Below are 57,671 nucleotides of genomic sequence, written 5' to 3' on the forward strand. Positions count from 1 at the left end.
TGATCCGGGAGCGTTCGTTCGCGGCTTCGGCGCGGTCCTGCCGTACGGAAATCGGGTGAGCGTCAAGGATTTCACTTGCCGCGTCGACACCGCAGGCCTGTTCTGCGTCCGCACCTCGACGAAATCCGGGGTGCGGATCAGCGATGCCGGTGTGCTCCCGTTCGGCTGTCTCCGGGAGCAGGGACCGGATGCGAAACAGGCTGTGGGACAAGCCTTCCGCTGCTGAGGCTCAGAGCACCGTCAGCCCGTGCGGGCGGTTGTTCATCGACTCACAGGCGTCCTCGGTGACCACGACGATGTCCTCGATGCGCGCACCCCATTCGCCACGGAAGTAGATGCCCGGCTCGATGCTGAAGGCCATGCCGGGTGCGAGCACTATATCGTTGCCCGCGACGATATAGGGCTCCTCGTGCACCGACAGGCCGATGCCGTGGCCGGTGCGATGGAAGAAGTTGTCCCCGAAACCGGCCTCGGTCAACACATTTCGCGCCGCCGCGTCGACCGATTCCGCGGTCACTCCCGGTCGCACCGCGGCCACGGCCGCGGCCTGAGCGCGCTCGAGCACCGCGATGCGCTCGGCGATCTCCGGATCCGGCTCGCCCAGCGCGTAGGTGCGGGTGGAGTCGGAGTAGTAGCCGGGCTCGACGGGGCCACCGATATCGACCACGACCACATCACCGGTCTCGATCACGCGATCCGAGACCGCGTGATGCGGGTCCGCGCCGTTGGGGCCGCTACCGACGATCACGAACGCGGCCTCGGTATGGCCCTCCTCGACGATCGCGGCGGCGATATCCGCGGCCACCTCGGCCTCGGTGCGACCGGGGCGCAGCCATTCGCCGACCCGCGCGTGCACGCGGTCGATGGCCTGGCCCGCGCGACGCAATGCGTCGATCTCGCTGGCGTCCTTGCTCATTCGCAGTTCCCGCAACACGGTCGTGGCCGAGGTCGGCAGCGTGGTGAGGGTTTCGGCGATCGGCAGCAGATGCAGGGCGGGCATGGCGTCGTCGACGGCCACCCGCGCGCCGGCATTGAGCGCCGACTTCACCATCTTGTACGGATCGACGCCGTCGGTCCAATCCAACACCTGCAGGCCCAGCTCTCCGGCAGCGGACCCCGCGAGCGATGCCAGCTCCATCTTCGGGATCACCACCGACGGCGTCTGCCCGCTCGCTGGGATCACCAGGCAGGTCAGACGCTCGAAAGACTGGGCGCGCGAACCGATCAGGTACCGCAGGTCCGGGCCCGGGGTGATCAACAGCGCGTCCAGATGGGCCGCGCGGGTGAGCTCCGCCGCCTTCTCCAACCGCTTGCCGTAGACCTCCGCCGCGAACCGTGACTCCGTATGCGCACTCATGGATCCGACGTTACTAGGCCCCGGCGGGCGACTCGTCACGATCGCGGCGTTGCGGGAGCGGCGGCGCTGTCACCCCTACCCTGTAGCGTTGGCAGCCATGAGCTCACCCGCCGCCGGTCCGCTGCTGCTGCTCGACGGGGCCAGTCTGTGGTTCCGGGCCTTCCACGCCATCCCGGAGAAGATCACCGCGCCCGACGGCCGTCCGGTCAACGCGCTGCGCGGTTTCACCGATATGGTCGCGGCGCTGGTCAAACAGCATGCACCCAGCCGGTTGGTGGTGTGCCTGGATCTGGATTGGCGGCCGAGTTTCCGGGTGGCGCTGGTGCCGTCGTACAAGGCACATAGGCTCGACGAATCCGTCGACGCCGAACCCGGCGCGGAGGTCGTGCCCGATACGCTGACCCCGCAGGTGGACATGATCCTCGAGGTGCTCGAGGCGGCCGGGATCGCCACGGCCGGTTCGGCGGGGTTGGAGGCCGACGATGTGATCGGTACCCTCGCCACCCGCGAGCGCACCGACGAGGTGATCGTGGTCAGCGGCGATCGCGATCTGCTGCAGCTGGTGCGCGATGAACCCACACCGCCCGTGCGGGTGTTCTACGTGGGTCGCGGCCTGGCCAAGGCCGAACTGTGGGGCCCCGCCGAGGTATCCGCGAAATACGGTGTGCCGCAAGATAATGCGGGCCTCGCCTACGCCGATATGGCGACCCTGCGCGGCGATGCCTCCGACGGTCTGCCCGGCGTCCCCGGTATCGGCGACAAATCCGCCGCCACCCTGATCTCGCGCTTCGGCAGTCTGGACGCGCTCGTCGCGGCCGCGCACGATCCCGACTCCGATATGGCCCGCGGCGTACGCGCGAAACTCGCCGCGGCCGACGAGTATCTGAAGGCCGCCGCCCCGGTCGTCCAGGTCGTCCGGGACGCGCCGATCGACTACTCGCGGCCCGATCTGCTGCCGACCAGCCCGGTCGACCCGGACCGCCTGCACGCGCTCGCCGCCGCCTACAACGCGGAGAGTCCGGTCAAACGTCTCGTCACCGCGCTGGCCACTCGCTCGGCCTGAACGGCGTCGGCGCGGCGTCGCGGGGAGGCGACGCCACGCCGACGGTGAGCGGTGGCTGCGAAAACGCGAGGGCGAGGCTCAGTTCGGGCGGCCCACCTCATAGGTGCCGTCGTCCTTGGTGATCTTGACGGTGACCTTCTTGGCCTCGCCGCCGACCTTGAGCGTGCAGTCGAAGGACTTGCCGACCTCGACCTTCTGGCCGGAGGGGCAGTTGACGTCCTGGACGTCGTCGATGCCGTAGGAATCCTTGAGGACCTTCTGCACACCGTCCTGCACGGCCTTGTTGTCGAGTTTGTCGCTGCCCAGCAGGACCACGGCGAGCACCACCGCGACCACGATCACCACGACCGCGGCTCCCAGACCGATGAACAGGCCCTTCTTCGACTTCTTGGGCGGGTTCGCCTGAATCTGCTGCTGCTGATCCCAGGGCTGCTGCGGCTGACCCCACTGCTGCTGGGGTTGACCCCATTGCTGCTGTTGCGGTTGGCCCCACTGCTGCTGAGTCGGCTCCCAGCCCGGCTGCCCCTGCGGCGGCGGCTGCTGCGGCCACGACGGCTGGCTCTGCCCCCACTGCGGCTGCGGCGCGGGAGTCCAGCCCTGCTGCTGCGGCTGACCCCACTGCTGCTGTGGCGGCTGTCCCCACTGCTGGGTGGGGCCGGCCGATCCGGGGGGCTGCTGCCCACTCCACTGCTGTGTCGGATCGTTGTTGCGTCCCTCCCCTGGACCAGGGGTGTCGTTCGGTCCGTACGGGCCGCTCATTGCCTGCCTCCACTCGCGCTCGTCCTACACACTCTCGCCCCCGACGGGTGCGGGTGCACCGGTCCCGCACCACATCGGTACACGAAAGCATCCAATCACAGACGCTTGCACTGTGTTCGCATTGGCGGCGTTCGGGACATCAGGCCGCGTCCACCGCCACGACACCGCGGCGAATCGCGCGTACCGCCTTGGCCGCGGTAGCGGCGATCTCGGTGTCGTCGGCGGTTTCGTGGATCTGGTCGAGCAGGTCGATCACCTGCCGACACCAGCGCACGAAGTCACCCGCCGACAGCGGCGCGCTCTGTTCCCCGCTGGCCAGCAGCGAATCGGCGAGACTGTCACCGCGGGCCCACTTGTGCACCCCTGTAATGAATCCCAGATCTGGTTCGCGGGTCGGCGGCAGTCTGTGCCGTGCCTCGTCGGTGCGCAGCTGGCTCCAGACCCCGACGGTCGCGCCGACGGCCCGGCGGATCGGCGCGGTCGGCCCGGCCGGTCCCAGGAAGCCGCCGGACTCCTGCCGCGACTCGTAGACCAGGATCGATACCACCGCGGCCAGTTCGGCCGGACCCAATCCGCGCCACAGCCCCTGCCGAAGGCATTCGGCCACAACGAGATCGGCCTCGGTGTAGATGCGCGCCAGGCGACGCCCGTCCGCGGTGACCTCGCCGTTGTCGACGTAGCCGCGTTCGGCCAGCAGTCCGACGATCCGGTCGAAGGTGCGGGCCAGCGAATTCGTCGTGGCCGCCACCTTCTGCCGCATCGACTCGGTTTCGCGTTCGAGGCGGTTGTAGCGCTCGCCGAGGCGGGCCAGTTGTTCGCGATCGGGGCGGGTGTGTGCCGGATGTGATCGCATGGCGCGACGCAGATTCAGCAGTTCGCGATCGTCGGCGGCATTGGCGCGCGACCCGCGGCGCTGGCGTCCGGGTGCGCTGATGTCGGTGCTGCGCAGCGCCGAGGCCAGATCGCGGCGAATGCGCGCGGTGCGGTGATCGACGTGGCGGGGCAGGCGCATGCGGCCCAACGGCTGTGCCGGAGTGGGGAAGTCGGCCGCCGAGACGCGTCCGGCCCATTTGTCCTCGGTGAGAACCAGTGGGCGCGGATCGCCCGGTGTCGCATCGGGTTCCAGGATCACGGCCAGGCCCTGCCGTCGCCCGCTCGGAATCGCCACCACATCTCCGCGACGCAGCGCGGTCAGCGAGGCCACGGCCGCGCCGCGGCGATCGGCCCGGCCCTGGCGTTCGAGATCGCGTTCGCGCTGTTTGATCCGCTCGCGCAGCGACAGATATTCCAGGAAACTCTCATCGCCGATCTGCGCGCGCAGTTTGCGCAGCGCGCCCTCGTTGCGTTCGATGCCCCGGACCAGACCGACAACCGACCGGTCGGCCTGAAACTGTGCGAAGGACCGTTCGAGCAGCGCCCGCGACTCCTCCGAACCCATCCGATCGATGAGGTTGATCGACATGTTGTAGCCGGGTCGAAACGAGCTGCGCAGCGGATAGGTGCGGGTGGAGGCGAGTCCGGCCACCGCGCTGGTGTCGACGTCGGGCGTCCACACCACCACGGCATGCCCCTCGATATCGATCCCGCGCCGCCCGGCGCGCCCGGTCAGCTGCGTGTACTCACCCGGGGTGAGCTCGGCGTGCGCCTCGCCGTTGAATTTGACCAGTCGCTCGAGCACCACGGTGCGCGCGGGCATATTGATGCCCAGAGCCAATGTCTCCGTGGCGAATACGGCCCGCACCAGCCCGTGCACGAACAGCTCCTCGACCGCGTGCCGGAAGGCGGGCAACATGCCCGCGTGGTGGGCGGCCAGACCGCGATGCAGCGCGTCGCGCCACTCCCAGTAGCCCAGCACCTCGAGATCGGCGCGCGGCAGATCCCCGGTGTGCTTGGTGATGATCCGCTCGATCTCGTCGTAGTCCTCGGGGCGGCTCAGATCCAGCCGCGAGCGAGCGCACTGGGCCAGCGCGCCGTCGCAGCCCGCGCGGCTGAAGATGAAGGTGATCGCCGGGAGCAGACCCTCCTTGTCGAGCAGGGCCAGCATCTCCGGGCGCGGAATGCCGCGGTGATCGCGACGGGGGCCGCCGCGCCCGCGCGGGCCGCCCCAGCCGTTCATCCGGTCGGCGGATTCGCGATGTTTGATGTAGCGCACCAACTCCTCGTCGACCAGGATCTTCTGATCGTTGGAATTGGCGTCGAACAGGTCGAACATCCGCCGGCCCACCAGCACGTGCTGCCACAGCGGCACCGGCCGGGTCTCGTCGACGACGACCGCGGTATCGCCGCGCACGGTCTCCATCCAGGCGCCGAACTCCTCGGCATTGCTGACCGTCGCCGACAGGCTCACCAACCGCACATCCGGCGGCAGATGCAGGATGACCTCCTCCCACACCGCGCCGCGGAACCGGTCGGCCAGATAGTGCACCTCGTCCATGACGACGTACGAAAGCCCCTGCAGCGCATCCGAACCCGCGTACAACATATTGCGCAGCACCTCGGTGGTCATGACCACCACCGAGGCCTCCGGATTCAGCGACTGATCCCCCGTCAGCAAACCCACCGCGCCGCGCCCGTAGCGCTCGACCAGATCGGCGTACTTCTGATTCGACAGCGCCTTGATCGGGGTGGTGTAGAAACATTTCCCGCCCGCGGCCAGCGCGAGGTGCACGGCGAACTCACCGACGACGGTCTTACCCGCGCCGGTCGGCGCGCAGACCAGCACGCTGTGTCCGCCCTGCAGCGCCTCGCACGACTGCTGCTGGAATGGATCGAGGGAGAAACTCAGTTCCGCGGCGAATGCCGCGAGTTCGCCGGAAAGCGACCGATATGCCACTCCTCAGAGCGTATCGGAGTAGTCCGACACCGGGCGCGCTGATTTCTCCGGCGCGCTGAGCGACTCGGCCGATCCGATCGACTGCGCCGGGCCCACGGGCTCGACCGCGCCGACACCGCCGGACCCGCCGAGCGGCGAGGCCTGGTCGTCGCTGAGCGCACCCCAGTCGTCCCCGCGCCGTGCGCGGCGACGGTCGTTGAGCCGGGCGATCTGCACCGCGATCTCGAACAACACCGTCAGCGCCCCCGCCAAGGCCAGCATCGAGAAGGGATCCTGCGGGGTGACGATCGCCGCGAAGACGAACAGGCCGAAGACCATCCCCCGCCGCCACTTCTTCAACTTCGCGTAGCTGAGCACGCCGATCATGTTCAATCCCACGACCAGCAGCGGCGTCTCGAAGCTCACACCGAAGATGATGAGCAGCTGAATGATGAAGCCGAAGTACTGCGTGCCACTCAGCGCGGTGATCTGCACATTGCTGCCGATACCGAGCAGGAAACTCAACGCGTGCGCGACGACCAGATAGGCCAGCACCGCGCCGGTCACGAACAGCACCGCGCCCGCGCTCACGAAGCCGACCGCGTACTTGCGTTCCTTGGCGTACAGACCGGGCGTGATGAAGGCCCACAGCTGATACAGCCACACCGGACACGCCATCACCACACCCGCGGTCAGACCGACCTTGAACCGCAGCATGAACTGTTCGAACGGCGCGGTCGCCAGCAGCTGGCACGCGTTCGGATCGTTCGACAACACCGCCCGATGTCCCGGCGGCAGCGAACAGTACGGGCCCTTGAGGACGTCACCGAGGCTCTCGATACCGAGGAAGCCATGGGCGTACCACATGAAACCGAGCACGGTCGTGACCGCGATGGCCAGCAGCGACTTCAGCAGCCGCGACCGCAGCTCCTGCAGGTGCTCGACCAACGACATGGTGCCGTCGGGATTCGTTCTGCGCCGGCTGCGCCGGGGGTCGAACGGAATGCGCATGGGTGTGACTGCCTCGCTGATCGCCTGGGCGTCCGGACACGATTCAGCCCGGGACGAGAGCTCTCATCCCGGGCGACGACATATCTGCTAGGCCTTGTGCACTTCCGGGCCGGTCTGCGGCGTCTGCACCGGGGCGCTCGGCGGCTGCGCCGGGGGCAGCTGCTGCGGCTGGGCCGGAGCCTGCTCGGCGGGCGTGGTCTTACCGCCCTCGTTGTGCATCTCGCTCATCTCACTCTTGAAGATGCGCAGCGACCGGCCGAGACCCCGGGCCGCGTCGGGCAGCCGCTTGGCCCCGAACAGCACCAGCACCAGCAACGCAATGATGAGCCAATGCGTCGCGCTGAGTGAACCCATCGATTACCTCCAAAGACTGTGGTATGTCCGATGCTACCGGTGTTCGGTCGCGGAGTTCTTCGCCGCCCGCAACTGAGCCAGTAGTTCGGATCCGGACCAGGTACGGGTTTCGCCGTTCTCGATCGCCGCGACCAGCTCGATCAGCCGCGCGTTCACCGGCGTCGCCAGCCCGACCATGCGGCCGAGATTGACGATTTCCCCACAGAGCCAATTGATTTCGGTCTTGCGACCCAGCGCCAGATCGTCGGCCATCGAGGAGCGGGCATACGGGTCGATCTCGAATGTCCGCCGGGTGGCCCGGCCGTAGATCGCATCGGGCATGACCAGCAGCCGCACCAGCAGTTCCGGCGGCAACAGCGTCAGCCGGGCCGGGCGGATGCGGGCGCGATGCATGACAGCCAGCGCCTCGGACTGGGCCAGGGCCAGGCAACGCCGGTAATCGCGGTCGGACAGCTCCTCGCGCAGTGTGCGCCCGGACAGGGCGTTGATCGGGTTGTTCAGATTCAGCAGCAGTTTGCCCCACTGCACGGGTCGCAGATCGGCGTGCCGGTCCAGTTCGAGTCCGGCCCGGCGGAACAGCGGGGCGAATCGCTCCAGCGCCGGATCATCGGCGACGGCCAGGCCGCCCGGGCTGCCGCGATGGAACCGACCACCCTCCTGCTGCACCACATTGCACAGCACCATGCCCGCGAGCACCACACACGACGGGACGGTCTCGCGGATGACGGTGTCGTTGCCGATCCCGTTCTGCAGACTCAGCACGACCGTGCCCGGGCGGATTCGGCCGATGAGCTGTTTGGCGGCATCGGCGGTCGCTGCGGATTTCACGGTGACCAGCACCAGATCGGCGATGGCGGCCGAATCGGGTTCGGTCGCGACGTGGAAACCACTCGCGGCCACCCGATCGTCACCACCGTCGAGATCGGTCAGTCGCAGGCCGGAGGCGGAGATGGATTCGACGACCCGGGGCCTGCCCACGAAGGTGACGTCGGCGCCCGCGGCGGCGAGTTTGCCGCCGACGAAGATGCCGATGCAGCCGGCGCCGAGCACCGTCACGCGAAACGTCAAGCGGGACCGACCTCCTCGATCACGGTCTGTTCGTACCCGGCGTCCTCATAGGCGGCCAGGGCGGCGCCGGAACGCTCGCGCACCGCGACCACCAACTCCGCCGGACCCAATACCGTCACGCCCGAGCCGAAGCCCAGCAGCAGCCGCGCCATCCAGTCCAGCGTGGCGAACCGCATGGTCGCCTCTACGCTGCCGTCGGAGTGCACGGCCACCCGGTGCATGGGGTACTGATCCAGAACCCAACCGTAGTCCGACCGAATCCGCAAGCGCGCCAATGGAACCGCCGGATCGTCGGAGAACAGGTCCAGACCCGCGGTCTCGTCGGTGGCGTGGCTGGGCGGATGGGCGGGTTCGTCGAGTTCCACGGCCTCCTCGATGCGGTCGAAGCGGAACAGCCGCACCCCCTCGGCCTGGCGGCACCAGGCCTGTAGATAGGAGTTGTTGTCCACCAGCACGATCCGAATCGGATCGACCACTCGCTCGGAGACCACATCGCGGCTGGCCGAGTAGTACACCAGCCGCAGCGCGCGATTGCGCGCCAGGGCCGAGCGCACCGTCCGCACCGCCGGAGCCTCGACGGGAAGTACCGCGGCGCCGGCGGATTCGAAACCCTTGTCCCCCGCGATGGCGGCCTCGATCTTGGCCGTGGCCGATTGCGCGGCGGTCGGATCGACCATGCCCGGCAGGGCGGCGATCGAACGCAGCGCCACCAGGACCGCGGTGGCCTCGGTGGAGGTCAGCCGCAGCGGCCGGTCGATTCCGGCGGAGAAGGTGACCTCGATGCTCTCCTCGGAGAACGACAAGTCGATCAGATCCCCGGGCCCGTAACCGGGTAACCCGCACATCCACAACTGATTGAGATCACTCATCAGCTGTTTGGTCGTGACCCCCAGATCCGCCGCCGCCTCTGCGGCACTGATACCCGGATTGGCCAGGAAGTACGGAACCATATTCAGCAACCGCGACAGCCGCGTGGACAGCCGGCTACTCAAGCTCCCACCTCCGTACGCTCGAGCACCGACCGCAACCGCCCGATCACATCGGCGCGCAGATCAGCGGGCGCCAGTACCAGCGCGTCGGGTCCGAGCCCGGCGATCAAGCGCGCCAGCCAATCTCGCGAGCGCACCGGCACCTCGACGATCGCACCGGGTCGACCGCCGATCGTGCGGTCCTCCACGATCGCGCCGAGGCGGCGAATATCCTGCGCGCGGCCGTCGGCCACCCAGACCGTCGCCGAGCCGGTGACCGGGGCCGCGCCCGTCACCTCGGCGACGATCTTGCGTAGATCCACGCCCTCGGGTTTGTGGACCGCGTTCTCCGGTCCGTAGGCGGTGACGTCCTCGCCGATACGGGAAAGCCGGAAGGTGCGCACGGCATCGCGGGCGCGGTCATGCCCGACCAGATACCAGCGGCCGTGATGGGTCACCACACCCCACGGTTCGACATCGCGCATGAGATAGGGCGCGCCGTGCGACATCCGGTGCTCGAAGCGCACGGCCCGACCGGCGTCGATCGCGGCCAGCAGCTTGCCCAGCGCCGCCTCGGAACCACGAGTGCGCGCGGGCACCGCGGGAACCGACGCCACGGTCGCATCGGGTTCCACGTGCACACCGGCCGCGCGCAACTTCAGCAGCGCGCCCTCGGCGGCGGTCGCCAGCTCCGGCGATTCCCACAACTGAACGGCCACCGCGACCGCGGCGGCCTCCTCACTGGTCAGATCGATATCGGGTAGTTCGTAGGCATCGCGATTGATGCGATAGCCCTCCTGGCCGGAGTACCGGCCGACCGGACCGACCTCGAGCGGAATCCCCAGATCGCGCAACTCGTTCTTGTCCCGCTCGAACATCCGGCTGAACGCCTCGTCGCTGACGGAATCCTCATATCCGGCGACACTGTCGCGGATCCGCTCCGCGGTCAGGAACTGCCGGGTCGACAACAGCGCGATGACCAGATTCATCAGCCGCTCGACCTTGGATATCGCCACCCGATAGAGAGTAATGCGCACCAGCGCATCGATGCGACGCCGGTCCGGCGTTTCTGCGGGTAGGTCAGCCGAGAAGCTCCACCCGGCACGACAGTCCCGATGCCTTGCCGAGTTTTTCGTCCGAGGTCAACAGGGGAATATCCAGTCGAGTCGCAAGCGCCACATAGAGAGCGTCGTAGAACGAGATCGTGCGGCGCAGTTTCCATGCCTCCGTCGCCATCCAGCCCTGGTGCTCATAGCGGTTGTCGACCAAGGCAGTCATCATGCGCAGGCCGACCGCCGCAACCTCTTCTCCGATCCGCCCTTGATACTCGTGCCGCCGCAAGACCTGCCCGACTTCCGCATCGATCAAGTGCGGGGCGTGAGTGACCGACGACTCGAGCAATCGGCCCACGGCGACACCGACCGCGTCCTTTCGTACCAAAGCCGCCGACACCGCGGACGCGTCGACAACGTACTCGTCACTCATCGCGCGTCTCCCTGAGCGCGCCCAGAATGCTGTCGCTGTCACCCCCGGGACCGGGATCCCGATCGAGAGCATCCCGAATCGCCGCCAGCGCTTCCGCTTTCGTACGAGTGCGCGCCACCCTGATCAGCTCTTGCCGCATATACGCCTGCAGCGACATACCTGCCGATTCGGCGCGACGACGTAAGACTTCGGCGTCCTCGTCGGGGACGTCTCGGATCTGGATCGTAGCCATGACGCTATTCTAGCGCCCGGTTCACGCTGAAATAGCGCTTCGCACTACATCGAGGCGATCAGCCGATCCACGCGCTCATCCACCGACCGGAACGGGTCCTTGCACAACACGGTCCGCTGCGCCTGGTCGTTCAGCTTCAGATGCACCCAGTCGACGGTGAAGTCGCGTCCGGCCTCCTGCGCCGCGGTGATGAAATCGCCGCGCAGCTTCGCCCGGGTGGTCTGCGGGGGCGTGGTGACCGCCGCGTCGACCGCCTCGTCCTCGGTGACCCGCTTGGCCAGACCCTTGCGCTGCAGCAGATCGAAGACGCCGCGGCCGCGCTTGATGTCGTGGTAGGCCAGATCCAGCTGGGCGATCTTGGGATCGGACAAGTCCATGTTGTAGCGGTCCTGATAGCGCTGGAACAGCTTGCGCTTGATCACCCAGTCGATCTCGGTGTCGACCTTGGCGAAATCCTGCGCCTCGACCGCGTCCAAGGTGCGACCCCACAGGTCCACCACGGCGTCGACCTGCGGATCGCGCTCACGATTGCGCAGGTGCTCGACCGCGCGGGCGTAGTACTCGCGCTGGATGTCCAGGGCGCTGGCCTGCCGGCCGCCGGCCAGTCGGACCGGCCGACGTCCGGTCAGATCGTGGCTCACCTCGCGGATGGCCCGGATCGGGTTGTCCAGCGCGAAGTCCCGGAAGGAGACGCCCGCCTCGATCATCTCGAGTACCAGCGAGGCCGTGCCGACCTTGAGCATGGTGGTGGTCTCGGACATATTCGAGTCGCCGACGATGACGTGCAGACGCCGGTACTTCTCGGCGTCGGCGTGCGGCTCGTCGCGGGTGTTGATGATCGGCCGCGAGCGGGTGGTCGCCGAGGAGACGCCCTCCCAGATGTGCTCGGCCCGCTGCGACAGGCAGAACGTCGCCGCCTTCGGGGTCTGCAGCACCTTGCCCGCGCCGCAGATCAGCTGACGCGTGACCAGAAACGGCAGCAGCACATCGGAGATCCGGGAGAATTCCCCGGCTCGCACGACGCAGAAGTTCTCGTGGCAGCCGTAGGAGTTGCCCGCCGAATCGGTGTTGTTCTTGAACAGATAGATATCGCCGCCGATACCCTCCTCGGCCAACCGCTGCTCGGCATCGATCAACAGCTCCTCGAGCACCCGCTCACCCGCGCGATCGTGGGTGACCAGCTGCACCAGACTGTCGCATTCGGCCGTGGCGTACTCCGGATGGGATCCGACATCGAGGTAGAGCCGGGCACCGTTGCGGAGGAACACGTTCGAGCTACGGCCCCAGGAAACCACCCGGCGGAACAGATACCGGGCCACCTCGTCAGGGCTCAACCGACGGTGACCGTGGAACGTGCACGTCACCCCGAATTCGGTTTCGACCCCCATGATTCGTCGCTGCACACTATCGACATTACAGCCATGGCATGCCCGAAAGTGGCTGTGCGAGCGAGGTAATGCATACGTCTTGACAACGATTTCGCAGGAGATGGCTACGACGACCGGCCGGGGGCCGCCGAAATGACCGGATCCCTTGCACTCGGCGGTTCCGAGTGCAAGGGATCCGGGTCACATTCGCGAATGCGGCTACGGGTTGGACGGATCCCCCGCCGACGGCGGTTCGCTGTCGGTCTCGCCCGTGCCCTCGGACTTGCCCTTACCGCCCTCGAGCAGCTCCCGCAGGGCCGCCGCGGGAATGCGACGGAAGGCCCGGCGCGGCCGCGCCTGCTCCAAGGTCGCGACCTCGAGCGAGCCGATCCCGAGGGCGCGCTTGTCCTTGTCGGTCTCGGGCGCGGACTTCTGCAGGGCCTTGACGGCCACATCGAGCGCCGCCCGCAGATCCAGCCCGCCGCGATAGGTGTCCTTGAGCGCGGTGATGATGGGTTCGGTATTACCGCCCATCACCACGTACTCCCGCTCGTCCACTATCGAACCGTCGAAGTTGATCCGGAACAGCACCGAATTGGGTTCCTGTTCGGGATAGGCCACCTCCGCCACACACAGCTCCACCTCGAACGGTTTGAGCTGATCGGTGAAGATGTTGCCCAGCGCCGAGGCATACATATTCGCCAGCGCCCGGCCGGTCACATCCCGCCGGTCGTACTGGTAGCCGCGCAGATCGGCCTGCAGAATGCCGCCGCGGCGCAGGTTCTCGAACTCGTTGTACTTGCCGACCGCGGCGAAGCCCACCCGATCGTAGAGCTCGCTCACCTTGTGCAGGGTCGCCGAGGGATTCTCGGCGACGAACAGCACACCCTTGTCGTACACCAGCACCGCGACACTTCGACCGCGCGCGATACCCTTGCGCGCGAGTTCGGTCTTGTCGCGCATGATCTGTTCGGCCGACGCGTAATACGGCAGGGTCATGCCTGCGCGCTCCTCTCCTCCACCGCACGCTCGTCGACGATCGCCCGGGCGATCTCGGCCAGCCGCCCGTCGGAAACCTCTTCGGTCCCTTCGGCATTGATCACGATCGCGGTCGGGAAGATGTTGCGCAGCAGATCCGGACCACCGGTCGCGGTGTCGTCGTCGGAGGCGTCCAGCAGCGCCTCGACGGCGATGCGCAGGGCGCGATCCTCGTCGAGTCCGCGATGGTAGGTCTTCTTCAACGACGTCTTGGCGAACATCGAACCCGAGCCGACCGCGGTGTAGCCGAACCGCTCCTCGCTGCGCCCACCGACCACGTCGTAGGACACGATGCGCCCCGCGCGATCCTGATCGGTGGCCTCGAGGTCGTAACCGACCAGGATCGGCACCACCGCCAGGCCCTGCATGGCCGCAGGCAGGTTGTCGCGCACCATCTTCGACAGTTTGTTGGCCTTACCGCCGAAGGTCAGTGGCACACCCTCGATCTTCTCGTAATGCTCCAGCTCCACGGCGAACAGCCGGATCATCTCCACCGCCACGCCCGCGGTGCCGGCGATACCGGCCGCGGAGAACGTATCGGTGATGTACACCTTCTCCATGTCGCGGCTGGCCAGCAGGTTGCCCTGGGTGGCACGCCGATCGCCGGCGATCAGCACGCCGCCGCGGTAGCTCACCGCGACGATCGTGGTGCCGTGCGGGGCGATGTCCTGCGACGTCGCCCCATGCGGGGCGACGTCGGCGATCCGTCCGAAACCGTTGCCGGACAACAGGTCCGGCGCGTGTTCACGCAGATATTCGGAAAAGGAGGACAGGGCGTACCCCGCATGGAGCCGCAAGGGGTCACCTGATGTCACTGGCCGCCTTTCTGAACGTATGCGCGCACGAAGTCCTCGGCGTTCTCCTCGAGCACATCATCGATCTCGTCGAGTAGGTCGTCGGTTTCCTCCGCCAGTTTTTCGCGCCGCTCCTGACCCGCGGCATCGACGCCGACAGCGTCGTCGTCCTCGTCGCCGCCACCGGCGCGCTTGGTCTGCTCTTGTGCCATAGCAGCCGACCTCCTCTGTACTGATATCGGCGAGCATCGGAGAAAATCCGATGCTCGTATGTCAACACTACCCAGCAGCGGGGACAACTGGCCGGATTACATCGCAATGTGGCCCCGCCGCAACGTCCCAGCAGCCTGGCCGAATCCGGGTTTCGTGTAACCCGGATCACAGTCGCCGGTTTACGTGGTCAGCTGTTCGACCAGCTCAGCGGCGGTACCGACGCCGTCGAGCAGTTTGCCCACATGCGATTTGGTGCCGCGGCGCGGTTCCAGGGTCGGAATGCGCACGAGCGAGTCGCCGCCCAGGTCGAAAATCACCGAATCCCAACTGGCGGCGGCGATATCGGCTCCGAAGCGGCGCAGACATTCGCCGCGGAAGTAGGCGCGGGTATCGGTGGGCGGATTGGTCATCGCGTCGAGCACCTGCTGCTCGGAAACCAGCCGCTGCATCGAGCCGCGCGCGACCAGCCGGTTGTACAGACCCTTGTCCAGGCGCACATCCGAATACTGCAGATCCATCAGATGCAGTTTCGGCGCCGCCCAACCCAGACCCTCGCGGCTGCGCATTCCCTCGAGCAGGCGCAGTTTCGCGGGCCAGTCCAGCAGATGCGCGCATTCCAGCGGATCGCGCTCGAGCAGATCGAGCACATGCGCCCACTTCTCCAGCACATCGGTGACGCGCTCGTCGGCGGTGCCCTGCCGGTCGTGATACTTCTCCACCCGATCCAGGTACAGCCGCTGCAGCGCCAGACCGGTCAGCTCGCGCCCGTCGACCAGGGCGACCGTCGCGCGCAGCGTCGGATCGTGGCTGATCTGATGCACCGCGGTGACCGGACGGGCCAGCTGCAGATCCGACAGATCCTCACCGCCCTCGATCAGATCGAGTACCAGCGCGGTGGAGCCGACCTTCAGATAGGTCGACCACTCCGCCAGATTGGCGTCGCCGATGATCACATGCAGGCGGCGGTACTTGTCGGCGTCGGCGTGCGGCTCGTCGCGGGTGTTGATGATGCCGCGCTTGAGCGTCGTCTCGAGCCCGACCTCGACCTCGATGTAGTCCGAACGCTGCGACAGCTGGAAACCCGCCTGATCGCCGGACTGACCGATGCCCACGCGACCGGATCCCGACACCACCTGCCGGGAGACGAAGAACGGGGTGAGCCCGACGATGATCTGATTGAACGGGGTCTCCCGGCTCATCAGATAGTTCTCGTGGGTGCCGTAGGAGGCGCCCTTGCCGTCGACGTTGTTCTTGTACAACTGCATTCGCGGCGCACCGGGCACGCTGGAGGCGTAGCGGGCGGCGGCCTCCATCACCCGTTCACCGGCCTTGTCCCAGATGACCGCGTCCAGAGGGTCGGTGACCTCGGGGGCGGAGTATTCGGGATGGGCATGGTCCACATAGAGGCGGGCGCCGTTGGTGAGGATCATATTCGCGGCCCCCACCTCGTCGGCGTCGATCACCGGCGCCGGCCCGTTGAGCCGGCCCAGGTCGAATCCCCGCGCGTCGCGCAGCGGCGATTCCACCTCGTAGTCCCACCGCGTGCGCTTGGCCCGGGGTACCCCTTCCGCTGCCGCATAGGCGAGCACCGCCTGGGTGGACGTGAGAATCGGGTTGGCCGAGGGTTCGGTGGGCGTGGAAATGCCGTACTCGACCTCGATTCCGATGATGCGCTGCATGCCTGAATCCTATCTGCGACGCACAGCGTCTCAATTGAGGGCGGCCGGTGGGGACCGGGCGGGCCTGGGCGACATTGGTCGAGCTCGGGTGGGAGCGGGTCGGCGGTCGGTCACACGGCGGGTCGACCCCGGGGTGTACAGCAGGTCAGCCGTTCGGTGGATGCGCGCATCCATACGATCGTATGAGAATCGACGGCATGGCCGACTCCCCCGCCCGCGTCGCCGACGCCAATGCCGCTGTCCCCCAAACCGGTTCGCGGCCGTCCCGGCTGCCCGCCCTCGACGTGCTGCGCGGCATCGCCATACTCGGCACCCTCGGCACCAATGTCTGGATCCTGACCCACCCCGCCGGATTCGTCGGCTACCTGCGCGATCTCGATCCGCCCGACGGCTGGTGGCTGTGGGCCGAACGGATCCTGCAGCAGTTGGCCCAGGGCAAGTTCCTCGGCCTGCTGACCGTCATGTTCGGCATCGGGCTGGCTATCCAGCAGCGTTCGGCCGTGCGGGCCGGGCGCGCGTGGCCCGGCGGATATCCGTGGCGGGCGGCGCTGCTGCTGTTGGACGGCCTGCTGAACTTCCTGTTCGTCGCGGAGTTCGACGTGCTGATGGGCTATGCGGTCACCGGCGCGGTGGTGGCCTTCCTGCTCGCGACGAGCGAACGCGCCCGGCGGCGCTGGCTGATCGGCGCGGCGGCGGTGCACGTGAGCATGCTGACCCTGATCGCCCTCGCCATAGCCCTTGCCCCCCAATCCGATACGCCCGCCGATCCGACATTCGATCCGAATCCGTATGCCGATGGCTCGTTCTGGGATCTGGTGGTGTTCCGGGTGCACCACGCCGGCCTGTTCCGGTTGGAGACGATCTTCGTCTTCCCGATGTCTGTCGCGCTGTTCCTGTTGGGCGCGTGGCTGTTTCACGCGGGCGTGTTCGAGGTCCACGGCGCGCGGCTACGGCGACGCCTCATGTTGCTCGGCTTCGGCGTCGCCGCACCCCTGGATCTGGCCCTGGGCCTGTGGCGCCACAATCTCGTCCTGATCACCCGCTACGGCACCGCTCCCCTGGTGGGCCTGGCCATCCTCGCGCTGGTCGCGCGGTTCTATGTCACGCGCGAGCGGACCGGTCCGGTGGGCCGCCGCTTCGCCGAGGTCGGCCGGATGGCCTTGAGCTGCTACATCCTTCAAAACCTGGTCGCCTCGGCCCTGTGCTACGGCTGGGGCCTGGGCCTGGCAGCCCGAATCTCGGCCGATGCCCGGATCCCGTTCACCATCGCCGTCCACCTCCTGGTGAGCGCGATCATGATGATCTTCGCCCACCTGTGGCTGCGCCGCTTCGAGCGCGGCCCGGTGGAATGGCTGTGGCACAACAGCTATCGCGCCCTGACCCGCGACCGGGACTGAACCGATCACCCCGCCTCGCGCGCCGAACCCTGCGGCGCGGGCAGGAACAGCCCGCACACCACCGCGACCACCGGCACCGCGCACAGCACCGTCAGCACGGCCTGCGGGCCGTGCCGGTCGGCGAGGGCCCCGAGCAGGGGCGCGAACAGACCGCCCACGCTCACGGCCAGGCCGAGGGTGACACCGGAGGCGGTACCCGGGCGTCGAGGCAGGTAGTCCTGACCCAGTTTGACCAGGACGGCGAAGGGGATATTGATGGTCAGACCCGCGAGGGCGGCCAGGGCCAGGGCCGCGTGGGGATCCGGGGTCAGGCGCAACAGAATCAGGGCGGGGATGGCGGCGAGGGCGCCGACGTGGATCGTGCGCAGCACTCCGGCGCGGTCGGCGATGCGGCCGCCGAGCAGGGTGCCGCCGACACCGCCGGTCAGGAAGGCGGTCAGGGCCGTACCGCCCAGGGCGGGGGACGCACCGAGGTGGTTGATCCAGTACAGCGCGATGAAGGTGTTCATGCCGAAGTAGACGATCGCGCGGACGACCGCCACGGCAGTCAGAATGGCGAACGCTCCCCACCGATCCTGCCCCGCATGGGCTTTCGCGGCAGTCGCCACCGCCGCGCGACGCTGTTGATAGCGCCACAGTACGAATCCCATCAGCACCGCGGGCGCGATGAACAGTGCCGTCGCACCCACTCCCAGCGCTACCAGCGCGGGTGTTGCCAGTGCCGGGGCGAGGAAGAATCCGACGCTGCCGCCCGCGGCGAACAGACTCATACCGGTGGCACTGTCACCCGCGTCGCGGCGAGCGTCTCGTCCGGCCGCGGGATGGAACGCCGCGACGCCACATCCGGAGATCAGCAGCAGAGTCCACACCAGCCAGTAGCCCGGCGCGAGGCCGGTGAGTCCGGCGGCCGCACCGGCCACCGCGAGTCCGGCGGGCGCCATCCACAGCAGCCGCCATCGATCGACGAAGACACCCAGAATCGGTTGCGGCAGAGAACTTCCCAGCGTCGCCGCCAAGGCCAGCCCGGAGGCCGCGACATAACTGTAGCCCCGCTCCACCACGAAGAACGGGATCGCGGCGGGTACCAGTCCCTGATAGAAATCGTCGACCACATGCGCGGCCACCCAGTACCGCATCCGCCGCCACACCGACACCGGGGCGACCGCACCCTCGACCGTTGTCACGCGTTTCCCCTTCCCACACAGGGCAATCCGAGGAATTACGCTAGGCGAACGATCGGTGACGAGCTTCCGATAAAATGCCAGATTGTGTCGATCATCCGCCATGCACCGATCGCGCCCACCCATACCCGATATCTCACCGGCGACGACCGCATCGACCGACATCGCCACGACGATCATCAGCTGGTCTTCCCCAGTTCGGGCGCGGCCGAGGTCCGCACGGCCGCGGGCAGTTGGATCGCGCCGGGCGATCGGGCGATCTGGATCCCGGCCGGTTGCTGGCACGAACACGACTTCCACGGCCCGACCCGATTCCACACCGTCGGCTTCGCCGCGCACCGCACCCTCGGCCACCGGACGCCATTGGTCCTGACGGTCACACCGCTGGTGCGCGAGCTGATCATCGCCTGCACCACCGCCGAGGATCTGCCCGCGGCCGAACTCGATCGCATGCGCGAGGTGCTGCTGGATCAATTGCGCCGCAGCCCCGAACAACCGCTGCGCCTGCCCGTTCCGACCGATCCGCGCCTGCGCGCGGCCTGCGCCCTGGTCGACGCCGATCTCACCGCGGGCCGAACCCTCGCCGAACTGGGCCGCACGGTCGGCGCCTCCGAACGCACACTCACGCGCCTGTTCCGCGCCGAACTCGGGATGACCTATCCGCAGTGGCGCACCCATCTGCGCCTGCACCGCGCGACTCGCCTACTGGCCGAGGGCGATCCGGTCACCAGCGTGGCGCTGAACTGCGGCTGGTCCTCCCCCAGCGCGTTCATCGATGTCTACCGCAGATTCTTCGGTCATACGCCGGGCTCCCGACGCTCCGCGCCGGGAATGTGAAGGTAAGGCCGGGAAAGCGGGGCAGGGCCGGGAACATGGGGGCAAGGAGCGCGAACGTGGAGGCAAGGCCAAACCTACTGCGCCGGTAACGCTTCCGCCTGTACGAGCAGATCGGCCACGAGGGTGTCGCGCTGCAGCGGCACGCCGAGGCTGCGGGCATTACCCTCGAACAGCGCCAGCACCGAGGAGGACAGGATGCCCTCGACCTGTTCGGAGGACAGCGTCGAGGCGATATCGCCACGCCAACTGTTGACCACCCCGTCGACGAAGCCGATGATGCCGAACGCCATCGGCCGTGCCCGATTGGGGTCGATGCCGAACCGCGCCAGCGATGTCGCGAACAGATCGGCCAACCGGCCGCCGATGCGATCGCGCGCGCCCGCCAACGCCCCCGAATCACCGTGCGGCGCATCCTCGGCGAGAAACCGATGCAGATGCGGATGCCGCTCGATCCAACCCACATAGGTGCCGACCGCCCCGCGCACCGCGTCCTTGAGCGTCCCGTCGGCCCGCAGCGTCGGCATCAACTCCGCCAGCAGCAACTCCAAAATCCGACGGCGGATCTGCTCGTCCAGATCGGCCCGGCCGTCGAAATGCCGGTACACCACCGGCCGGGGCAGCCGCAGCCGATCGGCGATCTGCTGCACCGAGACGTCGACGCCGCACTCCTCGATCACCGCCACCGCGGCATCGAGCACCTCCGCGCGGCGCTGCTGCTTGTGCCCGTTCCAACGCGTCGTGCGGCCGTCGAGCCGCGACCCGGACTTTCCGCTGGTATTGGTCACATGTCAACGATACCGGTCCCGCTCTTGACCGCTACACCGTGTCTCACTAATCTGAGTGTTACAGCTTGTATCGGCTATTTTTCAACCTTGTGGAGAGCTGTCATGGGCAACGACGCCACACTGCTCCCAGCGGAGTCCTTCGCGCAGCGACTGCTGACCGGATCGGTGAAGAAGTCCTACGACCCGGTCGTCGACCTGGACTGGGACGCACCCCTGGATCCCGGCAAACTGTTCCTGCCGCCGGAAGTGGTCTCCCTCTACGGCACCGAACTGTGGGACTCGATGACCCCGCAGCAGCGCCGGGAGCTCTCGCGCCAGGAACTGGCCAACGTACTGTCGGTCGGCATCTGGTTCGAGAATCTGCTCAACCGATTACTGTTGCGCGAGTTGATGAACGGCGATCCCATCAGCCGTCATTCGCACTACACACTCACCGAGATGGGCGACGAATGCCGACACATGATGATGTTCGGCAAACTCATCGATCGCATCGAGGCCCGGCCGTACTGGCCCAAACCGCCCGCGCGACTGGCCATCTCGGGATTGCAGCTGTTCCTGCGCGGCTCCATGACCTGGGTGGGCGCGCTGGTGGGCGAGGAGATCTTCGACGCCATCCAACGCAAGACGATCGATGACCCCGAACTGCAGCCGCTGGTGGCGCGCGCCATGCGCATCCACGTCACCGAGGAGGCCCGCCACATCGGCTTCGCCCGCGACGCGCTGGCGCGCCGGGTGCCGACCATGTCGGCGGCCGAATTGGCCTATACCCGTTTATGTGTCGCGGTCGCGGCCCCGCTGTTCGTTCATCTGATGACCAACCGGCACATGTACACCCGCGCGGGATTGGACGGCCGTCAGGCCCGGCGGATCGCGCGCGCCAACCCGCACGCCAAACACGCCCTCGGCACCGGCGCGGCGAATCTCGGTGCGTTCCTGGACAAGCAGGGTCTGATCGGCCCCGCGGGCAAGTGGATCTGGCGACGGCGAGGACTGTTGGCATGAGGATTCGGCGACGCGCCCGCGGCGCCGAGGTTGATGTGCTGGTCGTCGGCGCGGGGGCCGATGAGCTACGCGTAACGCGTGAGCTGTGCCGCGACGGCGGCGAGGTCGTCGTGCTGGGACCCGACGATCCCGTCACCGCCGCCGAATTCGACGCCGGGACCGATCGCTGGGTCGTGCGCACCGCGCGCGGCGAACATCGGCCGCGCGTGGTCGTCCTCACGCCCCCGGACGAGTTCGACGACTGGCGGCTGAAAGGCATCGGGGGCCGCACGATTCAGCAGGCACGCGGTAGCGCGGCCCAGTTCGGCATCGCCCTGCACGGCTTCCCGAATCTGTTCTTCCTCACCCCGCCACCCGTCTCGGATGTGGTCATGCCGCTTACTCCGATCGAGGCTCGCGCGAGCTATATCCGGCGCGGTGTGGATCTGCTGCGCCGCACCTCGAGCACCCGCATCGAGGCCCGTGCGGCGACTCAGCACGAATTCGACCGCCGCCTGCGCGTCGATCCCGGCTATCGCCCGTCGCTGCGCCGCCCGGCCCGGCGTCATTTCGATCTGACCGTCGCCGCCGATCGCGAACCGGCCGACGAATATTCGGGCCCCGCGCTCCTGGACGCGCCGGGGGCCGAACTGATGGTGACCGTCGCGCTCAACGGCCATCCCGATCCCATCGACGGCCACTACCACTGGTACGGCCGCATCGCCGCCGCCGAGGGCGACGACCTGCCCGATCCGGGTCGAGGACAGGTCTTTCTCACCCTGCCCGGCGGTCATCCCACCGCCGGCCGCCTGCAGGAACGCGATCCCTGGGGACATCTGCGCATCGTCGGCGTCGGCGCTCCCCCATACCCGCTGGAACCCGCCGCGCCGCACTGAGTCCCGGCCGAGGCCGGGAACCCGTGCGGCGCAGGGGAATTCAGCCGGGCACCTTGTCCAGGAAGCCGAGCACCTGCTTGACGCGCCCGCCCTCGAGCACGATCACATCGAACCCGATCACCAGCGGCTCGCCGCCGGGCGCGCCGAGCAACCAGGTGAACCGCGCGATGTCGTTGTGCCCGTCGACCGGACCGAGGCTGAAACCCAGACCCGCGAACTGCGCCTGCGCGCCCGCGATGACCTGGTCGATCGCCTCGACGCCCGCGACCTGGGCCAGCGGATCGGTATAGGTGGCCTCGGGGGTGAACACCTCCGCCAGCAGCGCCCGGCGCTTGTCCGCGTCCTGCTCGTTCCAGCTGTCGATGTACCGCTGTGCAATGTTTTCGTATTCGCTCATGAGACAAGCATCTGCGCCACACACATCGGAGTCGATTACGCGTGAGGTAATGCCCGCGCACGCGAATCCCGCTGCGGCACAGCCTTGATCACAACACCGAGCGCAGCGACTGCTCGTCCCGCGCGACCACCGCGCGTCCGTCCGGGGTGGCGACGATGGGCCGCTGGATCAGCCTGGGATGGGTGGCCAGCGCCTCGATCCAGCGCTCGCGATCGGCGGGCGTCCGCGACCAGTCCGCGACCCCGAGCTCCTTGGCATCGCCCTCGCCGGTGCGGGTGATATCCCAGGGCTCGAGACCCAGCCGCTCGAGGATCGCCCGGATCTCCGCGGCGCTGGGCGCATCCTCCAGATACCGCCGCTCGACATAGGCGATACCGGCCTCGTCGAGCGCCGCCTTGGCCGCGCGACTCTTCGAACAGCGCGGGTTGTGCCAGATCTCAGTCTGCTCCGATGTCATGAACACACAGGTTAGACGTCGAAGTACAGCTCGAATTCGAACGGGTGCGGGCGCACGTTGATCTCGGCGATCTCCCCGTCGCGCTTGAGCCGGATCCAGGTTTCCAGCAGGTCCTCGGTGAACACTCCGCCCTGAGTGAGGTAGTCGTGGTCGGCCTCGAGCCGGTCGATCACCGCGGCCAGGCTCGCCGGGGTCTGCACCACCTCGGCGGACTCCTCGGGAGTGAGTTCGTAGAGGTCCTTATCGATCGGCATCGCGGGCTCGAGCTTGTTGAGCACCCCGTCCAGACCCGCCATCATCATGGCCGCGAACGACAGATACGGATTGCCCGAGGAATCCGGGCAGCGGAATTCGAGCCGTTTGGCATTGGGGTTGGCTCCCGTCACCGGAATGCGCACGGCCGCGGACCGATTGCGCTGGCTGTAAACCAGATTCACCGGAGCCTCGAAACCCGGGACCAGACGCTTGTAGGAATTCACCGTCGGATTCGTGAATGCCAGCAGCGACGGCGCGTGGTGCAGTAGCCCACCGATGTAGTGCCGCGCCAGATCCGACAGACCGGCATAACCCGCCTCGTCGTAGAACAGCGGGGCGCCGTCCTTCCACAGCGATTGATGGACGTGCATACCGGATCCATTGTCGCCGAACAGCGGTTTCGGCATGAAGGTCACCGTCTTGTCGTGCTGCCAGGCGGTGTTCTTCACGATGTACTTGTACAGCTGCAGATCGTCGGCGGCGGCCAGCAGCGTATTGAACCGATAGTTGATCTCGGCCTGCCCCGCGGTGCCGACCTCGTGATGCCCCTTCTCCAACTCCAGCCCGGCACGCTGCAGATTCGTACACATGACATCGCGCAGATCGACATCGTGATCGTAGGGCGCGACCGGGAAATAGCCGCCCTTGGCCCGAATCTTGTAGCCGCGGTTGATACTTCCGTCGGGGTTGTACTTCTCGCCGGTATTCCAGTCCGCCGAGGCCGAATCCACCTCGTAGAACGCGCGATTCATGGTGGTGTCGTAACGCACCGCGTCGAAGATGTAGAACTCGGCCTCCGGACCGAAATACGCGGTATCGGCCAGGCCGGTGGAACGCAGATAATCCTCGGCCTTGCGGGCCACATTGCGCGGATCGCGGCTGTAGGCCTCGCGGGTGTGCGGATCGTGGACGAAACAGTTGACATTGAGCGTCCTGGCCACCCGGAACGGATCCAACCGGCAGGTCCGCAGATCCGGCAGCAGCAGCATGTCGGATTCGTGGATCTGCTGGAACCCTCGGACGGAGGAGCCGTCGAACGCGATGCCGTCGTCGACCAGTTCGGGGCCGAACATCTTCGCCGGAACGGAGAAATGCTGCTCGACGCCGGGAACGTCGCAGAAGCGCACGTCGATGTATTCGACATTCTCGGCGTGGACGAAGTCCAGGACGCCTTCCGTGGTTGGGGTGATCACCGGTAACTCCTCGTGAATGCGCGGCCGCCGGTTCCACGATACGACTTCCCGATCGCCGCCGGACCGCGAATCGCATTGGCTAACAAGATCATTCGAGAATCGAGGGGCCATTGCGGCGATTCGCGGCGGCCGTCGCGCGTCCAGCGGGGAGCGCGGCACACCCGCGAGCGCTCATCGATGCAAATTAATAGCTTATCGCTATGATCTTCGCATCGACTCCAGCCTGGCAGGCGCGCCCACAAATTGATAATGTCACTGACCGCTTCCACCCGAAAGCCAGATGTGAAGATCATACGTCCGCCGAACCGTCCTGCTCAGAGCGAACACCGCTGTTCAACTCTAGTGCAGAGTGCACAATAGAGGTAGAGGCACTCTGCCCGATTGCCGGTGGCGGCGGGAACCGCGATGCGGTGTGCTGGAGGGTGACGCCGGGGTCGCTGTCGTGACCTCGACCATCGTGAGCCAGAGGTAGGTTTGTGAGTTCTTCGACGGTTGCGACCGGCTCGACCCGGCCGCGCACCATGTGTGAGGCGTTCCAGAACAATGTGGCGCGCTATCCCGATCAGGTCGCACTGCGTACCCGTGGCGATACCCAGCGCATCACCTGGCGTGAGTACGGCTCCCGCGTCCGCGCCATCACCACCGGCCTGGCTGGTCTGGGCGTGCGCCCCGGCGACACCGTGGCCCTGATGCTGACCAATCGTCCCGAATTCCACCTCTGCGACACCGCCGTCCTGCACACCGGCGCGACCCCGTTCTCGGTGTACAACACCAATCCGGTCGACCTGCTCACCTACCAGTTCGGCAATGCCGAACCGCGCGTGGTGATCTGCGAGTCCCAGTTCGCCCCACAGATCGTCGCCGCCGTCGAAAAGGCTGCGGCCCAAGGACATCAGGTCGAAAAGGTGATCTGCGTGGACGGCGCGCCCGAGGGCACCGTGGCGCTGTCGGATGTCGAGGCCACCGAGGCGCCGGACTTCGATTTCGAATCCGCCTGGCGCGCTGTCGATCCCGAGGATCTGCTGACCATCGTCTACACCTCCGGCACCACCGGTCCACCCAAGGGCGTCGAGCTCACCCATACGAACTTCATCGAAAATGCCCGCATCGTAACGGATCTGGGCGGCGGCAGCCCCGAGGACAAGGTGGTGTCCTATCTGCCCGACGCCCATGCCGCCAACCGCTGGTTCGCCCATTATCTCAACCTGCTGACGGCCGGGCAGATCACCACGGTCCCCGATCTCAAACAGGTCGCCGAGGCGCTGGCGGAGGTGCATCCCTCGGTATTCCTGGGCGTGCCCCGCGTCTGGGTGAAGGTCAAGGCCGCCCTGGAGGAAAGGCTTGCCGCCGAACCGAGTTCGCTGCGCCGCGGCCTGACCGACTGGGCCATCTCGACCGGCCGGGCGCGCGCCCGCGCGGTATCGGACGGCCGTCGGCTCGGCGCGCTGGACAAACTGCGTTACGCCGCGGCCGATCGGCTCGTACTGTCCACCATCCGCACCCGGCTCGGACTCGACAAGGTCCGCGTCGCGGTCACCGGGGCCGCGCCGATCCCGCGCGACACCCACGAATTCTTCCTGGGCCTGGGCCTGCCGCTGTGTGAGGGATACGGCATGACCGAATGCACCGCGGGCGCCACCCTCAACCGGCCCGATCGCATCAAGATCGGTACCGTGGGCCTGCCGATTCCCGGCTCCGAGGTGAAGATCGCCGAGGACGGCGAGGTGCTGGTGCGCGGCAAGATGGTCATGCGCGGCTATCGCAAGGATCCCGAGAAGACCGCCGAGGCGCTGGATTCCGACGGGTGGCTGCATACCGGCGATATCGGCGAGATCGACGACGAGGGCTACCTGAAGATCGTCGACCGTAAGAAGGAACTGATCATCAACGCGGCGGGCAAGAACATGTCGCCGACCAATATCGAGAACACCGTGACCGCCTTCACCCCGCTGGCCGGAACGGTCGCTGTTATCGGCGAGGGGCGCCCCTACAACACGGCGCTCATCTGCCTCGATCCCGATCTGGTCAAGTCCTTCGCCGAACGCCATGATCTGCCCGGCGACGATAACGCCGCACTCGCGGCGAATCCCCTGGTACGGGCCAATATCGAGGAGGGCGTCGCGGCCGCGAACGCCCAGTTGTCGCGGGTCGAGCAGGTCCGCAAATTCGTGGTGCTGCCGGATGTCTGGGCTCCCGGTAGCGAATGCCTCACCGCGACCGGCAAACTGCGGCGCAAACCCATCGCCGCCGCATATGCCGATACCATCGAATCCCTCTACGCAACGTAGCCCGGACGGGAGGACGCAGTGGAATCGCCGAGCCGGGATCAGGCCATCGAAGCCCTGTATCAGCGTGCGGGAGTGCTCATCCGTGAGTTCTCCGACAGCATGCCGCCCTATCGCACGATCCCGCGGTCGCTGGTGGCCTCGGCCTTCGAGCGCGGCACCAAGCTGAATATCGAGCTGTTCTTCGAATACCTCCGGCACGGGCGCATGCCCGCGCCGGAGGAGACCCGCGAACTGGTCGAGCTGGCGCTGGACCGGGTGCGCGACGGGGAACCGCTCGACGAGGTGCTGGGCCGCTATCGACAGGGTGCGGAATTCATCTACACCCGGCTGCGCGCGGCCGCCCAGCCCGGCGAACGCGATCTACTCGCCGATGCGGCACTTCCCCTGTTGCAGTACGTGACTCAGATCGTCGAGCGCATCGCCACGGCCTGTGTACGCCGCGCCCACGATCCGCGCTGGGAACTGCTCGAGCGCCGCCGCGGTATCGCCGATGCCCTGCTCACCGGGCGCGATCCGGTGGAATGGGCCGACGAGCCCGCGATCACCGTGCCCGACGCGTTCCTCATCGCGGTGTTCCGGCTGTCGACCAATACCCGCGAGCGGCAGGGTCTGGACACCAGCGAGCTGCGGCACTGCATCGAAGCCATTCCGGGCGTATTCCTGCGCCTGGACAGCGGCGGTTGGACGGCCCTGGTCCCGCTGCAGCCCGGCGACGACGGCACGGCCACCTCGCACGCCCTGTCCTCGCGGCTGCCCGCCCGCAATCCCGATGCGGCGCCGCCCTTCTGGGTCGGCATAGGCGCCGCCCGCACCCGCGCGGACATTCCGGCGGTCTTCGCCGAGGCGCGCGTACTCGCCGAACTGGGCCGCTGCCTCGACCGCACCGAATTGGTCTGCCGCCGCAAGGATCTGCAGTTCGAGTACACCGTGGCGGCCAGTGGTCCGGCCCGCCCGGGTCTGGCGACGGTCCTCGCACCGCTGGACAGCCAGCCGCTGCTCGCCGAGACGCTCGAGGTGTTCGTCGACACCGGATTCAACCAGCTGGCCACCGCGCGGCTGCTCAACATCCACCGCAATACCGTCACCTACCGGCTGGCCCGGGTACACGAACTGACCGGGCTGGATCCGCATCGGCCCACCGATGCCATGACGCTGTCGGCGGCCCGCATCGCCCGACGGCTCGAATCGGCCTCCTTCGCACCGTGATCCGCGCCGTGCGATAGCCGTCGATCCGCCGCCCGCCCCGGCCGCGGCTCGACGGCCGCGCCGAATGCCCGGACGCCACGGGTTCCGAATGTTAAATCCGGAAGAATTCGACGTTAATCGCACTGTTCGGGCGGGTTGAGCGCATTGCGCGCGGACCATGCATTCCAACGCGAAGCGCGTGGTCGAAACACGAGGATTGCGGCATTGTCCGTTATTCGCCAGCTATTTGCTGTAGTTATTTCACCCCCTCGTTACACCCCGCCCGAGACCTCGCCGTAACCTTAATTGGTCAGATGACCCAGAGCATCGACATTCCGGCGAACAACGAGGTCGCCAGGAGTTTCCGACGAGGGCACGCGCCCCGGAACGCGAGCGAGAATTTCCCGCAGCACACCGGAAAACTACTTCCGGTCGGGATTTTCTGAGCGCATATCCGGTCACGCGCCCGTCGTGCGACGCCACGGAACCCGACATACCGCGGCGCCCACCGACGCATCGGACGAGGAGTACCGATATGGATATGATCCGGCTCAGTGACTGGCTGCCTAAGCCCGGCGAGTTGCTCGACTTCCCACCGACCGCGACCGCCCGCGCGGCCGCCGCTGCCGCTGATCCCGCCCCGATCCCGCCGTCGTACATCCAGGACTTCCATCTGCGACATCGCGATCCCGCGCTGTCGATCTGTTTCACCATCGCGGCGCCATTGGACCGAAAGGCCCTGTGTCGCAGCTTCGTCCAGTTCCTGCGCCGCCACGACGGGTTGCGCTGCTGGTTCGTCGACGACGGTCGCCGCCGCAGCGGACGCGTCCTCGACCCGGCGTGGGTGGATCTGGATATCGTCTCCGAGGGTGGTTTCGACTCCGGCGAACAGCTGCGCGACCGCCTCGCCGACCGGTTCGCCGCCTGCGATCCGACCGTCTGGCCCGGCTTCGCGCTGGGCGCGATCGACCACGGCGACGACGGGTTCACCGTGTACCTGAGTCTGGATCACGCGTTCTCCGACGGCACCTCCCAGGTCGCGGCGATCTTCGAACTGCACCAGCTCTACACCTGCCACACCACCGGGGAGACGCCCGCGCTGTCGCCGGTCGGCGGCTATTCCGAGTTCGCGCGTCATGAACGCGCCACCGTCGACCAGCGCGGCGACGATGTGGACCGGCTGGCCCGGCTCATCGCCGCCGATCGGGACCATATCCGGCCGCTGCCCTGGGATCTCGGCCTCGAGCCGGGGGCGACGGCGATGAGTTTCGATCTGCGCACCGACTTGCTGACCGGCCCGGAATGCGAGGCGTTCACCCGTGCCTGCGCGGCCGCGAGCGGCTCGTTCGCCTCCGGCGTCTACGCCGCGATCGCGCTGACCGAACTCGAATCGGCCGGGCGCACCCGGTATGTCGGGCTCAATGTGGTCGGCACGCGCAACAATCCGCGCTTCCAGTTCACCCAGGGCCGTTTCGTGAATCTGCTGCCGATCGTCTTCGACGTCGGCGCGGCCGCTCGATTCACCGAACTGATCGGGCGGGCGCGCACCGCACTGCAGGACATCAAGCCACTGGCCGGAATTCCACTGTTCGCGGCGCTGGCCCGCGCGAACGAGTTGACCGGACAGGCGATCCCGGATGTTCGGGACTGGGCCTGGGTCTCCTGTCTGGATGCCCGCCCGATCTCCGGGGCCATGTTGGAACAGTCGCTGCCGGGACTGCATCGCGTCCACGGGCTCTGCGCGGCCCCGGCCACCGATCGCGCCTCGGCACTGGAATTCCATCGTGAGGCCGATCGGGTGCAGGTCAGCGTTCGCTATCCGGATACCGAGACCGCGCACGCCTCGGTGAGCCGATATGTGGAGCGACTGCGCACGGTACTGCGCACGGTCGCCGCAACCGGTGAGTTCGCCACGGCCGCACCGCTTTTCGACGCCATTCCCCAGGCGGGCGTGGTGCTGGCCCGCTGAGGATCGGATAATTATGCCCACCGGGCAAGATTTCCCACCGGGAAATCTTGCCCGGTGGGAAATCTTCTGTCATCCTGGATGCATGACCGAGGAGCCCGCGCTCTCCCTGCGAGAACGCAAGAAGCTCGACACCCGCCGCGCCTTGAGCGATGCCACACTCGCCCTGGCCTTCGAACGTGGTCTCGAAAACGTCCCGCGCGAGGACATCGCGGCCCGCGCCGGAGTATCGGTGCGCACGTTCAACAACTACTTCAGCAACAAGTGGGAGGCCCTGGCCTACCGACAGGTCGACCGCTTCGGTCGCAGTATCGACATCCTGCGGCAGCGCCCTGCCGACGAGCCCATCTGGCAGGCCCTGACCGAATCCCTTCTGGCCCCGATCGAGGCGGAGGTCGGGAACGCCGACGCCGGGCCGCCGACCCGGGCGCAGCTGGCCGAGATTCGGAAATTGGCCGATATTCCCGACGCCCGCGCCGCCATCACGGTCGGCCTGCAGGATCAACTGGTCGACGCGATCGCCGAACGCACCGGCACCGACCCGCAGCGTGAGTTGTATCCGCGGCTGGTCGCGGGAATAGCCATGGCCGCCGTACACGCCGCCTTCGAGATCTATGTGCGGTCCGATCCACCCGAACTCATCACAACGGTACTGCGTCAAGCCTTTTCGCTCGTGGCCGACGGAGCGCCCGTCCTGGACATCACCTGGCACTGAGCCCGGTGCACACCTTCGAAACATCAATAACAAACAGGGGGTTCACCTCGTCATGTCCGAAATACGAACCGATGTCCTGATTTCCGGCGGTGGACCCAACGGCCTGCTGCTCGCCTCCGAACTCGCCCTGGCGGGGGTGCGGCCGATCGTGCTGGAGACACACCCCGGACCGGGCAGCGAGCCCAAGGCGAACGGTATGGTCGGCCAGATCCCGCGCGTCCTGGATCTGCGCGGCATCCACCCGGGCCGGCCGGAGCCGTTGCCTTTCTACATCTTCAGCGGGCTCACCATGGACTTCCATGCGCTGGCGGACAATCCGATGTACGCGTGGATGATTTCCCAACCGGAGCTCACCGCGCTGTTGGCCGACCGCGTCCGCGGCCTCGACATCGATATGCGCTGGGGCCACACCCTTGCCGATTTCGCCCAGGACCCCGACGGCGTCACCGCGACCGTCTCCGGCCCCGACGGCGAATACCGGATCCGGGCTCGCTATCTGGTCGGCGCCGACGGCGGAAAAAGTATGGTGCGCAAGCGATCCGGCATCGGCTTTCCGGGTTTCACCTCGACCGATCGCATCTCCCGCGCCGCGAATGTCGAGATACCCGACCTGGTCCGCCTGCCCACGGGCGGCTACGAGCTCCCCGGCTACGGCCCGGTGACCTGGGGTCATCACTGGACCGAACGCGGCATGTTCGTCCTCGCCGAATTCCAGCCCGGCCGAACCATGCTCGCGACCGGCGAATACGACACCGAGCCGATCGACGAGAACGCGCCGATGACCATGGCGGAATTCAGCGCCAGCGTCAACCGGGTCCTCGGCATCGACCTGGAGATCCGGCCACCATCCTGGGAGGGTCCGCATGTGATGCGTCGCCTGGTCGGCCAGAACACCCGCACCGCCGAACGCTACCGCGACCGCCGGGTCCTGCTGATCGGCGATGCGGCCCATGTGCATTCGGCCATGGGCGGCCCGGGGCTGAACCTCGGTATGCAGGATGCGATGAACCTCGGCTGGAAACTCGCCGCCGAGGTCCACGGCTGGGCCCCGGCGAATCTGCTCGATACCTATGAGAGCGAACGCCGCCCACTGGCCGAACGCGTGATGATCAGCTCCATGGCCCAGGGTGCGCTCATGAAACCCGGACCCGAGGTGGGCGCGCTGCGCGAGGTATTCGGCGAACTGCTGCGGATCGATCCGGTGATCGACCATATGGCACAGCTGATGAGCGGAGCGGACATCCGCTACGCCACCGGTTGTGATCATCCGCTCGCGGGCCGCCTGGTTCCCGACTTCACGGTCGAGACCACCAACGGCCCCAGGCGAATCGCCGAACTGCTCCGCTCGGGCCGCCCGGTGCTGCTGGATCCGCACGATCGCCTCGGCGCCGAACTCACCGGCTGGTCCGACCGGATCGACCTCGTCACCACGCCCGCACCGCAGGCCCCGGCCGCCGCGATCCTGATCCGACCGGACGGCTATATAGCCTGGGCGACAAGCGAATCCAGTGCCGATGGCCTGGCCGAGGCCCTCACCCGCTGGCTGGGTCCGGCTCGCTCCCTGGCCGTGACGGAATGAGCTCAGCGCACCGGATCGATACAGCTGAACGGCGGGTCGACGATCGAACACGGTGTCGGCGGACGGGTGGGGCGATAGTCATCCGATACGCCGCCATCGGCGATGATGTCGCGATAGGCGGGCACGCCGTCGGTAGGGTGACGCGTGAGCGACGGATCGGTCTTCACGTTCACGGTGTAGAGGCCGAAACGCGGTGTGTAGGAGCCCCATTCGTAGTTGTCGGTGATGCTCCAGTAGTTGAAGCCCATCACGTTCATCCCGTCGGCCTTCGCGCGCTGCAGCCAGTACACGGTGTCACGCAGATTGTCGCCACGCCACCAGCCGTCGTCGCGCTGCTGACCGTTCTGGGTGGGCATGCCGTTCTCGACGATATAGAGCGGACGGCCCGGGAACTGCCGGGCGTAATGACGCAGGGCGTAGTAGATGCCCTCGGGTTGCAGCGGATTCGCCCACGGTGTGTTCTTCGTCAGCGCATCGATCGGCGAGGGCAGGCTGCCGTAGTAGTAGTCGATGCCGACGTAGTCGAGTTTGTCGGCGATCCGATTCTCGAACGGCGCCGCGGCCAGCGACTCGTAGCCCGGGGTGTAAGACACATTGCTGGTCACCATCGCACCCGGCTGCCGGGAGTGGATGTAGTCGTAGATCGCCCGATGCGCGGTGACCTGCCGATCCAACGCGATACCGGCCTGCTCGGGCGGCAGATTGCCCTGGGCGACGAAAACCGGCGGCCCGAGGGTCGGTTCGTTGAAGGTCACCCACAGCGGATCGTCCCCGGCGTAGCGGTTCACCACCGCGCGCGCATTGGCCAGCCAGTCGTCGACTATGCCCGGATTACCCCAGCCGCCGCGATCGGCCTCCCAACCGGGATACACCCAGTGGTCGAGGGTGATCATCGGTCGCATACCCGCGGCACGGATCGCCCCGATCACACTGTCGTAGAACTCGAATCCCGCCTCGTCCCACTCCCCCGGGCGTGGCTGCACGCGCGCCCATTCGACGCTGATCCGGTAGACCTTCGCTCCCAGATCGGCCGCCAGCCCGATGTCCTCGCGATAACGGTGATAGAAGTCGACCGAATTCAAGTACGGATCCGGCACTCTTCCCGACGCCGCGTAGCGGCTCCAGTTGCTGTCGGGTGCACTACCCTCGCTCTGGAATCCCGAGGACGATACGCCCCACAGGAAATCACCGCCGACCGGCGGCGCGGCCTGCGCCCGGGCGGGGCTGAGCCCACCCAGCGTCAATACGGCCGCCGCGGCCAGCGCGCATACGGCAGCGGGACGAAAGCCTGTCACGCGTCGAATCACCAGCACACCCTCTCACTTCGTTCACACATCGTTCGAGGACCGCACGCTTCCCCAGTGTTCTTACCACCCCCGTACGGTCATCCGACCAACCGACATGGGTCAGGCCGGTCGGGCCTCGAGGTAGTACTCCGCCCCGATCAAATGAAGTACCTGACGCACGCCGGCCGGGGCCCAGCTCGCCGCCGGATCGTGACGCACGGTCGGATCGGTCAGCAGCAGCGGCTGGCCGCCGGTCTCGAGTTCGAAGGTCCCCGCGGCCACGATGTTCTTGACCCAGTCGACCTCTCGGCCATAGGTGAGGGCGAACCGATAGGCGCCGTCGCGGTGGAAGATCGACACCGGAGTGCGATAGACGCGACCGGAATTGCGGCCCTTGTGCACGATGACCCCGAAGCCGGGCGAACGGCCCGCCAGCGGGCCCGCGATGCGGTTGGTGACTCGTCGGTTGAACTTCGCCAGCGCCTGTGGCAACGGCATGAGCGTGCCCCTCTCGGAAGTCCCTGCGCACCACAGGCTACGCCGCCACCCGCGCATTCGGGCCGTGATCGCGGGCAGGGGTCCGAAAGACGCTGCGCAGCTGGCAGATCCGCAGCTACCGCGGCCGCGCGATCATCGCACCGGCTCCACGCAACTGGCGGGCGGGTCGACGATCGAGCACCGCGTCGGCGGCCGCGTGGGGTGGTAATCCGCGGGCACGCCGCCGTGCGCGATGATGTCGCGGTAGGCGGGGACGCCGTCGGTCGGACGACGGGTGAGGGTGGGGTCGGACTTCACATCGACCGTGTACAGGCCGAAACGCGGTGTGTAGGAGCCCCATTCGTAATTGTCGGTGAGCGCCCAGTAGTTGTAGCCGATCACGTCGATGCCATCGGCCTTGGCGCGCTGCAGCCAGTACACCGTATCGCGCAGGGCGTCCGGTCTGGTCCAGCCGTCCGCGCGCGGCTCGCCGTTCTTGGTGGGCATCCCGTTCTCGATGATGAACAATGGCTTGTCCGGAAACAGCCGTGCGTAGTGCCGTAGCGCGTAGTAGATGCCCTCGGGTTGCAGCGGATTCGCCCACGGCGTATTACTCGCCAGATCGGCGGGCGAGGGAATGTTGCCGTAGTAGTAGTCGATTCCGATGTAGTCGAGTTTGTCGGCGATCCGGTTCAGGAACGGGATATCGGCCACCGACTGATAGCCGGGCGAATAGTTCACATTGCTGGTGACCATGGCATTCGGCTGTCGGGAGTGGATGTAGTCGTAGATCGCCCGATGCGCGGCGACCTGCCGATCCATCGCGACGCCGATCTGGTCGACGGGCAAATTGCCCTGTGCGGCAAAGATCTCCGGACCGACATTCGGCTCGTTGAAGGTGATCCACAGTGGATCGTCGCCGGCGTAGCGGTCGGTCACCGTGCGCGCGTAGGCCAGCCAGTCGTCGACCATGCCCGGATTGCCCCACCCGCCACGCTCGATCTCCCAGCCCGGAAAACCCCAGTGGTCCAGGGTGATCATCGGTCGCATACCCGCCGCGCGGATCGCGCCGATCACATTGTCGTAGAAGGCGAGTCCCTGCGGGTCCCATTCCCCGGGCCTGGTCTGCACGCGCGCCCATTCGACGCCGATCCGGTACACCCTCGTGCCCATCGCCGCGGCCAGCCCGATGTCCTCGCGATAGCGGTGATAGAAGTCGACCGAATTGCCGTAGCGGTCGGGCGGAGCATCGGAATTCGCGTATCGGCTCCAGTTGCTGTCGGGGGCGCTGCCCTCGCTCTGGAATCCGGAGGACGATACGCCCCACAGGAAATCACCGCTCAGCGGAGGCGCGGCCTGGGCGGCGGTCGGCGCGATTCCGACCAGGGTCAACAGCACCGCCGTCGTGAACGCGAACGCGGTAGCGCGGCGTAAGCCGGTCGTGCGCCGAATCACCGAACACACCCTCTCGCAGCATCGAGGATCGCAACACCTCACTTCTTACCATTCGGAAGTAGTCGCGGCGACTCGACGTGGAAGTGCGGCGGTCAGGGTCGCCACGGACGGAAGCGGACCCGCTGGCCCGGCCGGGCCTGCGCCAGTGCGTCGACATCGGCGTCGATCACCGTGCCCACCACCGGATATCCGCCGGTGATCGGATGATCGGCGAGAAAGATCACGGGCTGTCCGGACGGCGGTACCTGGATCGCGCCCAGTGGCATACCCTCGGTCGGCAGTTCGCCGGCGGTGGTGCGCCGCAATGTCGGAGCGTCCCCGGCACGGTCCAGGCGCAGGCCGATACGGTCGGAATCACTGGAGACCTGCCAGCCGCCGGTGAACAGGTCGGTCGGATTCTCGAACCAGTCGTCCCGGGGGCCCAGGACCACTCGTGCGACGACCGGTTCGTCGCGCATCGCGGCCACCGGGGCCAGCGCCAGATCGGGCCAGCGCCGCGGCGGTGGGCCGATCGGGAGTTCATCGCCCGCGCGCAGCGGTTCGGGTCCGAGACCGGCCAGGGTGTCGCGGCTGCGCGAACCCAGGACCGGGGGCACGTCGATACCGCCGCGCACCGCGACGTAGCAGCGCAAACCCACTGGCGCGACACCCAATTCGAGCCGCTGGCCCTCCTTCAGGAACAGCACCGACGCCAGCCCCTCGGCACGGCCGTCGACCGCGATCGGAGCCGGCGCGCCCGTCACCGCGAGAACCGTCGGGGCGGTCGTCGTCAAACTCACCCGTCCCAGCACACATTCGATGGCCGCGGCGGATTCCTCATTGCCTACCAGCCGATTCGCCAGCGCCAGCGATCCGCGATCGGCCGCACCGGATACACCCACCCCGGCGTGGAACCATCCGGGTCGCCCCAGATCCTGGATGGTGCTGAACATTCCGGGCGCGACCACTCGCAATGCCGCGCAACTCATCGCCTGCTCCCATTCGCATCCACCCGCACGAAACGCACCCGGGTCCCCGGCCGCAGCAGTGCGGGTTCGGTTCGGTCGAGGTCCCACAGCGTCACCTCGGTGCGGCCGATGATCCGCCAGCCGCCCGGCGACTTGCGCGGATACACCGCACTGTAACCGCCCGCCAGCGCCACCGATCCGGCCGGAATCGAGGTGCGCGAGCGATCACGGCGCGGCACGGTCAGATCGGCGTCGGGTGACTCCAGGTAGCCGAAGCCCGGGGCGAATCCGACGAACGCGCAGCGCCACAAATGCTTGGTATGCCGGTCGACGAGTTCGGTTTCCGTGATGCCGAGCGCGTCGGCGGTCTCCGTGAGATCGGGTCCGTCGTAGCACACGGGAATCAGCAATGGCGCTACGTCGCTTGCTGTTTCGATCCCGCGATCGACCAGTTCGGCGACGACGGAATGCACCTGATCGGCGATCTTCGCCGCGCAGGCGCGCGCCGCCAGGGTGAGCAGAACGGTACCCGCCGCGGGCAGCACATCTGTCACGCCGTCGATCGGTCGGGTGCGCAGTCGCTCCGCGAGGCCCGACGGCGTCACCCGGTCGGGCACTTCGAGGAGCAACGCCCGATCCCCCGCCGGCAGTATCCGAATGTCGGTCATATCCGCGCCCCGGTCCCCTGTCCTGCGTCGAGCCCCGCTGTCCCCACGGCCGAGCCGCCCAGTCCGCCATTCCGCCACGGCCCGACGGCCGCGGACCACAGCGTCTCGAACAGCGCCACTCCGCCGCCGGGTCCACGTCGCCGCTCGGCACGAATGGTTGTCCCTGGCGCTGCCGCACAGCCGCCGTCGCCCGTTCCACTCATGCGAATGCCCGCAGCTCGACGCCCTTGGCGCCCAGCGCTTCCCGGATGGCCTTGGCCATGGCGACCGCACCCGGCGAATCGCCGTGTACGCACAGACTCCGGGCGGGCACCTCGACCGGGGCGCCTTCGAGGGTCCGCGTCGCGCCGTCGACGGCGATCGATATCGCCTGTGCCAGCGCGGCTTCTGGTTCCAGCACACTCCCCGGTTTGCTGCGCGACACCAGCGTCGCCTCGGGGGTGTAGGCGCGGTCGGCGAAGCCCTCCGCGTGGAACGGCACCCCGGCCGCCTCGGCCGCCGCCTGCAGTTGCGAGCCGGGCAGGCCCAGCACGCTCAGGTGACCGAATTCGGCGACGGCGGAGACGACCGCGTCGGCGATCTCGCGCTCGCCGCAGGCCGAGTGATACAGCGCGCCATGTGGTTTCACATATCGCACCCGATCACCGGCCGCGCGGGCGAAGGCGTCCAGTGCGCCGATCTGATACAGCGTCTCATCGGCCAGCTCACGCGGCCCGACCGCCATGGCTCGGCGGCCGAATCCGGCCAGATCGCGGTAGGAGATGTGCGCGCCGATCCGGACCCCCCGCTCCACCGCCAGCGCGCAGGTCCGCCGCATGATGGACGGATCCCCGGCGTGGAAGCCGCACGCGATGTTGGCACTGGTGACGATCTCGAGCAGGGCCGCGTCATCGCCCATGGTCCAGGCGCCGAAACCCTCGCCGAGATCACTGTTCAGATCGATCATCGCACTCCCTCGCTTCGTGACATACCTTGTCTCACGCCAACTCTCGCCCGCGCGTCTCGGGCAGCCCGAGCAGCGCCAGCACCGCGACCGCATAGCCCAGCGCCCCGAACAGCATCGCACCTGTGAGCCCGAACGAGGTTCCGGCCAGATAGCCGACCGCGGTCGGGAACACCGCGCCGACGCCGCGGCCGAAGTTGTAGGTGAAGCCCTGTCCGGTGCCGCGCAACTGGGTGGGGTACAGCTCCGACAGATACGAGCCGAAGCCGGAGAAGATCGCCGAGGTCGCGAAGCCCAGCGGGAAGCCGAGCACCAGCACCAAAGTGTCGGCGCCCTGCGGGATCTGGGTATAGGCGACCATGAACACCACCGACAGCACGGCGAACAACTGGATATTGCGCTTGCGGCCCAGCTTGTCGGTCAGGATACCGCCGCTGATGTATCCCAGGAACGCGCCCGCGATCAGGAAGACCAGATAACCGCCGGTGCCGACCACTGTCAGATGCCGACTCTTCTTCAGATAGGTCGGCAACCAGGTGGCCAGCGTGTAGTAGCCACCCTGCACACCGGTCGCCAGCAGCCCCGCGAAGACGGTGGTGCGCACCAGATCCCGGCCGAAGATCGCGCCGAAACGGCCGCGCCCGGGCGCGTGCTCGCGCCGCTGTTCGATCACCGCGGCATCGGTGACGCTGCGTCGCACCCACACGATCAACACCGCGGGCAGCGCGCCGGTGAAGAACAGCACCCGCCAGGCCTGTCGCTCGTCGAACAGCTGGAACACCACGGTGTAGACCAGCACGGCCAGTCCCCACCCGGCCGCCCAGGCGCTCTGCACGTACGCGACCGCGCGGCCGCGATATTCGGGCCGGGCGTATTCGGCGACCAGGATCGCCCCGGCGGCCCATTCACCGCCGAAGCCGAGCCCCTGTAGCGCCCGGAAGACGAGCAGACTCTCGAAATTCCATGCGAAACCGCACAGCACGGTGAAGATCGCGTACATCGCGATGGTCAACTGCAGGGTCCGCACACGCCCGATGCGATCGGCGAGCGTACCCGCGATCGCACCGCCGACGGCCGAGACCACCAGCGTGACGGTGGTGAGCAGCCCCGACTGTCCGGTGCTGATCGCGAAATACGACGCGATCGCGCCCAGTGACAGCGGCAACACCTGGAAGTCGTAGGAGTCGAGGCCATAGCCGCCGAAAGCACCCGCGAACGCCCGACGGCCGGTCGCACCGAGAGTTCGGAACCAGTCGAACGGCCGCGCGGCGGCGCTCCGACTCGGCTCGGGTGTCCCGTCGGGAGGACTGATGAAGGTGTAGGTCATGGTGACCCCCTCAATAGCGCTTCGGGTGTGGCAGAGATCTCATCGTACGAAATCGTTGAACGATCCTGCAATACTGCGATTGGATCGTTCGCATCCGGTGATCTCCGCGCGGTAGATTCGGATCCGACATATCCGCACGTGGTTCGGCACCCGAGGAGGACGCGATGGCGCAACCCGCCGTCGAGACCTATGCCACCCTGGCCGCGCATCGCGGCAAGCTCGACCGCGCCAGTCGCAGCGCGCAGGTGGCCGATATCGTCCGCGACGGCATCCTGGACGGCGCCTTCCGGCCGGGTACGCGACTGTCGGAACCGGATATCTGTGCGGCGCTGACGGTTTCGCGCAATACGCTGCGTGAGGCGTTCCGCACCCTGATCGAGGAGCGGTTGGTCGTGCACGAACTCAATCGCGGTGTCTTCGTGCGCATTCCGACCGTCGACGATATCGCCGAGGTCTACAAGTGCCGTCGCATCGTGGAATGCGCCGCGCTGCGCGAACATCCACGCACCGGCACCGATCTGGCACCGGTTGCCGCGACTCTCGAGCGCGCGGAACGCTGCGCGGCGCACAATGATTGGACCGGCGTCGGTACCGCGGACGTTGATTTCCACCGCGCGGTCACCGCGCTCAACGGCAGCGTGCTGCTGGATTCGCTCATGGCCGGCGTCTGGAACGACCTGCGGTTGATCTTCCACGTCGTCGCCGATCCCGAAACCTTCCACCGGCCCTACCTGCACCGCAACCACGAGGTGTTCGACGCGCTGACCGGCGGCGCGGCCGACACCGCCGCCACCCTGCTCTCCGACTACCTCCGCGACGCCGAAACTCAACTGCGTGCCGCCTACGCCGAGATCGACCGTCGCGGAAGGACTTCCACCCATGGGTGAGGTGATCGCCGTCTACGACCGCGCCGGACGCCCCATCGGCGCCGAGGAACGATCGACCGTCTACGCCGAGGGCCTGTGGCACGCCAGCGCCGGAGTCCTGGTGCGCTCCCCCGACACCGAACGCCTCTACGTCCACCGCCGCACCGAAACCAAGGCCGTCTTCGCGGGCATGCACGACTGCCTCGCGGGCGGCGTGGTCGGCCCCGACGAGGACCCCCGCACTGCGGCGATTCGTGAACTGTCCGAAGAACTCGGCATCGACATCCCCGCCGACACCGATGGCCCCCTCCCGCTGGCCAGCGCCTCCTGGGACGGCGAATGGGCCGGAAAACCCATGCGCTGCCACCTGTTCGCCTACGAACTCCGCTACGACGGCCCCATCCACCACCAACCAGAGGAAATCGCCGACGGCTGGTGGTGGACCGACACCGCCCTACGCACCCATCTGGCCGACCCCGCCTGGCCCTTCGTCCCCGACACCCGAGTCCTGATCCCCGACATCCTGAACTGACCCGCCCAACGACCTGCCGGAACGACGGGAGGGTGCAACCAGCCCCCGTCGTCCCCGCGCGCCCTTGGCCGGGCCCGAAAACCCGAGCGGCCACCAACTTCTTCATGTCCCCGCACACCCCCGAAAACCCGAGCAGCCCACCGGGTCTGCGGGGCCGGTGGGCTGTCGGTTTTGCGCGACTGCGCGTCTATTCGGCGCTGCCTGACAGCAGCTTCAGGATGGTTCGGGCCAGCAGGTCGGCCAACAGGCCCGCTGCGGAACCTGTGTCCATGGTGTCCTCCTCATCTCCGGGTCATCGCCACTCATTCGTAGCGACGACTGAAGCATGCCTGATTCACTTCTGAGCAGAAGCGCTTTTCGGGTGGAGAACGTACCGATGAGTCATGAACCCCTATAACATTTCTCGTGCTAACTATTAACCCGACGAGGTGACCGCACCGGCCCAGGCCGCGAAGGCGCCGGGATTTCGGGTCTGCAGCAGTACCCGGCCCGGACCGGTGAAGTCGAAGACCAGGCCCTCTCCGGATTTCAGCGACTGCAGCGATCGCCCCGATACCGCTCGTCGGATATTGAACTTCACGGCAAGGTCGTAGGCGACCACATGGCCGCTGTCGATGGTCACCGGCTCGCCGGGCTGCAGGTCGATCACGTCGATCGCCCCGAACACGCCCAGCACCACCTCACCCTGCCCGTGCGCGCGCAGCCCGAATCCGCCCTCGCCGCCGAACAGGTTCGCCAGTCCGCCCCACTTCGTTTCCACCTGCACGCCATGGGAATTGGCGATCCAACTGCCCCGGCTGACGAAGAACGGCCGGTCCTGTCCGATCGGCAACGCGAGCATATCCCCGGGCAGGGCGGGCGCGACGTCGACCCACCCGCCCTGCGGCGGCGCGGTGAACGTCGAGACGAAGAACGACTCACCGGCCAGCACCGACCGCTTCAATCCCGCCAGCAGCCCGCCCTCGGCCTTGGCCGTGAGTGTGACCCCGGCCGAATGTGCCAGCATGGCACCGCTTTCCACGCGCATCGGCTCACCCCCGGCGAGGAAGCAGCGCGCGACGGTCGAGGAGGGATTGTGCCGCAATTCCACCTTCATGTCGGCGACAGTAACAGTGCCGGGTATCGATCCGGCCTACCCGATATAGGCGTCGGCGACGTCGAGCACCTCATCGATGATCTCGAGGCCCTGACGGATCTCATCGGCGCTGGTCGGCAGGGGCGGCGCGACCTGAAACCGGTTCGCCGCCGCGAACGGCCACAGCCCGCGATCCTTGGCAGCGGCCACCACCCGGCCCATCGGCTCGGCCGCGGGCCCCGACGCCGCGAACGGAATGAGCGGTTCGCGTGAGACGGGATCGCGGACCAGTTCGAGCGCCCAGAAGAATCCCAGCCCACGCACCTCGCCGACCGATGGATGCCGGGTCGCCAAGTCCTGCAAACCCTTTCCGAGCACATCCGCGCCGACGGTCCGCACATGATCGAGAATGCCGTCCCGCTCGAACACCTTGATCGAGGCCACCCCGGCCGCACACGCCAGGGGGTGCCCGGCATAGGTGAGCCCGCCCGGATAGACCGTCTCGTCGTAGCGGGCGGCGATCGGTTCCGCGATGAGCACACCGCCGAGCGGTACGTAACCGGAGTTCACGCCCTTGGCGAAGGTGATCAGATCCGGCGCGACATCGAAGGCCTGCACGGCGAACCATTCGCCCACCCGGCCGAATCCGGCCATCACCTCGTCGGCGATATAGACGATGCCGAATTCGTCGCACAGCTCACGCACCCCGGCCAGGTACCCGGGCGGCGGCACCAGCACCCCGTTGGTGCCGACCACCGTCTCGAGAATCAGACCCGCGATGTGCTGGGGCCCCTCCAACTCGATCACCTGCCGCAGATGCCGCAGCGCGGCGGCGCACTCCTCCTCGGGACTGCTTGCCTGCCAGGCGGATCGGTAGGTGTAAGGCCCGAAGAAGCGCACCACGTCCACATTCGTCGGCTCGGCGCCCCAGCGCCGCGGCTCACCGGACAGACCGATCGCGGTGCCGGTGCCGCCGTGATACGAGCGGTAGGCCGACAGCATCTTGGTGCGCCCGGTATAGCTGCGCGCCAACCGCACCGCGTGTTCGATCGCCTCCGCGCCGCCGGTGGTGAACAGCACCCGGTTGAGCGCGCCGGGCGCGCGTTCGACGATCATCCGGGCCAGTTCGCTGCGCACCTCGTTGCCGACCGTCGGCGAGATCGTGGTGAGCGTATGTGCCTGCGCCACAATGGCTTCCACGATGTCGGGATGCTGGTGGCCGATATTGACGTTCACCAGCTGTGAGGAGAAGTCCAGATAGCGTTTGCCGGTGGCGTCCCAGAACCAGGATCCCGACGCACCGGTGATCGGCATCGGATTCACCGACGCCTGCGCGCTCCAGGGATAGAAGACATGGTCCATCATTTACCGCCTTCCGCCAGCGTCACCGCCTGCGGGGCGTACCCGCCTCCGATGATGTCGATACTCTGTGACTTCAACAGATCCAATGCCTTGACGACGTAATCGTTGGTATACGCGTCGTCGTCGGGCGTGCGGGTCAGCACGGTGTGACCCTCCTGATTGCGGGTCTGCTTCGCGATGGTCACCGTGCGATCCCACGCGGACGGGTCGATCGTGCCGATTCCATTGGGCGACGGCCAGATCAGCTTGTTCACCTCGTTGATCTGCCACTGCTGATGACTCGCACCGAGGGTGGATCCGGCGGCGACGGTCAGATCGCGGCAGGTATCGAGATGATCGCGACAGAACGCCCACCCCTTCAACGAGGCGGCGATGAATTTCACCGTCTGCTCTTGATATTTCGGATCCTTCAACTTCTCGGAATTGGCCCAGACGGCGTCCTGCAGCATGGCCACACCCTGATCGTTCCAGTCGATCGTGGTGAAATCGTCTGCGGTGTAGAGCTTTCCGTTGGCCGGATTCTTCGTTTCCAGCAATTGGGCGTATTCGTTGTAGGACATGGCCTGTGCGGCGTCGATGTCGTGGCCGAGGAAGGCGTTCATATCGAACTGCTGCTGAACCAGGGTGACATCCTTGGCCGGATCCAGCCCCGCCCGGGTCATCCCGGCGAAGAGTTCGAATTCGTTGCCGTAGCCCCAGTTTCCGACCTTCTTACCCTTCAGATCCGCCGGGCCGTTGATACCCGCGGACTTGAACGCCACCTGCTTGGTGCCCGAGCGTTGGAAGATCTGCGCCACATCGGTGATACCCGCGCCCGCCTCGCGGGAGGCCAGCGCCTTGGGCACCCAGGCGATCGCGTAATCGGCCTGCCCCTGGGCCAATACGGTCTGCGGCACGATATCGGTGCCGCCGTCGAGGATGTCGACGGCCAAGCCCTGCTCCTTGTAGAAGCCCTGATTGGCCGCGGCCAGATATCCGGCGAATTGCCCCTGTTTGAACCACTGCAGTTGCAGCTTCACCTTGGTCAGCCCGTCGGCGGTGGTGGTCGTATCGGTCGTACTGCAGCCGGTGACGGCCGCCAGGGCGAGGGCCGTCACCGCCAGCCAGGCGCGGAGTGTGGTTGCGGGACTTCTCATCTGATGCTCCGGAAGATCGTGCGAGGTCGTCGGGTGAGTTGTTCGAGCAGCAGGACGCCGCCGAGGAAGATCAGGCCCAGCGCCATGGACGCGACGACATAGGCCCAGGCGCGGGGATAGGCGGTATTGGCGGCCGCGGAGATGATGCGGCTGCCGAGTCCGTGCTGCAACCCGCCGAAATACTCGGCGATCAGCGCGGCGATGACCGCACCGGGTGCGGCGATCCGCAAGCCGGTGAACAGGTGCGGCAGTGCGGCCGGTAGGCGCACGGCTCGGGTGATCTGCCAACCCGTGGCGGCATACGCGATCATCAGGTCGGTGTGCACGGCCGGAACCTGCCGCAGGCCCTTGATCGTGCTGACATAGATCGGAAAGAACACCACGATCGTCGCGACGAGTCGACGCGGCAGATCGGTGGTGGTCGAGTACATCGAATTCAGCAGCGGCGCGAGCGCGACGATGGGCACCGCGGCCGCGGCGGCGGCCAGCGGGCCGAGCAGCCCGTCCACGACGCGAAACCGGACGGCCACGGTCGCCGCCACGATCCCGAGCGTCGCCCCGGCCAGCAGACCCACGAGGGCATTGGCCCCGGTCGCCAGCGCCGCTTCGGTGACATTGGCGGCGTTGGCGCGCAAGGCATCCCAAATCGCGGTCGGCGACGGCAGCAGATACGAGGGAACCCTGGCGGCCGTGGTGAGCAGTTGCCACGCGACCAGCACAATGATGCCGACGACGACCGGCGGCAGCAAACCGCGAACGGATCCACCCCTCATAGCCCACCGCACGCGCCCACTCATCGCGTTTCCTTACCGACCGCACCGGTCCGGTCGCCCTCATGCCCGCCGTGCAGCGCAGCCCGCACCTCCGCGACGGCGGCGAAAAATCCCTCGCTGGCACGAATATCGCTGTCGGCGGAAGACTTCCGGCCCCGCTCCCCGATCTCGACGACAGCGGAGATACGGCCCGGACGCGGGGTCATCACCACGACGCGGTCGGAGAGGAAGACCGCCTCGGGTATGGAGTGGGTGACGAAAACCACCGCCGCGCCGGTTTCCTCGGTAATGCGCAGTAGCTCACCCTGCATGCGTTCGCGGGTCATTTCGTCGAGGGCGCCGAAGGGCTCGTCCATCAACAGCAGCGGGGGTTTGCGGGCCAAGGCGCGGGCGATGGCGACTCGCTGCTGCATACCGCCGGACAGTTCACCCGGGAAGCGGCCGGCGAATTCGGTCAGGCCGGTCATTTCGAGCAGTTCCGCACTGCGTTGTCGGCGTTGGGATTTGGGTACTCGATGGATCTCGAGCGGTAATTCCACATTCTCCTGGACCGTACGCCATTCGAGGAGCCCGGCCTGTTGGAAGGCGATGCCGTAGTCCTGATCCAAGCGGGCTCGGTGCGCCGTCTTGCCGTGCACGGCAACGGTTCCCGAGGTGGGCTGCTCGAGATCGGCGACGATGCGCAGCAGGGTGGACTTGCCGCAGCCGGACGGGCCGATGAGTGAGACGAACTCCCCCGCCGCCACGGTCAGCGTGATCGCCTCGAGTGCGGTGACCTCGCCCGCGGGGTAAATCTTGCCGACCTGCCGCAGTTCCACGGCCGTCACGGCATCGGATCGCCTTGCCCCCGAGGCATTCTCGGCAACAGACGTATTCAACGGGTACCTCCTACCACCGCACGGGCGGGTCGAGCGGATGCCATGCGGCGGTCATCGGGTTCCGCCGGATGCGCGGCTGTAGCGGCGCAATGCCCGCTCGGCGATCGAGACCAGGGCGGTGAACACCACACCGAGCAGTGCGGCGGTCAGCACCGCGGCGTACAGGCGTGCGGCATTGCCGGTGGACTGTTGCGAGAAGACGATGATCTGACGTCCGATACCGCCCGCGGTGCCGGTGGATATCTCCGCGACCACCGCGCCGACCACCGCGGCCGCGGCCGCCAGGCGCAGCGCGGGCAGCAGGTACGGCACCGCCGCGGGTAACCGTAATCGCAGCAGCGTCGCCCACCACCCGGCCGCGAAACTGTGCAGCAGTTCCACCGAGGCCCGCGACGGTGACCGCAGCCCGCGCAGCATTCCGATGGCGACCGGGAAGAACACCAGATACGCCGCGATCACCACAATGCTCATCCACGGCCGCCAGGGTTGTCCCCCGATCGCGATCCGGCCGCCCCACCCGGCCACCAGCGGCGCCAACGCGATCAACGGCACCGTCTGCGACACGATCACATACGGGAACAGGCCGCGCTCCACCCAGACGAAGCGCTGCATCACCACCGCCAGCGCCACGCCCACGACGGTGCCCAGCGCCAGGGCGAGCAGCGCCAGCCCGAGCGTGAAACCCGCCGTGCGCAAGAGTGTTTCGCCGACCGTGCGGTGCCCGTCGCGTTCACCGAGCACGGTCACCACCGACCACACGTGCGGTAGGGCGCCGTCGGAGGTTCGCGGCAGCACCCGCTGTCCGCCGATGCTCACACCCTGAACGGGAACCAGCAGTTTCACCGATTCCCAGACCAGCGCGAGCAGTCCGGCCGCCGCGATCGGATACAGCCAGCGCGCGCGGCGGGTCCGCGCACCGAACCATCCGGTGCGCCCGCTGGCGGTATCCGCGAGCAGATCGGCGGCCGTCGCGGCCGCCTGTTCGCCGAGCACCGTCATCCGGCGCTCGCGGTCGCGGTGATCGGGCGGGCCAGCTGCGGGAGCACCGATTCCCCGTAGGCGTCCAGCGTGGCGGTCTTGGCGTCGTGCTGCAGATACACCGCGAACTGGTGCACGCCCAGCGCCTCGAGCTCGCGCAAACGCTGCACATGTTCCTCGGCCGTGCCCAGGACGCAGAAGCGATCCACGATCGCGTCGGGGACGAAATCGGCGTGGGTGTTGCCCGCGCGGCCGTGCTGGTTGTAGTCGTACCCGCTACGCCCCGCGATGTAGTCGGTCAGCGCGGCCGGAACCTCGCTGTCCCCACCGTATTTCGCGACGATATCGGCGACATGGTTGCCGACCATGCCGCCGAACCACCGGCACTGTTCGCGGGCGTGGACGAGGGATTCCTTCGACCCGTCGGTGACGTAGGCGGGCGCGGCCACGCAGATCGTCACCTCGTTCGGATCCCGTCCGGCCCGCTCGGCCGCCGCCCGCACCCGCGCCACAGTCCACGCCGTGATGTCCGGATCGGCCAGCTGCAGGATGAAACCGTCGGCGACCTCACCGGTCAGATCCAGTGCCTTGGGCCCGTATCCGGCCACCCACACCTCCAAACGCGAGGAGTGCGCCCACGGGAATCGCACGATGGTGTCGCCGACCCGGGCGCTGCGGCCATTGCCCAATTCCCTTATGACATCGATGGATTCGCGTAATCGCGCCAGCGTGGCGGGTGGATGGCCGAGTGTGCGCAAGGCCGAATCACCGCGGCCGATACCGCAGATGGTCCGATTGCCGAACATCTCGTTGAGCGTGGCGAAGGTCGAGGCGGTGACGGTCCAGTCCCGGGTGGACGGGTTGGTCACCATCGGACCCACCACGATCTTGCGGGTGGCGGCGAGGATCTGGCTGTAGATGACGTAGGGCTCCTGCCACAGCAGATGCGAGTCGAACGTCCAGGCGTGCGAAAAGCCGTACGTCTCGGCTATTCTCGCCAGTTCCACCACGCGCGACGCGGGCGGTGTGCACTGCAGAACCACACCGATGTCCATGGGGCACACTCCGTTTCCGGTCGTTCAGATGAGGTTCTGCGACAGTTCGCGGCGCACGAACCGGCCGTGGCCGGTGCTGCCGAGATACCGGTCGCCGTCGATGATCACCCGACCGCGCGAGAGCACGGTGTCGACGTGGCCGTCGATCTCGAAACCCTCGTAGGCCGAATAGTCCATATTCATGTGATGGGTCTTGCCGAGGCCGATGCTGGTGTGCCCGTTCGGATCGTAGATCACCACATCCGCGTCCGCGCCCGGGCTGATCACACCCTTGCGCGGGTACATGCCAAACATGCGCGCCGGGGTCGTACAGCACACCTCGACCCAGCGTTCCAGCGAGATCCGGCCGTCCTTGACGCCCTGGAACATCAGATCCATCCGGTGTTCCACGCCGCCGATGCCATTGGGGATCTTGCTGAAATCGCCTACGCCCAGCTCCTTTTGGTCCTTCATACAGAACGGGCAATGATCGGTGGCCACCGAGGTGACGTCGCCGGTGCGGATGTAGCGCCACAGCTCGTCCTGATGGCCCTCGGCGCGGGCGCGCAGCGGCGTCGAGCACACCCATTTAGCGCCCTCGAAACCCGGTGCGCCCAATTGTTCTTCGAGCGACAGGTACAGATACTGTGGGCAGGTCTCGCCGAAGACGTTCTGGCCCTGCCCGCGCGCGTGCGCGATCTGTTCGAGGGCTTGCTTGGCCGAGACGTGCACCACGTACAGAGGTGCGCCGGTCACCTGCGCGAGCATGATCGCCCGGTGGGTGGCCTCCTCCTCCATCTGCCACGGCCGGGTGACGCCGTGGTAGTACGGATCGGTGTCGCCACGTTGAATCGACTGCGCGACAAGGACATCGATCGCGATCCCGTTCTCCGCATGCATCATCAGCAGCGCGCCGAGGTCGGCGCTGGTCTGCATGGCGCGCAGGATCTTGCCGTCGTCGGAGTAGAACACGCCCGGATAGGCCATGAACAGTTTGAAGCTGGTCACGCCCTCGGACACCAATTCGGCCATCCCTTTGAGGGATTCGTCGTTGACGTCGCCGATGATCTGATGGAATCCGTAGTCGATGGCGCATTGACCGTCGGCTTTGGCATGCCAGGACGCGAGCGCGTCCTGCACGCGCACGCCCGGCGTCTGCACGACGAAATCGACGATGGTGGTGGTTCCGCCGAATGCGGCTGCGCGCGTGCCGGTTTCGAAGGTATCGGAGGCTTCGGTACCGCCGAAGGGCATCTGCATATGGGTGTGACCGTCGACGCCGCCGGGGATGACGTACTTGCCGGTGGCATCGATCACCACCTCCGCGGCATCGGCCGGATCGACGCCGAAGACCGATGCCCCCGGCCGCATCACCGCGGCGATGGTCTCGCCGTCGATCAAAACGTCGAGCGACTGAGACCCGGTGGCGGACACGACGATTCCGCCACGGATAAGGGTTCGACTCATGGCTTCACCAGCGGTCCGTAGGCGTCGGGACGGCGGTCGCGGTAGAAGGCCCAGCGGTCGCGGACGACCTTGATCAGGTCCATGTCCAGATCGCGGACGACGATCTCGGGGGAGGTGTCGGAGGCGACCTCGCCCACGAATTTGCCCTCGGGGTCGACGAAATAGCTGGTGCCGTAGAAATCGTCGTCGCCGTAATCGCTTTCGACGCCCACGCGGTTGATCGCCCCGATGTAGTACTCGTTGGCGACCGCGGCGGCGGGCTGTTCCAGCTTCCACAGGTAGGCCGACAGGCCGCGCGAGGTGGCCGAGGGGTTGAAGACGATCTCCGCACCCGCCAGGCCCAGGGCGCGCCAGCCCTCGGGGAAGTGCCGGTCGTAGCAGATGTAGACCCCGACGCGGCCGACCGCGGTGTCGAATACCGGCCAGCCCAGATTGCCGGGCCGGAAGTAGAACTTCTCCCAGAACCCGTTGACGTGCGGGATGTGGTGTTTACGGTATTTGCCCAGGTAGCTGCCGTCCGCGTCGATGACAGCGGCGGTGTTGTAGAGCAGACCGGGCTGCTCCTGCTCGTACACCGGCAGCACCATCACCAGGCCCAGTTCCTTCGCCAGCGCCGCGAAACGCTCGGTCGTGGGACCGGGCACCGATTCGGCGTAGTCGTAGAACTTCGCGTCCTGTAGCTGACAGAAGTACGGCCCGTAGAACAACTCCTGGAAACAGATCACCCGAGCACCCGCCGCGGCCGCCTGCCGTGCGTAGTCCTCGTGCGCTTTGATCATGGACTCCTTGTCGCCGGTCCAGTCGGTCTGGACGAGCGCGGCTCGAACGATTGCCATGCTTTGTGATTGTGCACCCTGAAGCAATTCCGTTGTGTTACAACGGTGAGGAAACAGTTTCGGGACCGTAAAAAGTCGTCCCGCTGATGGTCCGTGCCCGCGCTCCCCCGCAGAATGACGCTTGTGACCACCGTCCCCTACCTCCAGCCCGCCGCTCCTCCGGCCCCGGCCGGTAGGGAGAGCTGTCGACGGCCCCTACCGAGGCAAGCGCGGAATCTGCCGAGCAGACCGGCCGGACGAGCCTCGTCCGGGGCGGAGTCCCATTCACGCATCGAAGCCGTCGCGGCGCGGACGAATGCGGAGATCGGCCGATGACGGGCGCGGGATCGGGAGCGGCCTCGTCCGGGGCGGTGTCTGTTTCACGCGGGGATGTCGTCGCGGTCGGGGAGGTGGTGGCCGAGCTCGGGGATCGGTCCGCGGCGGGGATCGCGGCGGCGGTGGGGCGGGCCATTCGGTCGGGGGCGGTCGAGGTGGGGGCGCGGCTGCCGACCGTGCGGGATATGGCTCGAGAACTGCGGGTTTCGCCCGCGACGGTGAATCAGGCCTGGCGGGCGTTGGCGGCCACCGGGGCGATTGTGGCCCGGGGGCGGGCGGGGACGTTCGTGGGCGCGGGAGCGGTCGACGCGCCGCTCGGGCGATATCAGCGGCTGCATCCTCGGGGGGACAACGTTTTTCGGATCGACCTGTCCCGAGGGGTGCCGGATCCGGAGCTGCTGCCCGATCTGACCGCGGCCGTACGGGCGCTCGCGCGAGACGGAGCGATCGATCACCTGTCGGCCACCTATCTCGGCGATGCCATGCTGCCGGAGTTGGAGGCGGTGGTGCGGGGCGAATGGCCCAGTCGCGCCGAGCGATTCACCGTACTGGACGGCGCCTTGGACGCGGTGGACCGGGTGCTCACCGCACATGTGCGCTTCGGCGATGCGGTGCTGGTCGAAAACCCGTGCTTTCCACCGTTTCTCGATTTGCTGGCCCGGCTCGGCGCGCGGGCGGTTCCGGTGGACATGGACGAATCCGGCCCACTGCACGGCGAATTGGCCCAGGCGATAGCCGCGAACGATCCGACGGCGCTGCTGCTGCAACCCCGCGCGCAGAATCCGACCGGAGCCTCACTATCGGCGCGACGGGTGCGCGAGCTGGCCGAAGTCCTCTCGGGCACGGAGCTTCTCATCGTCGAGGACGACCACGCCGCCGGTATCGCGCACGCGCCGCCGCGTTCGCTCGGGGCTCGACTACCCGATCGCACGGTGCACATCAGGTCGTATTCGAAATCCCACGGCGCGGATCTGCGCCTGGCGGTGGTCGCCGGACCCGCCGACATCCTGGATCCGGTAGTCGAACGCCGCATGCTCGGTCCGGGCTGGAGCAGTCGATTGCTGCAAAGAGTCCTGCTGCACATGCTGACCGACGATGCCGCGCGCACGGCCGTCGCCGATGCCCGCAACGCCTACCGAGAACGGGCCGAGGCGCTACGCAAAGCCCTTGCCCGACAGGGCATTTCCATCCCACGGCCGGACGGCATCAATATGTGGCTCCCGGTCGCCGACGAGAACGCCGCCATGGTGTCCCTGGCCGCCGCGGGCATCAAGGCCGCGCCCGGCGGGCCGTTCGAGGTTACCGACCATCCGTCCAGCGACCATCTCCGCGTGACCATCGCGGCCGTACCGCACGGCGAAATTGCCTCGGTCGCAGCACATTTGGCATCCGCTGCGACCGCACCCCCCACCTACCGCCGAATCCGGCGCACCTGAGGGATGCGCCGGATCGCGGCCACGATCAGAACTGAACCGTTTGCGGCGCAACGCCGGTCGGGCACATCATGCCCATGGACGCCGCGCTCATCGGCTCGATCACCCAGGTCACCGGCAACTGCGCGGTGGGGCACATGGCGGTGCCCGTAATCGTCTGCGGTTGGGCTGTGCTGTTCACACAGACCGAGGCCGCACAGTACACCCCGTCGGGAATGCCCGCGCTCGCCGATCCCGCCGCCAAGGCCGAACCGGCCACCGCGATACCGACTCCCACCACACCCACAGCAATACGTTTCATCCTTGCTCCGTTCTCGCCTCCGGTCGCAACCGGATCATTGGTTATCAACGAGCAACTACTTCGGCACACTGTAGGACGTCGCGACGGCGTTCTCGGCTCGCCATGCCCGAACAGGACACACCGACCGGATGCCATCTTTTTCCGGCACTCTCCCGACGCATACAGCGCCCGGCATGGAATGATGCCCGACGACATCCCCCCGTGCGACCGGATCAAGGAGGCTCACCCCGGTGCAGAGCGTTCCCCAGACTTCCGAGCTCGATTCCGCCCAGCCCGCCCGGCGAATTCGTCGGCGCCACACAACTCTCCGTCGTCTCGGCCTGGTGGCCGCGGGCGTCTCCGTCGCGATCCTGGTCACCGGTCGCGCCTTCGCCGAACCCGTCCCCGCCCACACCCAGGCGCCCGGCTGTATGACCGCGGCCGACGCCCAGCCGCAGCCGGAGAAGTTCCCGGCCGAGCCCGCCATGTCGATCGATCCGAACGCGGCCTACACCACGAATCTGCAGACCAACTGCGGCACGATCACGCTGGCCATGGACGCCGCGCACGCCCCGCGCACAGTCAACTCCTTCAAATTCCTCTCCGACCAGCAGTATTTCAACAACACCCGCTGCCACCGGCTGACCACCGCGAACATCTTCGTCTTGCAGTGCGGTGACCAGACTGCCACCGGCACCGGCGATCCCGGCTACAAGTTCGACGACGAGAACCTCGTCGGCGCAACCTATCCGGCCGGTACCGTCGCCATGGCCAATTCGGGTCCGAACACCAATGGCAGCCAGTTCTTCCTGGTCTACTCCAACTCCCCGCTGCCGCCGCAGTACACGCCCTTCGCACACATCACCGAGGGCATGAACGTGCTGCAGAACATCGCCGCGGGCGGCACCCGCGACGGCTCCCCCGACGGACCGCCCGCCTCCGACATCGTCCTGCAGACGGTGACCACGACCAACTGATCCCGTGTCCGGCCGCCGCCGCTGGGCGGCGGCCGAACATCATCGCGGCGCCCCCGACCCGCGAGGGCTGTCGGGCCAGTCCGCAAACGGCTTCTCGGCTCGAAGCTCAGCCCAGCCGCAATATGCCCGGCCAGGTCTGGGACCACGCGGTTTTCGGGTCGTCGCAGCGCCAGATGGTGACGTCGGTGTTCTCCTCCGGAATCCCGAGCCGGGAGTGCGGGCGGGCGATCGGGGTGACCGAGGCGAAACGCGTACGCAGGTCGGCCTCGTCGCCGCCCACCCACAGGACCGTGGTCGCCGAATCCGGTGGCGTGCCGAAATAGCCGAAACCGCGGTTGGGGCTGTACACCGCCGGTAGACCGTCGGCCTCGCGGTAGAAGTCCAGGGCGCTTGCCTGCCAGTACGATTCGGTGATCACCACGGCGTCGGCGCGCTGCGCCTCGGGCAGTGCGCGGTAGGCCGCCCCGGTGGCCGCGGCCAGTTCCGGCCAGCCGAGTTTGGCGTAGGTCCCCATATTCAGCATCGCCGCCCTCTGGTCGGCGGCGGGTTGCAGCTCGTGTTCCGGCTTCAGCGGCAGGCTGCTCACAGTGAGCGCCGCCGACGCGACCGCCAGCACCGCCGCCACGATCGTGCGCCAGCGCGCGGCGCGTCGCATCCAGAACACCGCGCCGGCCGCCATCACCACCGGGTAGATCCCCACGACGTAGTACGGCCGTCCGTCGGTGATCAGAAACACCGCGAACAGCACCGGTAGCGCCACACCGAAAAAGCGATACGGCCGCAACGCCTCCCAGCGGAACAGCGCGACCATTCCGCACACGACCAGCAACAGACCCAGCACACCGGCGGACACCAGCGCCAGGGGCACGAAGGTCAACCGGCCGCCGATAGTCTCCTGTTCGGAGGCCACCTGCGCGCTCATACCCAGCTGCGGCCAGTCGTGCCGCGCCTGCCAGAACAGACTGGGCAGCATGGTCAATCCCGTCACCGCGGCGCCCCACCACAGTGCCGGACGCCGCAGCAGCTCCCGCGGGCCGCAGATCAGCACACCGATCGCCACCGCCACCCAGAGGAACGGAATCAGCCACTTCACCTGCATATCGATCGCGGTGACGACACCGGCCCACAAAAGCAGATCGTCGCGACGGGTGCGGACCCAGCGCACCAGCAGCCAGGTGATCGCCACCCACAGCGCGGTATCGATCGTGTTGGTGGACAACTGCGTTCCCTGAACCAACAGGAAGACCGAGGTGGCGTAGGTGACCGCGGACAGCGTCTGCGCGCCGCGCGATCCGCCGAACTCCCGGGCGATCTGCGCGCTGAGCACGATCGCCCCCAGGGTCACCAGCACCGATGGAATCCGTTGCGCCACCAGCGAACCCGGCGCGATCAGATCCATCAGCCGCGCGATCGCGGGCAGCAGCGGACCCTGATCGGCATAGCTCTCGGCGAGCCTGCGTCCGGCGGCGATGAAATACAGTTCATCGCCGAAGAATCCGTATCGGCCGATCGAGACGCCCATCGCGATCGCCGCGACGACGACCACCGCCGCCACCCCGGCCCTCGCGAACGGCGGTAACGCCGCGCTCGTATCCGGCTGGCGCGCATCGGTTTCCAGCACCGTACTCATCGGTTCTTCCCCTTCCCCGTGGCCAGTTCGAAGATCCGGCACACTTCCGCGGTGTATTTGCCCACGTCCCAATCGGGTTCGCGGATGGCACGCCCCGCCGCGCCGTCGATGATGTCGCGCATGACCTTGGCCATCACCACCGGATCGAAGTCGCCGAATTCGCCGTCGTCCTGACCGGCGCGCAGCATCTCGATCAGCGGCCGGATGATCGGTTCCTCGGCGTTGTCCGAGCCGAATCGCAGCGACCCATCGGCATCGCGCAGATTGGTCACCACATCCATCAGCGCGCCGAGGTAGGTCCGGTTGTCGTCGATGAATTGCAGATTGGTTGTCAGATAGGTCATCACCTTGTCGCGCGCTCCCACGGCCTGACCGATCAGCGGAGCCATGAACTCACCCCCGGAGATGTAGAGCTGGGTGACCAGTTCGGCCATCAGCTCGTCCTTACCGTCGAAGTGGTAGGAGATCACCCCTTTGGAGATCCCCGCCTGCTTCGCGATGCGTGCCAGCGACGCGTTCGTATACCCGACCTCGGAAATCACCTCGACCGCCGCGGCAATGATCTGCCGTCGCCGCGCCTCCTCGATGAACGACCGCCGTCGACCACTCGTCTCATTTTCTGGCCGCATGGCCAAATTTTAGGCCGCCCGGACACCTCTCGCCAGCCAGAGCTTCCCAGGGCAAGCGAAAGGGCCGCTCTCCCTATGGGAGCGCGGCCCTCGTGCCAGGCAGGATCTCGTCACGACAGGTGGTTCTGGACCAGGAACGTCACGAGATTGACTACCCACATATGCAGCGGCTCGGGCAGAAACGCGTACGGATCCGGCCCCGGCGGGTTGGCACCGGCGGTCCCGCCTGCGACGAACAGCAGCGCGATGACCGTCGCCGCGGTGATAAGAATCCTGATCCTGCGCATAGCTCCCCTGTCCTCGATCATCGGACTGCGACCTAGGGATGACATCACGGTTGATCAATCAACTGTTACCGCGACGGATGACGTTCCGACGAGGCGACACTCCCACGGCCGGATTGGTGGTAAGCGAACGCCGGCCGATGCACCGAGGACCGCCACCGCGCATCGCCGATCCGGCTACGCTTGACAGAGTGCTTGACGATCTCGCCGGTAGACGGACGGGTGAGCGCATCCAGATTCTGCGGCAGCGCAAGGGCTTGACGCGGCCGGTGCTGGCTGGGCTGGTTGGGATGTCCGCGTCATGGCTCAAGGGGATCGAGCGAGGTACTCGATTGCCGCCGCGATTACCGCAATTGGTGAAACTCGCCGAGGCTCTGGCGGTTGGCGACGTGGCGGTCCTCGCCGGGATTGATATGGATCTGGGCGGAGCCACATCGGTCCCAGTGGCGTCGTTCGCGCGCATTCCGCACGACGCGGTGCCCGCGATCCGCGAGGCCGTTCGCGATCCCCTGCTCGTGACCCCGCCGGGGCCGGTCGATGTGACGGCGCTGGCATCCAGGACCTCCGATGCCTGGCGGCTGTGGCATCGATCCAGTCAACATCGCACCGATGTCGGCCGCATTCTCCCCCGGTTGGTCACCGACGCTCGTATCGCGGCGCGGACTGCCGAAGGTCCGGACCGCCGCGCCGCCAGCGCGGTCTTGGCAGATGTATATGCCCTGGTGCAGCACGAAGTCGTATGGGCCAGCGAGACGGATCTGATCTGGACCGCGGCCGATCGGGCCATGTCAGCCGCGCAGGACGCGGATACACCCGCCGCGTTGGCAAGCGCTGGATGGACGCTCGGGATGGTGCAGCGCTCCGTCGGCGACACCGACGCCGCCTTGGCCCTCGCCCTCGATGTGCTGGCGCTGCTCGAACCGCGTCTGGAACACGTCGAAGATGACGTTCGAGGCATGTATGGCGCGCTTCAACTGCACGCAGCGGTCACGGTTGCCAGAGACGGTCGCGAAGGTGACGCCTGGCGGCACTGGGACGCCGCGCGCACGACTGCAATACGGCTCGGCGACGGGTACAACCATCCGTGGACCATGTTCGGCACATCGAACGTCAAGCTGCACGCGGTATCCATCGCCGCCGATCTGTCCAAATCATCGGACGTTCGCAATCATGCCGAAGACATTGATCCGGACGAGATTCCCAGCCGTGAGCGCCGCGGGCGGCTCGGCGTCGAAATCGCCCGCTCCTACCACCAGCGCCGCGATTACGCCGCCACACTGCATTGGCTCGAGCAGGCGTTCGATATCTCCACGGACTCCGTGCGCTACTCACCGACAGCACGGCAGATGACCGCCGAAACCGTAGACCAGGGTGGGGCGCTCATCAGCCGCAGGGCGCGGTCACTCGCGCGAAGTCTCGGACTGCCCGTCTGATCAGGTACGCATACTGCACCCCTCGCAGTGCTACCGCACATCACGCCCCTGAGAGCAGTTCGGCTGCCTCACGCTGTTTCCCAGGCCGGTGAGGAACAGCGAAGGAGCGCAGATGTTTCCAGATCCGATTCCCGATCCCGGCGGGACACTCGAACATCTCGACGGAAGACAGGATGTACTCGACCATCATCCCCAGGACGACGTCGATCGCATCATCTCCCGTTGGCGTGAACAGCACCATCCAGAGCGCGACCGATGATGGTTCTCGACGCGGACAACAGCATCGCCGAATACTGCTGTGAGGTCTGGCCCGCCGACCTGTGCACCGAACGCGCACT

Annotated in this window: 57 protein-coding genes (1 of these 57 only partly in view); 17 read left to right on the forward strand and 40 right to left on the reverse strand. The window is 67.2% G+C overall.

Annotated elements, in window-relative coordinates; all coding sequences use genetic code 11:
* Positions 1-226 carry the 3' portion of a hypothetical protein gene (locus NP4_RS22975; RefSeq protein ID WP_068001648.1) on the forward strand. Its footprint begins 452 nt before the window's first position, so only the last 226 of its 678 coding nucleotides appear in the window; its start codon lies off the left edge, out of view; its stop codon occupies positions 224-226.
* Between the two features lie 3 nt (positions 227-229).
* On the opposite strand, the gene NP4_RS22980 is transcribed toward NP4_RS22975, so the two are convergent.
* The gene (locus NP4_RS22980; protein WP_068001401.1) at positions 230-1,357 is read right to left on the reverse strand and encodes a M24 family metallopeptidase; all 1,128 of its coding nucleotides are present in this window, start codon (positions 1,355-1,357) and stop codon (positions 230-232) included.
* 97 nt (positions 1,358-1,454) lie between these two features.
* Here NP4_RS22980 and NP4_RS22985 point away from each other — a divergent pair, with 97 nt between their 5' ends.
* A complete protein-coding gene (locus NP4_RS22985; RefSeq protein ID WP_068001404.1) occupies positions 1,455-2,420 on the forward strand; it encodes a 5'-3' exonuclease in 966 nt (321 codons plus the stop codon).
* Between the two features lie 78 nt (positions 2,421-2,498).
* On the opposite strand, the gene NP4_RS40145 is transcribed toward NP4_RS22985, so the two are convergent.
* From NP4_RS40145 to dop, 14 genes are all read right to left on the reverse strand, one after another.
* Positions 2,499-3,179 (reverse strand): DUF4333 domain-containing protein, encoded by a 681-nt coding sequence (locus NP4_RS40145; protein WP_082876144.1) that lies wholly within the window; start codon positions 3,177-3,179, stop codon positions 2,499-2,501.
* A gap of 139 nt (positions 3,180-3,318) precedes the next feature.
* Positions 3,319-6,012: a DEAD/DEAH box helicase gene (locus tag NP4_RS22995; protein WP_068001407.1), complete on the reverse strand. Its 2,694-nt coding sequence runs from the start codon at positions 6,010-6,012 to the stop codon at positions 3,319-3,321.
* 3 nt (positions 6,013-6,015) lie between these two features.
* Complete coding sequence (tatC, locus tag NP4_RS23000; RefSeq protein ID WP_068001411.1) at positions 6,016-7,002, reverse strand: twin-arginine translocase subunit TatC; 987 nt, start codon at positions 7,000-7,002, stop codon at positions 6,016-6,018.
* 87 nt (positions 7,003-7,089) lie between these two features.
* Positions 7,090-7,356 (reverse strand): Sec-independent protein translocase subunit TatA, encoded by a 267-nt coding sequence (gene tatA, locus NP4_RS23005; RefSeq protein WP_068001413.1) that lies wholly within the window; start codon positions 7,354-7,356, stop codon positions 7,090-7,092.
* A 33-nt stretch (positions 7,357-7,389) separates the two neighbouring features.
* Entirely contained in the window at positions 7,390-8,424 is a 1,035-nt protein-coding gene (locus tag NP4_RS23010; RefSeq protein ID WP_068001416.1) for a 2-dehydropantoate 2-reductase, read from the reverse strand.
* On the reverse strand, positions 8,421-9,416 hold the full coding sequence (locus NP4_RS23015) for a helix-turn-helix transcriptional regulator (protein ID WP_068001419.1): 996 nt from the start codon (positions 9,414-9,416) through the stop codon (positions 8,421-8,423). The genes NP4_RS23010 and NP4_RS23015 overlap by 4 nt, the downstream gene beginning before the upstream one ends.
* Positions 9,413-10,408, reverse strand: a complete 996-nt coding sequence (locus NP4_RS23020; RefSeq protein ID WP_082876145.1) for a helix-turn-helix transcriptional regulator — start codon at positions 10,406-10,408, stop codon at positions 9,413-9,415. Before NP4_RS23020 ends, NP4_RS23015 begins: the two co-directional genes overlap by 4 nt.
* Positions 10,409-10,472: 64 nt before the next feature.
* Entirely contained in the window at positions 10,473-10,877 is a 405-nt protein-coding gene (locus tag NP4_RS23025; protein ID WP_068001422.1) for a type II toxin-antitoxin system VapC family toxin, read from the reverse strand.
* A complete protein-coding gene (locus NP4_RS23030) occupies positions 10,870-11,109 on the reverse strand; it encodes a FitA-like ribbon-helix-helix domain-containing protein (RefSeq protein WP_068001423.1) in 240 nt (79 codons plus the stop codon). Before NP4_RS23030 ends, NP4_RS23025 begins: the two co-directional genes overlap by 8 nt.
* Positions 11,110-11,153: 44 nt before the next feature.
* Positions 11,154-12,512, reverse strand: a complete 1,359-nt coding sequence (gene pafA / locus NP4_RS23035; protein WP_211335835.1) for a Pup--protein ligase — start codon at positions 12,510-12,512, stop codon at positions 11,154-11,156.
* Between the two features lie 183 nt (positions 12,513-12,695).
* A complete protein-coding gene (gene prcA / locus NP4_RS23040) occupies positions 12,696-13,475 on the reverse strand; it encodes a proteasome subunit alpha (protein ID WP_068001430.1) in 780 nt (259 codons plus the stop codon).
* Positions 13,472-14,350, reverse strand: a complete 879-nt coding sequence (prcB, locus tag NP4_RS23045) for a proteasome subunit beta (RefSeq protein WP_068001432.1) — start codon at positions 14,348-14,350, stop codon at positions 13,472-13,474. The genes prcA and prcB overlap by 4 nt, the downstream gene beginning before the upstream one ends.
* Positions 14,326-14,520 carry a ubiquitin-like protein Pup gene (locus NP4_RS23050; RefSeq protein WP_062503939.1) on the reverse strand — a complete coding sequence of 65 codons (195 nt, stop codon included), beginning with the start codon at positions 14,518-14,520 and terminating at the stop codon, positions 14,326-14,328. The genes prcB and NP4_RS23050 overlap by 25 nt, the downstream gene beginning before the upstream one ends.
* 180 nt (positions 14,521-14,700) lie before the next feature.
* Complete coding sequence (gene dop / locus NP4_RS23055; protein WP_062503941.1) at positions 14,701-16,200, reverse strand: depupylase/deamidase Dop; 1,500 nt, start codon at positions 16,198-16,200, stop codon at positions 14,701-14,703.
* Positions 16,201-16,397: 197 nt separating this feature from the next.
* Between dop and NP4_RS23060 the strand changes: the two genes are divergently transcribed.
* Entirely contained in the window at positions 16,398-17,597 is a 1,200-nt protein-coding gene (locus tag NP4_RS23060) for a DUF418 domain-containing protein (RefSeq protein ID WP_082876159.1), read from the forward strand.
* Positions 17,598-17,602: 5 nt separating this feature from the next.
* Here the strand turns inward: NP4_RS23060 and NP4_RS23065 are convergent, their stop codons facing one another.
* Positions 17,603-18,733 carry an MFS transporter gene (locus NP4_RS23065; RefSeq protein ID WP_082876146.1) on the reverse strand — a complete coding sequence of 377 codons (1,131 nt, stop codon included), beginning with the start codon at positions 18,731-18,733 and terminating at the stop codon, positions 17,603-17,605.
* A 132-nt stretch (positions 18,734-18,865) separates the two neighbouring features.
* Here NP4_RS23065 and NP4_RS23070 point away from each other — a divergent pair, with 132 nt between their 5' ends.
* Positions 18,866-19,615: a helix-turn-helix transcriptional regulator gene (locus tag NP4_RS23070; protein ID WP_068001435.1), complete on the forward strand. Its 750-nt coding sequence runs from the start codon at positions 18,866-18,868 to the stop codon at positions 19,613-19,615.
* A gap of 74 nt (positions 19,616-19,689) precedes the next feature.
* Here NP4_RS23070 and NP4_RS23075 read toward each other — a convergent pair whose 3' ends face one another.
* Positions 19,690-20,400 carry a TetR/AcrR family transcriptional regulator gene (locus NP4_RS23075; protein ID WP_068001438.1) on the reverse strand — a complete coding sequence of 237 codons (711 nt, stop codon included), beginning with the start codon at positions 20,398-20,400 and terminating at the stop codon, positions 19,690-19,692.
* A 102-nt stretch (positions 20,401-20,502) separates the two neighbouring features.
* Here NP4_RS23075 and NP4_RS23080 point away from each other — a divergent pair, with 102 nt between their 5' ends.
* Complete coding sequence (locus tag NP4_RS23080) at positions 20,503-21,402, forward strand: AurF N-oxygenase family protein (RefSeq protein ID WP_068001440.1); 900 nt, start codon at positions 20,503-20,505, stop codon at positions 21,400-21,402.
* Entirely contained in the window at positions 21,399-22,277 is an 879-nt protein-coding gene (locus tag NP4_RS40150; RefSeq protein ID WP_082876148.1) for a DUF4873 domain-containing protein, read from the forward strand. The genes NP4_RS23080 and NP4_RS40150 overlap by 4 nt, the downstream gene beginning before the upstream one ends.
* 40 nt (positions 22,278-22,317) lie before the next feature.
* On the opposite strand, the gene NP4_RS23090 is transcribed toward NP4_RS40150, so the two are convergent.
* The 3 genes from NP4_RS23090 to glnA form a co-directional block, all read right to left on the reverse strand.
* Complete coding sequence (locus NP4_RS23090) at positions 22,318-22,674, reverse strand: nuclear transport factor 2 family protein (protein WP_068001443.1); 357 nt, start codon at positions 22,672-22,674, stop codon at positions 22,318-22,320.
* Positions 22,675-22,762: 88 nt separating this feature from the next.
* The gene (locus NP4_RS23095; protein ID WP_068001665.1) at positions 22,763-23,131 is read right to left on the reverse strand and encodes an arsenate reductase family protein; all 369 of its coding nucleotides are present in this window, start codon (positions 23,129-23,131) and stop codon (positions 22,763-22,765) included.
* A gap of 11 nt (positions 23,132-23,142) precedes the next feature.
* Positions 23,143-24,690: a type I glutamate--ammonia ligase gene (gene glnA / locus NP4_RS23100; protein ID WP_082876160.1), complete on the reverse strand. Its 1,548-nt coding sequence runs from the start codon at positions 24,688-24,690 to the stop codon at positions 23,143-23,145.
* A 410-nt stretch (positions 24,691-25,100) separates the two neighbouring features.
* On the opposite strand from glnA, the gene NP4_RS23105 reads away from it, so the two are divergent.
* The 5 genes from NP4_RS23105 (at position 25,101) to NP4_RS23125 (ending at position 32,312) form a co-directional block, all read left to right on the forward strand.
* Positions 25,101-26,867, forward strand: a complete 1,767-nt coding sequence (locus NP4_RS23105) for an AMP-dependent synthetase/ligase (protein ID WP_068001449.1) — start codon at positions 25,101-25,103, stop codon at positions 26,865-26,867.
* A gap of 18 nt (positions 26,868-26,885) precedes the next feature.
* Positions 26,886-28,073, forward strand: a complete 1,188-nt coding sequence (locus tag NP4_RS23110) for a PucR family transcriptional regulator (protein WP_062503954.1) — start codon at positions 26,886-26,888, stop codon at positions 28,071-28,073.
* 514 nt (positions 28,074-28,587) lie between these two features.
* Positions 28,588-30,021, forward strand: coding sequence for a condensation domain-containing protein (locus NP4_RS23115; protein ID WP_068001452.1), 1,434 nt, complete (start codon positions 28,588-28,590; stop codon positions 30,019-30,021).
* Positions 30,022-30,103: 82 nt separating this feature from the next.
* Positions 30,104-30,733: a TetR/AcrR family transcriptional regulator gene (locus tag NP4_RS23120; protein ID WP_068001454.1), complete on the forward strand. Its 630-nt coding sequence runs from the start codon at positions 30,104-30,106 to the stop codon at positions 30,731-30,733.
* Positions 30,734-30,785: 52 nt separating this feature from the next.
* Entirely contained in the window at positions 30,786-32,312 is a 1,527-nt protein-coding gene (locus NP4_RS23125; RefSeq protein WP_068001457.1) for an FAD-dependent monooxygenase, read from the forward strand.
* A 2-nt stretch (positions 32,313-32,314) separates the two neighbouring features.
* Here NP4_RS23125 and NP4_RS23130 read toward each other — a convergent pair whose 3' ends face one another.
* The 7 genes from NP4_RS23130 to NP4_RS23160 form a co-directional block, all read right to left on the reverse strand.
* A complete protein-coding gene (locus NP4_RS23130; protein WP_068001668.1) occupies positions 32,315-33,616 on the reverse strand; it encodes a glycoside hydrolase family 1 protein in 1,302 nt (433 codons plus the stop codon).
* Between the two features lie 102 nt (positions 33,617-33,718).
* Entirely contained in the window at positions 33,719-34,096 is a 378-nt protein-coding gene (locus NP4_RS23135; RefSeq protein WP_068001460.1) for a nitroreductase/quinone reductase family protein, read from the reverse strand.
* Between the two features lie 132 nt (positions 34,097-34,228).
* Complete coding sequence (locus NP4_RS23140) at positions 34,229-35,527, reverse strand: glycoside hydrolase family 1 protein (RefSeq protein WP_082876161.1); 1,299 nt, start codon at positions 35,525-35,527, stop codon at positions 34,229-34,231.
* Positions 35,528-35,622: 95 nt separating this feature from the next.
* The gene (locus NP4_RS23145) at positions 35,623-36,498 is read right to left on the reverse strand and encodes a 5-oxoprolinase subunit C family protein (protein ID WP_068001463.1); all 876 of its coding nucleotides are present in this window, start codon (positions 36,496-36,498) and stop codon (positions 35,623-35,625) included.
* Complete coding sequence (locus NP4_RS23150) at positions 36,495-37,145, reverse strand: 5-oxoprolinase subunit B family protein (protein WP_068001466.1); 651 nt, start codon at positions 37,143-37,145, stop codon at positions 36,495-36,497. Before NP4_RS23150 ends, NP4_RS23145 begins: the two co-directional genes overlap by 4 nt.
* A gap of 199 nt (positions 37,146-37,344) precedes the next feature.
* Positions 37,345-38,091, reverse strand: a complete 747-nt coding sequence (locus tag NP4_RS23155; RefSeq protein WP_114755565.1) for a LamB/YcsF family protein — start codon at positions 38,089-38,091, stop codon at positions 37,345-37,347.
* Positions 38,092-38,122: 31 nt separating this feature from the next.
* A complete protein-coding gene (locus NP4_RS23160; protein ID WP_068001468.1) occupies positions 38,123-39,415 on the reverse strand; it encodes an MFS transporter in 1,293 nt (430 codons plus the stop codon).
* 164 nt (positions 39,416-39,579) lie between these two features.
* Here NP4_RS23160 and NP4_RS23165 point away from each other — a divergent pair, with 164 nt between their 5' ends.
* Positions 39,580-40,302: a GntR family transcriptional regulator gene (locus tag NP4_RS23165; protein WP_068001471.1), complete on the forward strand. Its 723-nt coding sequence runs from the start codon at positions 39,580-39,582 to the stop codon at positions 40,300-40,302.
* Positions 40,295-40,813 carry an NUDIX hydrolase gene (locus NP4_RS23170; protein WP_068001474.1) on the forward strand — a complete coding sequence of 173 codons (519 nt, stop codon included), beginning with the start codon at positions 40,295-40,297 and terminating at the stop codon, positions 40,811-40,813. Before NP4_RS23165 ends, NP4_RS23170 begins: the two co-directional genes overlap by 8 nt.
* A gap of 415 nt (positions 40,814-41,228) precedes the next feature.
* Here NP4_RS23170 and NP4_RS23175 read toward each other — a convergent pair whose 3' ends face one another.
* Genes NP4_RS23175 through NP4_RS23215 form a run of 9 tightly spaced genes read right to left on the reverse strand, consistent with a single transcriptional unit; the run spans position 41,229 to position 50,352 of the window.
* A complete protein-coding gene (locus NP4_RS23175; protein WP_068001477.1) occupies positions 41,229-41,909 on the reverse strand; it encodes a TIGR00266 family protein in 681 nt (226 codons plus the stop codon).
* Positions 41,910-41,945: 36 nt separating this feature from the next.
* Complete coding sequence (locus NP4_RS23180; RefSeq protein WP_068001678.1) at positions 41,946-43,250, reverse strand: aspartate aminotransferase family protein; 1,305 nt, start codon at positions 43,248-43,250, stop codon at positions 41,946-41,948.
* Positions 43,250-44,386 carry an ABC transporter substrate-binding protein gene (locus NP4_RS23185; protein WP_068001480.1) on the reverse strand — a complete coding sequence of 379 codons (1,137 nt, stop codon included), beginning with the start codon at positions 44,384-44,386 and terminating at the stop codon, positions 43,250-43,252. The genes NP4_RS23180 and NP4_RS23185 overlap by 1 nt, the downstream gene beginning before the upstream one ends.
* A complete protein-coding gene (locus tag NP4_RS23190; RefSeq protein WP_082876149.1) occupies positions 44,383-45,159 on the reverse strand; it encodes an ABC transporter permease in 777 nt (258 codons plus the stop codon). Before NP4_RS23190 ends, NP4_RS23185 begins: the two co-directional genes overlap by 4 nt.
* A 20-nt stretch (positions 45,160-45,179) precedes the next feature.
* Positions 45,180-46,037: an ABC transporter ATP-binding protein gene (locus NP4_RS23195; RefSeq protein ID WP_068001487.1), complete on the reverse strand. Its 858-nt coding sequence runs from the start codon at positions 46,035-46,037 to the stop codon at positions 45,180-45,182.
* Positions 46,038-46,088: 51 nt separating this feature from the next.
* Positions 46,089-47,036 (reverse strand): ABC transporter permease, encoded by a 948-nt coding sequence (locus NP4_RS23200; RefSeq protein ID WP_082876150.1) that lies wholly within the window; start codon positions 47,034-47,036, stop codon positions 46,089-46,091.
* Entirely contained in the window at positions 47,033-48,070 is a 1,038-nt protein-coding gene (locus tag NP4_RS23205; protein WP_068001489.1) for a TIGR03842 family LLM class F420-dependent oxidoreductase, read from the reverse strand. The genes NP4_RS23200 and NP4_RS23205 overlap by 4 nt, the downstream gene beginning before the upstream one ends.
* A 24-nt stretch (positions 48,071-48,094) precedes the next feature.
* Positions 48,095-49,516 carry a dihydropyrimidinase gene (gene hydA, locus NP4_RS23210; RefSeq protein WP_068001492.1) on the reverse strand — a complete coding sequence of 474 codons (1,422 nt, stop codon included), beginning with the start codon at positions 49,514-49,516 and terminating at the stop codon, positions 48,095-48,097.
* Positions 49,513-50,352 carry a nitrilase-related carbon-nitrogen hydrolase gene (locus NP4_RS23215; RefSeq protein WP_068001495.1) on the reverse strand — a complete coding sequence of 280 codons (840 nt, stop codon included), beginning with the start codon at positions 50,350-50,352 and terminating at the stop codon, positions 49,513-49,515. The genes hydA and NP4_RS23215 overlap by 4 nt, the downstream gene beginning before the upstream one ends.
* A gap of 350 nt (positions 50,353-50,702) precedes the next feature.
* Here NP4_RS23215 and NP4_RS23220 point away from each other — a divergent pair, with 350 nt between their 5' ends.
* Positions 50,703-52,103 (forward strand): aminotransferase-like domain-containing protein, encoded by a 1,401-nt coding sequence (locus tag NP4_RS23220; RefSeq protein WP_245997435.1) that lies wholly within the window; start codon positions 50,703-50,705, stop codon positions 52,101-52,103.
* 25 nt (positions 52,104-52,128) lie between these two features.
* Here NP4_RS23220 and NP4_RS23225 read toward each other — a convergent pair whose 3' ends face one another.
* Positions 52,129-52,401, reverse strand: coding sequence for a hypothetical protein (locus tag NP4_RS23225; protein WP_147287899.1), 273 nt, complete (start codon positions 52,399-52,401; stop codon positions 52,129-52,131).
* A gap of 230 nt (positions 52,402-52,631) precedes the next feature.
* On the opposite strand from NP4_RS23225, the gene NP4_RS23230 reads away from it, so the two are divergent.
* A complete protein-coding gene (locus NP4_RS23230) occupies positions 52,632-53,357 on the forward strand; it encodes a peptidylprolyl isomerase (protein WP_245997437.1) in 726 nt (241 codons plus the stop codon).
* A 106-nt stretch (positions 53,358-53,463) separates the two neighbouring features.
* Here the strand turns inward: NP4_RS23230 and NP4_RS23235 are convergent, their stop codons facing one another.
* The 3 genes from NP4_RS23235 to NP4_RS41115 all read right to left on the reverse strand — a co-directional run bounded on the left by NP4_RS23235 (position 53,464) and on the right by NP4_RS41115 (position 55,924).
* The gene (locus NP4_RS23235) at positions 53,464-54,987 is read right to left on the reverse strand and encodes an ArnT family glycosyltransferase (protein ID WP_068001501.1); all 1,524 of its coding nucleotides are present in this window, start codon (positions 54,985-54,987) and stop codon (positions 53,464-53,466) included.
* On the reverse strand, positions 54,984-55,616 hold the full coding sequence (locus tag NP4_RS23240) for a TetR/AcrR family transcriptional regulator (protein WP_068001503.1): 633 nt from the start codon (positions 55,614-55,616) through the stop codon (positions 54,984-54,986). Before NP4_RS23240 ends, NP4_RS23235 begins: the two co-directional genes overlap by 4 nt.
* Positions 55,617-55,726: 110 nt before the next feature.
* Complete coding sequence (locus NP4_RS41115; RefSeq protein WP_147287900.1) at positions 55,727-55,924, reverse strand: hypothetical protein; 198 nt, start codon at positions 55,922-55,924, stop codon at positions 55,727-55,729.
* A gap of 167 nt (positions 55,925-56,091) precedes the next feature.
* On the opposite strand from NP4_RS41115, the gene NP4_RS23245 reads away from it, so the two are divergent.
* Both NP4_RS23245 and NP4_RS41120 read left to right on the forward strand, forming a co-directional pair.
* A complete protein-coding gene (locus tag NP4_RS23245; protein WP_068001506.1) occupies positions 56,092-57,333 on the forward strand; it encodes a helix-turn-helix domain-containing protein in 1,242 nt (413 codons plus the stop codon).
* Positions 57,334-57,445: 112 nt separating this feature from the next.
* Positions 57,446-57,592: a hypothetical protein gene (locus tag NP4_RS41120; RefSeq protein WP_156524935.1), complete on the forward strand. Its 147-nt coding sequence runs from the start codon at positions 57,446-57,448 to the stop codon at positions 57,590-57,592.
* Positions 57,593-57,671 lie beyond the last annotated feature (79 nt).

Source organism: Nocardia pseudobrasiliensis NBRC 108224 (assembly GCF_001613105.1).
Classification (GTDB): Bacteria; Actinomycetota; Actinomycetes; order Mycobacteriales; family Mycobacteriaceae; genus Nocardia; species Nocardia pseudobrasiliensis.

Coding starts and splice junctions, on each gene's coding strand:
- NP4_RS23235 (WP_068001501.1), bottom strand. CDS start 54,987: ATGAGTACGGTGCTGGAAACCGATGCGCGCCAGCCGGATACGAGCGCG.
- NP4_RS23105 (WP_068001449.1), top strand. CDS start 25,101: ATGTGTGAGGCGTTCCAGAACAATGTGGCGCGCTATCCCGATCAGGTC.
- NP4_RS23155 (WP_114755565.1), bottom strand. CDS start 38,091: ATGATCGATCTGAACAGTGATCTCGGCGAGGGTTTCGGCGCCTGGACC.
- NP4_RS23200 (WP_082876150.1), bottom strand. CDS start 47,036: ATGACGGTGCTCGGCGAACAGGCGGCCGCGACGGCCGCCGATCTGCTC.
- NP4_RS23030 (WP_068001423.1), bottom strand. CDS start 11,109: ATGGCTACGATCCAGATCCGAGACGTCCCCGACGAGGACGCCGAAGTC.
- NP4_RS23185 (WP_068001480.1), bottom strand. CDS start 44,386: ATGAGAAGTCCCGCAACCACACTCCGCGCCTGGCTGGCGGTGACGGCC.
- NP4_RS23080 (WP_068001440.1), top strand. CDS start 20,503: ATGGGCAACGACGCCACACTGCTCCCAGCGGAGTCCTTCGCGCAGCGA.
- prcA (WP_068001430.1), bottom strand. CDS start 13,475: ATGACCCTGCCGTATTACGCGTCGGCCGAACAGATCATGCGCGACAAG.
- NP4_RS40145 (WP_082876144.1), bottom strand. CDS start 3,179: ATGAGCGGCCCGTACGGACCGAACGACACCCCTGGTCCAGGGGAGGGA.
- NP4_RS23180 (WP_068001678.1), bottom strand. CDS start 43,250: ATGGACCATGTCTTCTATCCCTGGAGCGCGCAGGCGTCGGTGAATCCG.
- glnA (WP_082876160.1), bottom strand. CDS start 24,690: ATGGCCCCTCGATTCTCGAATGATCTTGTTAGCCAATGCGATTCGCGG.
- NP4_RS23065 (WP_082876146.1), bottom strand. CDS start 18,733: ATGCGGTACTGGGTGGCCGCGCATGTGGTCGACGATTTCTATCAGGGA.
- hydA (WP_068001492.1), bottom strand. CDS start 49,516: ATGAGTCGAACCCTTATCCGTGGCGGAATCGTCGTGTCCGCCACCGGG.
- NP4_RS23135 (WP_068001460.1), bottom strand. CDS start 34,096: ATGCCGTTGCCACAGGCGCTGGCGAAGTTCAACCGACGAGTCACCAAC.
- dop (WP_062503941.1), bottom strand. CDS start 16,200: ATGCAGCGCATCATCGGAATCGAGGTCGAGTACGGCATTTCCACGCCC.
- tatC (WP_068001411.1), bottom strand. CDS start 7,002: ATGCGCATTCCGTTCGACCCCCGGCGCAGCCGGCGCAGAACGAATCCC.
- NP4_RS23170 (WP_068001474.1), top strand. CDS start 40,295: ATGGGTGAGGTGATCGCCGTCTACGACCGCGCCGGACGCCCCATCGGC.
- NP4_RS41115 (WP_147287900.1), bottom strand. CDS start 55,924: ATGATCGAGGACAGGGGAGCTATGCGCAGGATCAGGATTCTTATCACC.
- NP4_RS23115 (WP_068001452.1), top strand. CDS start 28,588: ATGGATATGATCCGGCTCAGTGACTGGCTGCCTAAGCCCGGCGAGTTG.
- NP4_RS23165 (WP_068001471.1), top strand. CDS start 39,580: ATGGCGCAACCCGCCGTCGAGACCTATGCCACCCTGGCCGCGCATCGC.
- NP4_RS23095 (WP_068001665.1), bottom strand. CDS start 23,131: ATGACATCGGAGCAGACTGAGATCTGGCACAACCCGCGCTGTTCGAAG.
- NP4_RS23120 (WP_068001454.1), top strand. CDS start 30,104: ATGACCGAGGAGCCCGCGCTCTCCCTGCGAGAACGCAAGAAGCTCGAC.
- NP4_RS23150 (WP_068001466.1), bottom strand. CDS start 37,145: ATGACCGACATTCGGATACTGCCGGCGGGGGATCGGGCGTTGCTCCTC.
- NP4_RS23175 (WP_068001477.1), bottom strand. CDS start 41,909: ATGAAGGTGGAATTGCGGCACAATCCCTCCTCGACCGTCGCGCGCTGC.
- NP4_RS23190 (WP_082876149.1), bottom strand. CDS start 45,159: ATGAGGGGTGGATCCGTTCGCGGTTTGCTGCCGCCGGTCGTCGTCGGC.
- NP4_RS23050 (WP_062503939.1), bottom strand. CDS start 14,520: ATGGCACAAGAGCAGACCAAGCGCGCCGGTGGCGGCGACGAGGACGAC.
- NP4_RS23060 (WP_082876159.1), top strand. CDS start 16,398: ATGGCCGACTCCCCCGCCCGCGTCGCCGACGCCAATGCCGCTGTCCCC.
- tatA (WP_068001413.1), bottom strand. CDS start 7,356: ATGGGTTCACTCAGCGCGACGCATTGGCTCATCATTGCGTTGCTGGTG.
- NP4_RS23125 (WP_068001457.1), top strand. CDS start 30,786: ATGTCCGAAATACGAACCGATGTCCTGATTTCCGGCGGTGGACCCAAC.
- NP4_RS23090 (WP_068001443.1), bottom strand. CDS start 22,674: ATGAGCGAATACGAAAACATTGCACAGCGGTACATCGACAGCTGGAAC.
- NP4_RS23160 (WP_068001468.1), bottom strand. CDS start 39,415: ATGACCTACACCTTCATCAGTCCTCCCGACGGGACACCCGAGCCGAGT.
- NP4_RS23225 (WP_147287899.1), bottom strand. CDS start 52,401: ATGAAACGTATTGCTGTGGGTGTGGTGGGAGTCGGTATCGCGGTGGCC.
- NP4_RS22980 (WP_068001401.1), bottom strand. CDS start 1,357: ATGAGTGCGCATACGGAGTCACGGTTCGCGGCGGAGGTCTACGGCAAG.
- NP4_RS23145 (WP_068001463.1), bottom strand. CDS start 36,498: ATGAGTTGCGCGGCATTGCGAGTGGTCGCGCCCGGAATGTTCAGCACC.
- NP4_RS23240 (WP_068001503.1), bottom strand. CDS start 55,616: ATGCGGCCAGAAAATGAGACGAGTGGTCGACGGCGGTCGTTCATCGAG.
- NP4_RS23025 (WP_068001422.1), bottom strand. CDS start 10,877: ATGAGTGACGAGTACGTTGTCGACGCGTCCGCGGTGTCGGCGGCTTTG.
- NP4_RS23215 (WP_068001495.1), bottom strand. CDS start 50,352: ATGGCAATCGTTCGAGCCGCGCTCGTCCAGACCGACTGGACCGGCGAC.
- NP4_RS41120 (WP_156524935.1), top strand. CDS start 57,446: ATGTTTCCAGATCCGATTCCCGATCCCGGCGGGACACTCGAACATCTC.
- NP4_RS23205 (WP_068001489.1), bottom strand. CDS start 48,070: ATGGACATCGGTGTGGTTCTGCAGTGCACACCGCCCGCGTCGCGCGTG.
- NP4_RS40150 (WP_082876148.1), top strand. CDS start 21,399: ATGAGGATTCGGCGACGCGCCCGCGGCGCCGAGGTTGATGTGCTGGTC.
- NP4_RS22985 (WP_068001404.1), top strand. CDS start 1,455: ATGAGCTCACCCGCCGCCGGTCCGCTGCTGCTGCTCGACGGGGCCAGT.